Annotated in this window: 47 protein-coding genes and 5 pseudogenes (1 of these 52 running past the window's edge); 29 read left to right on the forward strand and 23 right to left on the reverse strand. The window is 59.3% G+C overall.

From position 1 onward, the window contains the following. Window positions 1-249 (forward strand): GMC oxidoreductase (locus tag G3N93_RS02055; protein ID WP_241026370.1); only part of this gene is annotated, 249 nt, incomplete at its 5' end. A gap of 162 nt (window positions 250-411) precedes the next feature. On the opposite strand, the gene G3N93_RS02060 is transcribed toward G3N93_RS02055, so the two are convergent. The 9 genes from G3N93_RS02060 to G3N93_RS02100 form a co-directional block, all read right to left on the reverse strand. Beyond that, the gene (locus G3N93_RS02060) at window positions 412-963 is read right to left on the reverse strand and encodes a DUF924 family protein (RefSeq protein WP_206121431.1); all 552 of its coding nucleotides are present in this window, start codon (window positions 961-963) and stop codon (window positions 412-414) included. Between the two features lie 27 nt (window positions 964-990). Continuing rightward, entirely contained in the window at window positions 991-2,196 is a 1,206-nt protein-coding gene (locus G3N93_RS02065) for a low temperature requirement protein A (RefSeq protein WP_206121418.1), read from the reverse strand. Between the two features lie 296 nt (window positions 2,197-2,492). Next, window positions 2,493-3,869: an aldehyde dehydrogenase family protein gene (locus tag G3N93_RS02070; RefSeq protein WP_206121417.1), complete on the reverse strand. Its 1,377-nt coding sequence runs from the start codon at window positions 3,867-3,869 to the stop codon at window positions 2,493-2,495. Window positions 3,870-3,966: 97 nt separating this feature from the next. Further along, a complete protein-coding gene (locus G3N93_RS02075; protein WP_241026371.1) occupies window positions 3,967-4,233 on the reverse strand; it encodes a hypothetical protein in 267 nt (88 codons plus the stop codon). A gap of 164 nt (window positions 4,234-4,397) precedes the next feature. After that, complete coding sequence (locus G3N93_RS02080; RefSeq protein ID WP_206132211.1) at window positions 4,398-5,171, reverse strand: SDR family oxidoreductase; 774 nt, start codon at window positions 5,169-5,171, stop codon at window positions 4,398-4,400. A gap of 247 nt (window positions 5,172-5,418) precedes the next feature. Further along, window positions 5,419-6,318 (reverse strand): SDR family oxidoreductase, encoded by a 900-nt coding sequence (locus G3N93_RS02085; RefSeq protein WP_174985449.1) that lies wholly within the window; start codon window positions 6,316-6,318, stop codon window positions 5,419-5,421. A gap of 52 nt (window positions 6,319-6,370) precedes the next feature. Next, entirely contained in the window at window positions 6,371-7,108 is a 738-nt protein-coding gene (locus tag G3N93_RS02090; RefSeq protein ID WP_174985447.1) for an SDR family oxidoreductase, read from the reverse strand. 214 nt (window positions 7,109-7,322) lie between these two features. After that, window positions 7,323-8,174: an oxidoreductase gene (locus tag G3N93_RS02095; protein ID WP_241011399.1), complete on the reverse strand. Its 852-nt coding sequence runs from the start codon at window positions 8,172-8,174 to the stop codon at window positions 7,323-7,325. Window positions 8,175-8,436: 262 nt separating this feature from the next. After that, entirely contained in the window at window positions 8,437-9,867 is a 1,431-nt protein-coding gene (locus tag G3N93_RS02100) for a low temperature requirement protein A (RefSeq protein WP_206121414.1), read from the reverse strand. A 392-nt stretch (window positions 9,868-10,259) separates the two neighbouring features. On the opposite strand from G3N93_RS02100, the gene G3N93_RS02105 reads away from it, so the two are divergent. Continuing rightward, window positions 10,260-11,618 carry an AraC family transcriptional regulator gene (locus G3N93_RS02105; RefSeq protein ID WP_206121413.1) on the forward strand — a complete coding sequence of 453 codons (1,359 nt, stop codon included), beginning with the start codon at window positions 10,260-10,262 and terminating at the stop codon, window positions 11,616-11,618. A gap of 701 nt (window positions 11,619-12,319) precedes the next feature. On the opposite strand, the pseudogene G3N93_RS42385 reads toward G3N93_RS02105, so the two are convergent. Further along, window positions 12,320-13,158, reverse strand: a pseudogene (locus tag G3N93_RS42385) (transposase). Between the two features lie 1,151 nt (window positions 13,159-14,309). On the opposite strand from G3N93_RS42385, the gene G3N93_RS02120 reads away from it, so the two are divergent. Continuing rightward, window positions 14,310-15,644, forward strand: coding sequence for a sigma-54 dependent transcriptional regulator (locus G3N93_RS02120; RefSeq protein ID WP_206121429.1), 1,335 nt, complete (start codon window positions 14,310-14,312; stop codon window positions 15,642-15,644). Window positions 15,645-16,051: 407 nt separating this feature from the next. Continuing rightward, entirely contained in the window at window positions 16,052-16,432 is a 381-nt protein-coding gene (locus tag G3N93_RS02125) for a transposase (protein WP_206121410.1), read from the forward strand. On the opposite strand, the pseudogene G3N93_RS02130 reads toward G3N93_RS02125, so the two are convergent. Beyond that, window positions 16,424-16,853 (reverse strand): annotated as a pseudogene (locus tag G3N93_RS02130) (biotin carboxylase N-terminal domain-containing protein); the annotation flags it as partial. The gene G3N93_RS02125 and the pseudogene G3N93_RS02130 sit on opposite strands and share 9 nt — an antisense overlap. 852 nt (window positions 16,854-17,705) lie before the next feature. Here G3N93_RS02130 and G3N93_RS02135 point away from each other — a divergent pair. The 4 genes from G3N93_RS02135 to G3N93_RS02150 are packed head-to-tail and all read left to right on the forward strand — an operon-like array spanning window position 17,706 to window position 21,918. Further along, the gene (locus tag G3N93_RS02135; protein ID WP_174985437.1) at window positions 17,706-18,566 is read left to right on the forward strand and encodes a fumarylacetoacetate hydrolase family protein; all 861 of its coding nucleotides are present in this window, start codon (window positions 17,706-17,708) and stop codon (window positions 18,564-18,566) included. Window positions 18,567-18,591: 25 nt separating this feature from the next. After that, complete coding sequence (locus tag G3N93_RS02140; protein WP_206121409.1) at window positions 18,592-20,277, forward strand: bifunctional 3-(3-hydroxy-phenyl)propionate/3-hydroxycinnamic acid hydroxylase; 1,686 nt, start codon at window positions 18,592-18,594, stop codon at window positions 20,275-20,277. Continuing rightward, window positions 20,274-21,110, forward strand: a complete 837-nt coding sequence (locus G3N93_RS02145) for a VOC family protein (RefSeq protein ID WP_174985433.1) — start codon at window positions 20,274-20,276, stop codon at window positions 21,108-21,110. The genes G3N93_RS02140 and G3N93_RS02145 overlap by 4 nt, the downstream gene beginning before the upstream one ends. Window positions 21,111-21,156: 46 nt before the next feature. Further along, window positions 21,157-21,918: an IclR family transcriptional regulator gene (locus G3N93_RS02150; protein ID WP_174985431.1), complete on the forward strand. Its 762-nt coding sequence runs from the start codon at window positions 21,157-21,159 to the stop codon at window positions 21,916-21,918. A gap of 134 nt (window positions 21,919-22,052) precedes the next feature. Here the strand turns inward: G3N93_RS02150 and G3N93_RS02155 are convergent, their stop codons facing one another. Continuing rightward, window positions 22,053-23,552, reverse strand: coding sequence for a helix-turn-helix transcriptional regulator (locus tag G3N93_RS02155; protein WP_206121408.1), 1,500 nt, complete (start codon window positions 23,550-23,552; stop codon window positions 22,053-22,055). 937 nt (window positions 23,553-24,489) lie between these two features. On the opposite strand from G3N93_RS02155, the gene G3N93_RS02160 reads away from it, so the two are divergent. The 10 genes and pseudogenes from G3N93_RS02160 (at window position 24,490) to G3N93_RS02205 (ending at window position 35,842) form a co-directional block, all read left to right on the forward strand. Beyond that, window positions 24,490-25,215, forward strand: coding sequence for a TetR/AcrR family transcriptional regulator (locus tag G3N93_RS02160; protein ID WP_174985427.1), 726 nt, complete (start codon window positions 24,490-24,492; stop codon window positions 25,213-25,215). Window positions 25,216-25,345: 130 nt separating this feature from the next. After that, complete coding sequence (locus tag G3N93_RS02165; RefSeq protein WP_174985425.1) at window positions 25,346-26,629, forward strand: alpha/beta hydrolase; 1,284 nt, start codon at window positions 25,346-25,348, stop codon at window positions 26,627-26,629. A 63-nt stretch (window positions 26,630-26,692) separates the two neighbouring features. Further along, window positions 26,693-27,574, forward strand: a complete 882-nt coding sequence (locus G3N93_RS02170) for a VOC family protein (RefSeq protein WP_174985423.1) — start codon at window positions 26,693-26,695, stop codon at window positions 27,572-27,574. 21 nt (window positions 27,575-27,595) lie between these two features. Continuing rightward, window positions 27,596-29,263: pseudogene (locus tag G3N93_RS02175) on the forward strand (AMP-binding protein). Beyond that, window positions 29,260-29,745 carry a thioesterase gene (locus G3N93_RS02180; protein ID WP_241011398.1) on the forward strand — a complete coding sequence of 162 codons (486 nt, stop codon included), beginning with the start codon at window positions 29,260-29,262 and terminating at the stop codon, window positions 29,743-29,745. Before G3N93_RS02175 ends, G3N93_RS02180 begins: the two are co-directional and overlap by 4 nt. A 21-nt stretch (window positions 29,746-29,766) precedes the next feature. Then, window positions 29,767-30,906 carry an FAD-dependent monooxygenase gene (locus tag G3N93_RS02185; RefSeq protein ID WP_206121407.1) on the forward strand — a complete coding sequence of 380 codons (1,140 nt, stop codon included), beginning with the start codon at window positions 29,767-29,769 and terminating at the stop codon, window positions 30,904-30,906. Between the two features lie 11 nt (window positions 30,907-30,917). Then, window positions 30,918-32,291, forward strand: a complete 1,374-nt coding sequence (locus G3N93_RS02190; protein WP_174985418.1) for an MFS transporter — start codon at window positions 30,918-30,920, stop codon at window positions 32,289-32,291. A gap of 30 nt (window positions 32,292-32,321) precedes the next feature. Next, window positions 32,322-33,071: pseudogene (locus G3N93_RS02195) on the forward strand (Asp/Glu racemase). Between the two features lie 209 nt (window positions 33,072-33,280). Next, entirely contained in the window at window positions 33,281-34,375 is a 1,095-nt protein-coding gene (locus G3N93_RS02200) for a porin (RefSeq protein ID WP_174985416.1), read from the forward strand. A 729-nt stretch (window positions 34,376-35,104) separates the two neighbouring features. Next, on the forward strand, window positions 35,105-35,842 hold the full coding sequence (locus G3N93_RS02205) for an SDR family NAD(P)-dependent oxidoreductase (protein ID WP_174985415.1): 738 nt from the start codon (window positions 35,105-35,107) through the stop codon (window positions 35,840-35,842). Between the two features lie 9 nt (window positions 35,843-35,851). Here the strand turns inward: G3N93_RS02205 and G3N93_RS02210 are convergent, their stop codons facing one another. Beyond that, a complete protein-coding gene (locus G3N93_RS02210; RefSeq protein WP_206121406.1) occupies window positions 35,852-36,853 on the reverse strand; it encodes an AraC family transcriptional regulator in 1,002 nt (333 codons plus the stop codon). A 320-nt stretch (window positions 36,854-37,173) separates the two neighbouring features. Continuing rightward, on the reverse strand, window positions 37,174-37,932 hold the full coding sequence (locus G3N93_RS02215) for an IclR family transcriptional regulator (protein WP_174985411.1): 759 nt from the start codon (window positions 37,930-37,932) through the stop codon (window positions 37,174-37,176). A 134-nt stretch (window positions 37,933-38,066) separates the two neighbouring features. Here G3N93_RS02215 and G3N93_RS02220 point away from each other — a divergent pair, with 134 nt between their 5' ends. From G3N93_RS02220 to G3N93_RS02250, 7 genes are all read left to right on the forward strand, one after another. Then, window positions 38,067-38,849, forward strand: coding sequence for a crotonase/enoyl-CoA hydratase family protein (locus G3N93_RS02220; protein ID WP_174985409.1), 783 nt, complete (start codon window positions 38,067-38,069; stop codon window positions 38,847-38,849). Window positions 38,850-38,921: 72 nt separating this feature from the next. After that, entirely contained in the window at window positions 38,922-40,142 is a 1,221-nt protein-coding gene (locus tag G3N93_RS02225) for a CaiB/BaiF CoA-transferase family protein (protein WP_206121405.1), read from the forward strand. Further along, complete coding sequence (locus G3N93_RS02230; RefSeq protein WP_174985404.1) at window positions 40,139-40,939, forward strand: enoyl-CoA hydratase/isomerase family protein; 801 nt, start codon at window positions 40,139-40,141, stop codon at window positions 40,937-40,939. The genes G3N93_RS02225 and G3N93_RS02230 overlap by 4 nt, the downstream gene beginning before the upstream one ends. An 85-nt stretch (window positions 40,940-41,024) precedes the next feature. Further along, window positions 41,025-42,077, forward strand: coding sequence for a porin (locus G3N93_RS02235; protein ID WP_174985402.1), 1,053 nt, complete (start codon window positions 41,025-41,027; stop codon window positions 42,075-42,077). Window positions 42,078-42,087: 10 nt separating this feature from the next. Next, window positions 42,088-43,410 carry an MFS transporter gene (locus tag G3N93_RS02240; protein WP_206121404.1) on the forward strand — a complete coding sequence of 441 codons (1,323 nt, stop codon included), beginning with the start codon at window positions 42,088-42,090 and terminating at the stop codon, window positions 43,408-43,410. Window positions 43,411-43,449: 39 nt separating this feature from the next. Next, the gene (locus G3N93_RS02245) at window positions 43,450-44,604 is read left to right on the forward strand and encodes an acyl-CoA dehydrogenase family protein (protein ID WP_206121403.1); all 1,155 of its coding nucleotides are present in this window, start codon (window positions 43,450-43,452) and stop codon (window positions 44,602-44,604) included. 33 nt (window positions 44,605-44,637) lie between these two features. Further along, window positions 44,638-45,576 (forward strand): alpha/beta hydrolase, encoded by a 939-nt coding sequence (locus tag G3N93_RS02250; protein ID WP_174985396.1) that lies wholly within the window; start codon window positions 44,638-44,640, stop codon window positions 45,574-45,576. Between the two features lie 69 nt (window positions 45,577-45,645). Here G3N93_RS02250 and G3N93_RS02255 read toward each other — a convergent pair whose 3' ends face one another. After that, window positions 45,646-46,053, reverse strand: coding sequence for a hypothetical protein (locus tag G3N93_RS02255; protein ID WP_206122687.1), 408 nt, complete (start codon window positions 46,051-46,053; stop codon window positions 45,646-45,648). Between the two features lie 281 nt (window positions 46,054-46,334). Beyond that, window positions 46,335-47,315: an amidohydrolase family protein gene (locus tag G3N93_RS02260; protein ID WP_174985392.1), complete on the reverse strand. Its 981-nt coding sequence runs from the start codon at window positions 47,313-47,315 to the stop codon at window positions 46,335-46,337. A 138-nt stretch (window positions 47,316-47,453) separates the two neighbouring features. Between G3N93_RS02260 and G3N93_RS02265 the strand changes: the two genes are divergently transcribed. Beyond that, window positions 47,454-48,401 (forward strand): LysR family transcriptional regulator, encoded by a 948-nt coding sequence (locus G3N93_RS02265; RefSeq protein WP_206122688.1) that lies wholly within the window; start codon window positions 47,454-47,456, stop codon window positions 48,399-48,401. A gap of 609 nt (window positions 48,402-49,010) precedes the next feature. On the opposite strand, the pseudogene G3N93_RS42390 reads toward G3N93_RS02265, so the two are convergent. Further along, a pseudogene (locus G3N93_RS42390) lies at window positions 49,011-49,901 on the reverse strand (LysR substrate-binding domain-containing protein). On the opposite strand from G3N93_RS42390, the gene G3N93_RS41400 reads away from it, so the two are divergent. Together G3N93_RS41400 and G3N93_RS41405 are read left to right on the forward strand one after the other, a co-directional pair. Next, complete coding sequence (locus G3N93_RS41400; RefSeq protein ID WP_241011629.1) at window positions 49,833-50,351, forward strand: SDR family NAD(P)-dependent oxidoreductase; 519 nt, start codon at window positions 49,833-49,835, stop codon at window positions 50,349-50,351. The pseudogene G3N93_RS42390 and the gene G3N93_RS41400 sit on opposite strands and share 69 nt — an antisense overlap. A 202-nt stretch (window positions 50,352-50,553) precedes the next feature. Then, window positions 50,554-50,742, forward strand: a complete 189-nt coding sequence (locus G3N93_RS41405; protein ID WP_254603288.1) for an SDR family oxidoreductase — start codon at window positions 50,554-50,556, stop codon at window positions 50,740-50,742. A 706-nt stretch (window positions 50,743-51,448) separates the two neighbouring features. On the opposite strand, the gene rhaS is transcribed toward G3N93_RS41405, so the two are convergent. The 6 genes from rhaS to rhaM form a co-directional block, all read right to left on the reverse strand. Beyond that, window positions 51,449-52,456 carry a rhamnose ABC transporter substrate-binding protein gene (gene rhaS / locus G3N93_RS02290; RefSeq protein WP_089476153.1) on the reverse strand — a complete coding sequence of 336 codons (1,008 nt, stop codon included), beginning with the start codon at window positions 52,454-52,456 and terminating at the stop codon, window positions 51,449-51,451. Between the two features lie 81 nt (window positions 52,457-52,537). Continuing rightward, entirely contained in the window at window positions 52,538-53,539 is a 1,002-nt protein-coding gene (locus G3N93_RS02295) for an ABC transporter permease (RefSeq protein WP_206122689.1), read from the reverse strand. After that, window positions 53,532-54,557: an ABC transporter permease gene (locus G3N93_RS02300; RefSeq protein ID WP_241011630.1), complete on the reverse strand. Its 1,026-nt coding sequence runs from the start codon at window positions 54,555-54,557 to the stop codon at window positions 53,532-53,534. Before G3N93_RS02300 ends, G3N93_RS02295 begins: the two co-directional genes overlap by 8 nt. A gap of 17 nt (window positions 54,558-54,574) precedes the next feature. After that, the gene (locus tag G3N93_RS02305; protein ID WP_241011631.1) at window positions 54,575-56,152 is read right to left on the reverse strand and encodes a sugar ABC transporter ATP-binding protein; all 1,578 of its coding nucleotides are present in this window, start codon (window positions 56,150-56,152) and stop codon (window positions 54,575-54,577) included. Window positions 56,153-56,172: 20 nt separating this feature from the next. Further along, window positions 56,173-57,072, reverse strand: a complete 900-nt coding sequence (locus G3N93_RS02310; RefSeq protein WP_206122692.1) for an amidohydrolase — start codon at window positions 57,070-57,072, stop codon at window positions 56,173-56,175. 20 nt (window positions 57,073-57,092) lie between these two features. Further along, window positions 57,093-57,407 carry an L-rhamnose mutarotase gene (gene rhaM, locus G3N93_RS02315; RefSeq protein WP_089476158.1) on the reverse strand — a complete coding sequence of 105 codons (315 nt, stop codon included), beginning with the start codon at window positions 57,405-57,407 and terminating at the stop codon, window positions 57,093-57,095. Window positions 57,408-57,540: 133 nt separating this feature from the next. On the opposite strand from rhaM, the gene G3N93_RS02320 reads away from it, so the two are divergent. After that, window positions 57,541-57,671 carry the beginning of a LysR family transcriptional regulator gene (locus tag G3N93_RS02320; protein WP_089476159.1) on the forward strand. Its footprint extends 814 nt past the window's final position, so only the first 131 of its 945 coding nucleotides appear in the window; the start codon lies at window positions 57,541-57,543; the stop codon falls past the right edge of the window.

Below are 57,671 nucleotides of genomic sequence, written 5' to 3' on the forward strand. Positions count from 1 at the left end.
ACCCTTACGCACCCGGTTGGCACGTGCGGTATGGGCGCGGCCGGCGATGCAGGGGCCTGCGTCGACACACATGTGGGGGTGCGCGGAGTGAGTGGCTTGCGGGTGGTCGACGGCTCGGCGATCCCGCGCATCATCCGCGGGCCGACCAATGCGTTGATCATGATGATGGCCGAACGCGCGGCGGACTTCATAACGAGGAAAGTCGTACCCAAGTCAAAAACGCAAACTCGAGTCAAGGCAATGATGTAGAAAGTCGGACAGGGATCCCGTGCGTGGCTGCCCTGTCCCCTGCACTCAAATCGAGACGGAACAGAGTTGGCCACCCGACAATCCTGGCAATGGTGCAACTTCAGAATGCTTTATCAAGCGCTCATATCAAATGGCATACGTGGCCGGTTTTCAAGACCCATCTCAACCTGAAAACCCACCGTCCGCCAGATATTTTGCCTCTTCGGGCGTAGTCTGGCGCCCTAAAAGCGGATTCCTGTGCGGGAAACGACCGAACCGTTCGATAATATCAAAATGCCCCAATGCGTGCGAATACCATGGCTGCCCCAGTCTTTCATTAAGCTTTACAGATATGCGCTGATCAGAAATTTCTTCTGAATGCGCGAATGGTAGACAAAAGAACAGGCGGAGCGGTTTCTCCACCGCCGCCATTTGGTCACGGACGTACGCAAGCGTCGCGAAATGTCGCGCAAGACCATCGGTCGCATACATATGCGCAGTTCCACGAAAAGCATTACGGGGAAACTGGTCAGTCAGTATTATCAGCGCCAATAATCCATACGCATTACTTTGCCAGTCATCGAGTTCGCGTCGGGCAGCGGCATAATGAGCATCGACAAAACGTTGTCTAAAGCGATTATCAAAAGACGCATCTTTTGCAAACCATAATGACGGACCGGCCTCTCTCCAGAAGGAAATTACATCCAATATTGAAAGCACTTCCGAGGAGTACATCATATTTGATTTTTCAAAACTTTGGGTTCAATCATGCTCCAGCAAGTTCGAACCATCTTGAGAAGCATATTGTTGGCGACCAACCCGCGTTTCCCACCACGACGCAACCAATAGAACAACGGTTGTAGCCCACCCCATTTCCAGCGTTCCCAGGTCACCGAAACAGATTGCCAAACCGCCAAGAGCTATCGCAGATGCAATGTGCGAACGGGGTATGACACCGTAAACAATTCGCTTGTAAATGGCACTGCCAAGTATGTAAATCGCGGGACCTGCCACCAGAGCAATTGTATAAGCAAACTTAGATCGCGTATCGGGATACGTCAACACAAGGTCATTTCCGACTGCCGTGACGATTATCCCGGCGACAAGAATCGCATGCACATAATGAAAATAGGCCCCCATTCTCCCGGGGTCGTTGGAATGGGCAATCGCAGCGCTCGCGTCTTTGCTCGAAGTACCGAAATAGAGCCACCACATAGCAAGTGCGCCAACGAAAGTGCTGAGGAAAGCGGAGAGCGTTTCAATTTTCCACATCGACTCTCCGCTCAGGGAAGCACCCGTCGCTAGTACCGCCTCCCCTAGCGCGACGATGACGAACAACTGGCAACGTTCCGCCAGATGCCCGCCCTCAATGGTCCAGTCGCGTGTATGAGAACGTCCGAGGATCGGCAGAGCGAAACCAAACATCGGTGACACATACTCACACAACACAGCAGCAAGCCATAGAATTGTCCGTGTCTCGCGTTCCGCCAACCCACCAGCCAACCAAAGCACGGCGGATATGGAAACCCAACCGAGCATTCGCTGATAGTTTGCTGACAACGCATGGTCTCGCTCCAGACGAATCACGATAAACGCGGTTCTGCCTACTTGCATCGACGTGTATGCACCAGCAAACAGAAGACCGCGCGTGCCGAATGCATCCGGAATTGCGGCTGCCATTATCAGACCGCCCAGCATCGTGGCAAAGATCAGGCGGCGAATTGCCGGGCGCTCGGGATCAAACCAATTTGTCACCCAACAAGTATACTGCCAGCCAAGCCAGACCGAAAACCATAGAATAAGCGTCTGGAGCGCGCCCGTGAGCGTGAGGTGATGCAGTAGTGAATGACTCAACTGCGTTACGGCAAACACGTACACTAGATCGAAGAATAATTCCTCGTACGTAACGCGCGCGTGTTGCCCGTTACGTTTGCGCATGAGCGGATGCCCGCTAGATTGAATACTCATAGCGCATCACCCATTCACTTTCGTAGGAATAGCAAAGCTATAGCCACAGCAATCGCGGCTGGAATACTAAACACAATCGCAAGTACTGGCAATTCTTCGCGGACACCATAACCGGCTCGATGCACTCCTACCCAAAGATTGGCCAGCGACAACACAGCCCAGGATGGTATAAAAACTAGCGCCGCAACGCTAAGTTCTGCGACATGTGCCCCCCAAAGTCGACCAAACAACAAAAATACTATCAACAGCAAAATTCCAGCGAAAATTGTCCAAACTGTATGCATCGCGCCCCCTTATCAGGCAAATACACTGAGCATCTTTCCGATGTCCTTTCCTTTGTATGGCGGAAATACGTCGAGCACCGAATCGGGATTTCCAATCAGCATAGCCTTTGTATTGCTAAGAGCGTCGAATCCAGCTTTACCATAGTATTTTCCCATTCCACTGTTACCAACGCCGCCAAATGGCAAACTATCGATCCAGCAATGTAGGTTAGTCTGATTTACGCAACCGCCACCAAACGAGAGCGCATTGAGTACGTAGTCGATATTTTTTTGTGTTTTACTGAAAATGTAGCAGGCTAGCGGTTTAGGCTTGCGTTTAATAATACCCACGATTTCCCGAAGGTTGCTGTAAGGCAGCACGGGCAACACCGGACCAAAAACCTCCTGTTGCATGGCTGGATCGTCCCACGTTGATGGATACAGCAATGTAGGTTCGACGTAACGGGCGGCGACGTCAAAACGCCCGCCGTGCACAACTTTATCTGCGAGAATGTAAGATGCGACGCGTTCCGCGTCATGTTCGCTAATCATCCGCGCGAAATCAGGACTTCGCTGCGGATCGTCCCCGTACATTCTCCGGATCGACGCCTTGAGGCGCGTGAGAAAGGCGTCTGCCACCGATTCGTGCACATAGACATAGCCCGGCGCGATACACCATTGCCCCGAAATTGCATTGTGTCCCCATGCAACTCGGTCGGCGGCGATGTCGAGGTTCGCGGTTTCGTCAATAATGCATGGATTCTGCCCACCAAGCTCGAGCAGGACAGGAGTTAGATGTTCGGCGGCTGCGCGCATCACGACCTTCCCCACCGCGGAGCTTCCGGTGAAGAAGATGAAGTCAAACGGAAGTTCTAGCAACGCGCTAATTTCCTGCCTCCCGCCCGTCACAACTGCAACGTCTTCGGATCCGAAGTATGACGGCACCAGTTTGCTGAGCAGCGCGGCCGTAGCCGGTGTCGTGTTGGCCGGCTTCAAGACGACCGTGTTGCCAGCGGCAAGTGCCGCGATAGCCGGATCTAGAAGCAGCAGAATCGGCGCATTGAACGGCCCAATGACCAGCGTCACACCGTACGGTTCCTTGTAGACCATCCCTTCGTTTCCATCGCCCTCCAATGCGGATGGAATCGCGACCTTCTGAGGCGCCATCAGTTCGCGCAAATGATTGCGGTAGTACTGAATCACACCAGTTGGCACGGAGATCTCGAAGAGCTGCTCGAACGGTGGCTTGCCAAAATCCTGGTAAAGAGCCTCACACAACTCGTCTTGATTCTCCCGCAGCATTCGCTCCATCTGATCGAGCTGCTGAATGCGCCATTCGTAGGTCTTGGTAACGTCCGAATCAAAACGCGCACGCTGCGCGTCGAGCACCGCCTGGTATGGATTCGACATGATCGTAATCTCTTGAAGTTGAAGCTAACGTCACGTGCGCCGGACTACGGTGTGTAACGTAACCACATAAATTGCGGGATTGCCTGCGTTCGTCTGCTCAGGCTTGCCCGATGTCGAGGCGAGAAACCAGACCCTCTGCGTCGATCGAAAACTTGAAGTACGTATTGAAATCACCCCATTTATCCGAGTGAAATCGCCCGAAGACCTCGAGACCGTCATTCTCGACCCGATCAATTTTCGTAAACCGCTCCGAACCAATCGCTTCTCGATTGAACGCAGACAAATCACGGGGACTGCCATCGTCATACATTTCAGCGCCTTCGGCGACCAGCGCCTGCCATCCGGCTCTGTCGCCTTGTTGCAAGCCTTCCGGGTCTGTGACCTGTGTGAAAGGCTTCGATTGCTTTCGTGACAGCGGGATGAGGCGGTGTGCGGGGGTCCATACTGCCAGTCGAAGCCGGAGGATCGACAAACGGCCGGCGTGGGCCAAAGGCCGCCCATACCGAACGCGTCGTGGACGATGCCGAGTTACTTGGTCGTATGCCCGCCGTTGATTAGGATCGTTTGGCCGGTGATCCACCAGCCGTCGGAGACGAGATGGCGAATGAACGGCACCACATCCTCGATATCCGTGAGCCCGGTTTTCGAGAACTTCGAGAGCGCAGCCGCCGTCTTGTGATACGCTACCGCGTCAGCACCCTCCTCCGGATAGAAGAAAGGCGTATCCATCGGGCCCGGGCCGACAGCATTGACCGAAATCCCTCGTTCGCCGTATTCCTTTGAAGCTGCACGCGTGTAATGCTCAACCGGAGCCTTCGTCCCCGCATATGCAGCGTAAAACGGGGTATACGCCCCGAGCAGTGCTGTGACTAGCGTGACAATCTTGCCATTGTCATTTACGTGCTTACCCGCTTCACGCAAGAAAAAGAACGAGGACTTCGCGTTGACTGCACTCATCTGGTCATACTCCGCTTCACTGATTTCAGTGAACGGCTTCTTGAGAACCTTACCTACAGTATTGATCGCGATATCAGGGCGGCCGACGGTAGCGACAGCATCGGCGAACAGATTCTCCATTGCACTGGCGCTCGTCAGATCCGCCTGAAATGCAACCGCCTTTGCACCGGCGGCCTTGATGTCGGCAACAGTCTTGTCGGCCTCCGCCTTGGAGCTCGCGCTGTTGTAGTGAATCGCAACTGCCTTCGCACCATGTTTTGCCAGATCACGCGCTATTAGCCCGCCAAGGTTCTTCGCGCCTCCGGCAATCAATACTGTCTTACCTTTGATTTCGTGGTTCGCCATTTCGTTCTCCAGAGTCGACAAACGCGCAACGCGTTCGTCAGATTTAGAAATTCACGCCCAGTGGTTCCAAACTCCTAGCTAGAAATATCCTGCATGAGCTTCGGAAAGTTTCCGTAATGCTTTCGCTCTTTGACGCCAATCTAGCGCTCGCATTTAACTACCACGTTTACTTGCAATAGGAGCTCAGCGCGACCAACTCGATCCACCCTATATCACCGAGCCCCCTTGCTTCGGCAAATATGCCGGCTCACTCCTTGGCGCGAGGCTTTAAAAGATCAGAGAGCCCGACGCGATGCAGCATCTCGGCACGGACACGATCGAGGACGGCGAACCCGACGGCTGCTCCGTCTTGAGTCGGATCGATATGCACCCGGAAAGGCCTCTTCCCGAAGGGCATGCCGACGATATCGACAATGGCTTGCGCCACTTCCCCAACATCGGCGTCTGCCGGTACGATTTCTGCGAATGCTTTCAGTACCTGGTCGCCGAAACCGGGATATGGACCGGCGTCATATTCTGCGGCGCGAGCGTCATCCGCCGGTGCCCCTGCGTGGGCAAAATGGTTCGTGCCGCCGGTGAACGCACCAGGTACTACGATTGACGTCTCGATGCCCCAACGGGACAGTTCGCGTGCATACTGCACCGCAATAGAGTCCATCGCGGCCTTTGCGGCAAAGTACGGCGCCAGATATGGAGGCGTGCCCCCTGCCGAGCTGCTGCTCGATACCCATATCAGCAGGCCTTCTCCCACTTTCCGCATATGCGGGAGTACCGCGCGATTTACACGTTGCGTGCTCAGCACATTGACGTCATACAAGTGAGCGTATTGCTCGGGTGTGAATGCTTCCGCTGGTCCGAACACCATATGGCCTGCGTTGTGCACCAAAACATCGAGTTGGCCGACCTCACCGACGACCTGCGCAACCCCAGCATCGACAGAATCTTGTGACTGGACATCGACCTCAACCGTCCGCAGATCGACATCATGCTCTTTTGAGTACGTCGCCATTTGCTCAACAACAGGGGCATTGCGACCCTTTGTATCGCGCATCGACGCGTAGACTGTATGTCCCGCCCGCGCTAGCGCCTCAGCTGCCAGACGGCCGAATCCGCTGGATGCCCCAGTAATCAGTATAGTCTTGCTCATGATGATGTTCCTTGATAATCGAGAGGGATCGGTCAGCGAAATGAGGCTTCACTCAAACCATTCCGCCATTACTGCGCAGGACTTGCCCGTTGATCCAGCCACCATTCGGGCCTGTTAAAAAGCTTATTGCATTAGCAATGTCGTCCGGTGTTCCAAGTCGTTCGAGCGGATTCATTTTCGACATGCGCTCAATTAACTCCGGCGACTTCCCATTCAGGAAAAGCGCGGTGGCTGTCGGACCAGGCGCCACTGCATTGACAGTAATCGAGCGCCCTCTCAGCTCTTTCGAGAGGATACCGGTCATGGCTTCGACTGCTGCCTTTGTGGCTGTGTACACGCCATAAGTCTCCGGCTTGAGTCCGACCACGCTGCTCGAAAGATTGATGATTCGACCACCATCGCGAATCCGACGCGACGCTTCGCGGAGTGTGTTGAACGTGCCCTTCAGATTGACGGCGATCTGGCTATCAAAAAGCGCATCATCGCTCTCCGATAGTAGCGCCAGCTTCATGATGCCCGCATTGTTTACAAGTACATCAACGCCGCCATACGTGGCATCAGTAACGTCAAAAAGCCGTGCCACATCTGTCGCGTCGCCCACATCAGCTTGTACCGCGATCGCCCTTCCACCGGCCCGCTCAATATCACCTGCAAGCTCCTCAGCCTCCGCTGCCTTGCCTGCGTAGTTGATAACAACAGAAAATCCGTCCTCGGCGAGACGCCTAGCAATTGCTGCTCCAATGCCCCGCGATGCGCCGGTAACAACTGCCACTTGAGATTTAGTACTCATGATGCTCTCCATAAACGTCAGCTTCTATTACATCGCGCCGCGGCTGACCAAAAAATTTCAGTGGTATTTCAGAGCGTTTAATTCACGTATCAAATAACGCACTCAGCACCCTCACGCCGACAATGACCCTTACCAAAACTACGGGATCCAAATATTAAGGAGTCCAATTTATCAAATTGTAACCATCACGCGATCAACCTTAACCTCCTCTCGATCAATCTCGTTGCGTCGATCGCGACACTTCCTCCCATTCGCGAATTTCGTTCTCGATCGATTCTGCCCGAGCGAGCATGGTTCCCACCGCATCTGCACCAAGTGCGAAATGCACCGGCGGGTTCTTGGATTTCATAAGCTTAATGATCGCTTTCGCCCCCTTATGAGGAACGTTTGGCTGCTTCCCTTGAAGCTGACCAATAAAACCACGAAACTGGCCCGCCGGCGTATCCGCATAGTCGTCGATTCGATTCGATGCGTACGCCAAAGAGCGACCTGCAAATTGCGTCTCAAAGATGCCAATCGTCAAAATCGTCACATGAATTCCTAAAGGCGCGAGTTCGCCAGCAAGCGCTTCGCCGAGCACGCAGGTGGCCGATTTGGCTGCCGCGTAAACTCCCAACCCGGGGTACCCTGCGAACCCAGCAATCGACGAGAACTGGACGATATGCCCCGACTTCTGGCGACGCATAGTAGGCAACACCGCCTGAATCAACCGAAGCCCCCCGAAGAAATTTACGTCAAAGATTCGGTGGGCGTCCGCCTCAGTCGTTTCCTCTACGGCGCCAACCGTGCCAACACCGGCGTTGTTCGCCAGTACATCGATACGACCAAACCTATCGAGTACTTGTCGGACACCGGTTGCAACCGCTTCAGAGTCGGTGATGTCCATCAAGAGACCAAAAGCACGACCAGGAGCCAGCCGCTCAAACTCGCCGACCTGCTCCGAGCTGCGCACCGTGCCAGCGACGTTCGCACCTTCCGCCAGCAGCTGTTGAGCCAGTTCACGCCCAAGACCAGATGACACACCCGTAACCAGCACAACCTTTCCATCCATAGTCGAATCGCTCATTGTGACTCCATCCCATATGAGGTTTTGAGGTGACACGAGTGTAACGAGAGTCAAGCCGCCAACGAAGAACCCTAGTCGAGATGAACTATCCACGAATTGCGAACAATCGCCTCCTTGTTTGCACCTTGGGCTCTTGGCACTGAGCCACAGTTGCCGCCCCAGCGATAATTGTCCCGATCGTCGCTGACACCTCTACTAAATTCGGCGTACCAGTCGCCTCGCAATTAAATAAGTATTCAATCTCACACCGGCAATTATCGTTTTACGAAAAGATTCGCTCCACCATTACTCGACGTCGGTTCGCAATTCTTGATTCGAACCAGACGGTGACCGAAAGCATGCTCATTAAAATAAACGAAAACCACCATTTTTCCGCCCACCCAACCATAATTCCAGCAACAAGGGCGGAAACAATCATTATGTAACAAATTGACCTCGATTTATAGATCAACCATTTATACAACCAGCCTCCTACCATATAAAGCATCAATCCGATCGAGAACCAGATTGGCGGCGCAAAACCAATACCAGTATTATCATTGGCAACCGAAACACCTCCCCCAATCCCAGCAACAACAATTCCAGACACCATAATTTCATGAATCCGATTAATGGCGGAAGCATCAAGCCTCGGTCTCGCTGAATAACAGATAAAGCCCGTAGCATCGCTTTTTGGAATATCGAAATACAGCGCCCACATAGCCATCACTGCGACGACCGATCCCACGAATGTCACAACGCCTTCTATGCTTCGGTGTTTCGTGTTATCCAGCACCGCCACAGCTGAAACTATCGCCGTTGCGAAGGCCACTATCGTCAGCAACTGGTAACGCTCGATGAAATTTCGATTTAATTCCCTCCATCCACCCCTCTTTACGAATTCGCAATCCGACATCTTCCAACCGGAGTTTATTGGAGCAACCTCGTAAATAGCTGCAATAGCCCACCAAATCGCTCGAGTGTCGCGACCAATGGTGCCACCGATAATCCAGAAAATAGGGGTCACAAATGCCCACTTCAATGCCCACCCGCCCTCTGAATTTTCTGAATTTGTCTCGCTCACAAGTCGAAAAGACAGTGCAATTCTCGAAATTTGAAACAGCACATAGAAGAAGACAAATCTAGAACAGTCCATCTCCAAAGCGTTCGAAATTTCTATTGCGGCAACCAAGCAAATCGGTATTAATACAATTCCCGAACCGCGCCACAGTTTCGCCTCAACCTTAATCGGCCCAACGACCCATTCGGCGTAACGCCACTCACGCCATGTGGTTACGCATAAAATTACTGAAATTATGGCACCATTCCACGTAAGATTTCTCTGCAGTGCATGACCGATTTGTATAAGCGAAAATACCAACATCAAATCAAAAATAATGTTGCTTCCGATCATTTGAATATAACGTTCGCCACCCACTCCTAACAATCTATGTATGTTTTGCTTGATACCCATGCAGACCTTCCAATCACCTACGCGAATCCGAAAAATCGCACCGGAATCCACACGGCCGCCCCACTTCTCGTTCAGAACAATGATGAATTTGGTTGAGTCCGATTTCCCTCCACAAAATATCCGAAACAAATCATGCCGCCTCATTAAAAATGAAAAATGGTTGGCATTGATGCAATTGCTCGACGCTGCCGCCCCTCGTTTCATCATTTCGTCACTTAATTGCCCGAGGAATTTATACATCGACGTTAGACATTCATATGATTAGACATATAGATGAATGCAGGACAAGCTGTTGTTTAGAGATAGTAGTTAACTGACCCGAAAAAACCTTTCAAATTTAGACGCACTAAAAAATGAAAATGTTAATTCGCGACGCTACAGCTGAGATGATGAGGCGGGGCATCGAACTACAGTTTTAATTGTCTGATGTTTCGATGCACCATTCCCCTAATGCAACGCGTCGAACGCCTGTGCGTTTAGTTCGTACCGCGACTGCACCTAGACAATCTTTATAAGATGGAGTCGACAGACTGTGGGATAGTTCACCCAGGTGTAGCGAAACCACACCATCGCGTCTTCAAGAATGCGCTAGCATTGAAGTAAATTGATGATTTCGTGGACCTTCCGGCATCATGAGCGACTACCTTCTCAACAAACATCGCTTCCATAGCTTCGATCCTGACGAAGTTTCCGACTTCATTGGAAGAATCTATGCCGACAATCAGTTTACGGCGCAGCATGCGACACACCGGGAAGTAACCATGACTGGGGTCGAGCGCAATGGTATCGGCATCTATGACGTAGACTATTTGATGCCATTTCACTTCCGGTCGACGGAGACGCGGCCTAACTATCTGTTCCTCTCCTGCCGCCGTGGTCAGGCAAAGTACGAGGGAGGTTCTAGCGACGGGGCCTGTATTCCTGGTGATGTCATGCCTATCTCCTCGTCGGATCGATCGTTCTGCTCGACGGGGCCGGATGGCTTCGGGCACCTCTCTGTGATCATCGATGCCGAGCGGGTCCGTCGCTTCATTGCTCAATGGATTGGCCAGCCTGCAACTGATCCGATCAAGTTCTCGTTGCAACCGATCGCGCCCGAGGTAAGCGCGCAGTGGAACATCGCTGCAAGTTGCCTACGAAGTATGATGAGGATGTCTCCGGTTCCCGATCTGGCAATTGAGGGACTGCTTGAACACATGCTCAAAATTGTCGTTACTGGCCACTTCAGCAACTACAGCGCATTGTTCAATCGCGAATCGTGCACCTCCGACGCTCAAACTGGGGAGGCGATTAGAATGATTGAAGCCTTTCCAATGCACTGGAAGACACTTGGCGCCGTTGCCCATGCACTTGGCGTTCCTAGCGAAGCGCTCGAGCACGGGATACGCAGAGTAAGAGGAAAGTCATATGCGGAGTTGCATGACGACGCCCGCTTTGCACAAGTGAACAAGGCACTTCTGCGTGGGGGCGACACACAGCGTTTCGCTGAAATTTTATTGGCGCATGGATTTTCCATCTCAGTCCGTTTCGTTCGCCAATACGTTCGACGCTTTGGCGAACCGCCAAGCTCGACTTATCGCCGAAACCCCAACGCGGTGGATTACCCCTCGAGTCCAACAAGCCGCACATTTGAAGAATTTAGCCGAGAAACTATTAATCAGTTCATCGATCAATCATTAGAGAGCAAGCTTGACACAAGTGAAGTCAGTCGATTTTTAGGAATGAGCGAACGCGCGACTGTCGAGGCGTTCAAAATTCAGTTCGCCCGGACACCAAAACAATACGTGATAGAAAGGCGGCTCGAGCGCGCTCGATGGCTTCTAGAAAACACATCCGACAGTATTTTATCAATTGCCATGAACTGCGGATTTGGAACTCAAAGCTACTTGGCTACTGCCATCAAGCATCAGTTTGGCGCAACGCCAAGCGAAATTCGACGCGCCGCTTATTCCGGACGCACGGCGAAAAATGATGACAGGGTAACCGACTAGGAAATTTCGAATAAATATCTCCGACGATAAATGCCCTGTCGGATGAATAGTCATAAAAATAACGATAAATTCCTTTTTTTCAAGCCCCCTCTTAAATTCATGAAGTCTGGTCGGCAAATAAACATCTAGGCAGATATAACTAGAGTTGGGGTGCCGACGCCTTCTACTTTCTTGCCGCGGCAAGGAGTTTGGCACAATCTGATTGACACATCACCGTTACATGGGCAGCAATGTACGCTTCTGCTGCGAATGCGGACAAGGACGCGTCTGTCCACATTCCATTCTCGACGTCCTCGATCCTGCTCAGTTTGATCGACGAGTTTTGGGATAATGACACGGTTAGCGAAACTGATCGAATGACCTCCTCCCATCGAGCCCACCCGCATAGCTCCCAGACAACGACTCGCACTTCACGCGCAACGTGGAAAACCTTGAGCCCGAGATTGCAACCCGCATCCGCGGCTATCGGACCGCTACGCGAATCCGGCCGACTCCACCGCAATCCTCTCCCTCGAATGAGAAGAATCTCCTGCCTTTGCTGACAGTTCCGAACGCTCCTGCCTTAAACTGAATTACACCTGCTGGGCGGTTCCAGAGAAAATATTCAGTAGCATGTTCGCTCTGCGGTTTAAGTGAGCACCTATATACGGCGTTGTGCTTAAATTGGGCGTGACGACAAGGCAAGGCCAATGTTCTTGATTTCATCGGATGTGACGGGATTGCGGACGTTGCAAAGTCCGCCATGCGGTTGAACCCGCCCGTGCGAATGGCGACCTCGGTCGCCTTTGATTCGATGCGCCGCACCCACCGGCAATTTTCCCGTGAGCGTCTTGTAGCGATACATTCCGTTTTCCGCGAGCGAGCGCCGATGGTAGCCGCTCTCCTTCTTCCATTCGCGACGAACGCATCGCGCGATCGCACTGACTGCGTCGTTACACTACATCCCGCCCGAAGTATTTGCCGGCTGACGAGCAGCGCCTTCGCTCAGCTGAATCAAGGGCGTTGCGCTGCACCAGGGGATCACGGCATGCCAAGGTTTGGTGTCGTAGGCCCCGTCCCGCCGACGACATTTAGTCGTTCGTCGCCCGGAATCTGACCGAGCAGTTCGGCCAAGTCGCCACCATCGTTGACATTCTGATGCGTCAACAGCATAGCACGCACCTGACCGGTATCCGGGTCGAGCCTGAGATGCACTAGTGCGATGTGCCACGCTCCCAATAACCATGCTTGCGCGCCGTCCAATCGTCGTCGCCAACGATCTGCAGCTGGACTTCTATCGCTTGTGTGCGGCGGCCCGCCTACGTAGTTAAGCACGAGCAAGGTGGCGAAAGCTATCTCGAGCAGGCCTTGCGAGAAGCCTTGCAACAAACGCGGCGACATACGGTACACGGTCCTGAGGCCCGGCGGCGCTTGGATCAGCGTCGCGGTACAGACAAGAACGGCCAAGCGCCGGCTCGGCATCTAATATGTTTGTAAGTGCGGCTTAATCGACCCTCATCGTGACGTTACCTCAGTTGATCGGGCGAGCGTCGTAGGCCAATCAGTTCCTGATACGGTAGCGCGCCCTCGATTCGCTCCTCTTGCGCTAGTTCCTGCGCGTCGTGTCGAAGCAAGAAATCGAAAATCTGCGCGGGAACCCGCATTGTTGACAGGGTCGCCGCACCCGCCATTGCGCGTCAACAACTATTGCTCCCCTTGCTCGCCCGATTCATGCAACGACGCCTCCATTTACATACTAGAACACAGATAGCTTGATTGAGACAGGATCGATACGTTCTTCTCAGAGCGCGTTCAAACGCCCATTAATAAAATGGGACATATTTATTACAAAACGTCAGGGTTTTATATTTCACAAATTTCTAAAATGTCCGCCGCGCGTAGTGCTTTACCTTTTCTACAAACAATTACCACAATTGAAAATGACAAATATGTATCCAACCTACATCATCCCTATCGAATTCTGCTTTAATTGGTTAACACGCGATGCGTGGCGATTACATCCTACGATTGCAAACGACCTACGACCGTGAGGCGTGCATGAAGCCGATACAGAATATTGGGGACCAGACAACGATTGCGAAACAGCAATCGAGCCGATTATCGCGAATTCTTCTTAGGCAACCTCCTCCGGTTCGATGCGGGGATATACGAATCAGATTTCCCACTATTTCTGGACCTGCTCGACAGGGAGGAATCTGCTCCTACGATTTGAAGTCTCTCGGGCGAATCGAAACGATACGTTGAATCATTAACCTCGGATTCGAACCGATCATAGATGATCATGAGCGCTCTTCTCATAATTTCTAAAATTCCTGTCGAAATCTTGGATCTACGATCATTGTTCTCCGTCGACTTCACTTGCTCGGGATATAGCGACCAACAAGTAAATAGTGTGACGAACAAGTTTGAGTATGTAACGCGGCGCCGATGGCACCAAACATTCATCGCCTCACTTTCCAAGGCGCTAAAATTAGCGTGCACGAATTGCAATACGTCACACCATTTTTACGATTACTTAAAATTACAACACAACTCACTCCCTACTTGCGAAGCTCATTGAAAAACGAACCACACCGAATCACCGCAACCGGCCACCCAAATCAACGAAAATATTTAATTTTTAATAACATCATAAAAATATCTAGAAATCAAAAAACACCATACCCAAAACCTCAACAAAGAGATATTAAAATGCCGGGCACGACAAAACCAAGAGAAGTAATCTATTGGACAAAAAAACCAGACACCTCATTAATCAAAGAACTCTCCAGAAATGACTGGAAAGTCGTACTTATCGAAGATTCAAGCAAAATAAATAGAATAGAGAAATCCACCAAAGGAGGGATATTAGATCTACAAAACTCAACAGCCGATGAACTGGTCGAAATTGATGAATTTTGCTTGGAATTTGATAATGTTGGATGGGTCGCGATTATCGATAAGCAACAGTCGATAGAAACAACTGTCTTGAACATAATAAAAACCCATTGTTTCGATTACATCACCATACCAACCAAAAATCAGGAAATCATCGAAACCGTCGGACGCGCATATGGAATGGAGCGCTTATTTTCACAAGACATCTCAAATTATCATCATTCAAAATTCGGCATGATTGGAGCAAGTAATCCCATGTTGAAATTATTTAACTACATCTACAGGATGGCCAAAAGTGACGCGCCAGTACATATCTATGGCGAAACAGGTACGGGCAAGGAATTAACTGCGTCGGCCATACATCAATGCTCTTCCCGTGTCTCGCAACCGTTTGTCGCATTAAATTGCGGGGCAATTCCACCTCATCTCTTGCAGTCTGAGTTGTTTGGATATGAACGGGGAGCGTTCACTGGCGCGTCCGCCTCGAAGATTGGGCTTATCGAAACTGCCAACCACGGGACATTGTTTCTCGATGAAATCGGCGACTTGCCGCTAGAAAGCCAAGTGAGCTTGCTACGCTTTCTCCAGAATGGCAATATTTTTCGTTTGGGTGCGACGCGCCCCATTTCGGTAGATGTTCGGATTGTGACGGCGACTCACGTTGATCTCGAGAAAGCATCACAAGAAGGAAACTTTCGTACCGATTTATATCATCGGCTATGCGTTTTACGAATTGAACAACCGACGCTACGCGCGCGAGGAAAGGATATCGAACTTCTAGCACATCATGTAATCAATCAGTTTCGAGGTGATGGAAGTGGACGTGTTTATGGGCTATCTCCGGATGCCATTGCCGCCCTTCATAGTTACGAATGGCCGGGTAATGTACGGGAGCTGATCAATCGGATCCGTCGCGCACTTGTCATGACGAATCGCCGATTCATTACCGCCGGTGATCTTGAACTTGACAAGACCGCAATCGAACCTCAATCCACTCCTGTCACGCACAAATCCGTAACGCGCGAGATGATCGAAAATAAACTGATAGAAAATGGTGGCCTTGTATCAAGGGCCGCCCGCGAACTTGGCGTGTCACGGGCCACACTGTATCGGTGGATGGAATTATACGCTATCGAACGAACGAGTTGATAATATCGAATATTTGGGTGATGTTTTCAATTCAACCTCTCGCAGAAACATTTCCGCAGCGACACTTGCGCAACCACCGCTCGCGCAATTGAATGGTCACACGCTTACATCCGTGACCATGTCGATGAGGAACACCCCGGGAGAAGGTAGCGTGACGTTCGGTGACCGGGGATTAATGTCGCGCCCGGTAAGAAAGTGGAGTTGGTGGGAACTCTCTCTGACTCTCTGGCTGTCGGCACCGACCGACGTATACCAGCAATGGCAGCGCACTGAAGCCGCAGGAGCCGACCGGCGCTCATTCTCTCCGCGGTCGATCATCTCGGATGAAGTCATGTTCGTAAGCGCAAGACCAGTACGGTCTAGGAGCGTTCGATGACGAATGCCATGATTTCCGGCGAAGGACGCGAATGACCGTCGTGCCCACGATAGGAGTTGTAGACGGAGTGACTCAGACAGTCGAGATCCCGTCAAAACAGCAAACTCGCCGACACCCAACCGAATGGAAGCGGACCATCGTCGCACTGACTTTCGAGCCCGGCGCGTCGGTCGCCCGTCTTGCTCGCGAGAACGGCATCAATGCCAATCAGGTGTCGGCGTTGCGTCGCCTCCATGCGCAAGGCCCGCTAACGGATGAGGCGCGTCCAGAGACAGCAATGTTACCGGTTGTCGTCAGCGATTCCTCTTTGCCACCCGCTCAGCCATCGATAGCGATTGAGGAGCCAGCCGCGACTGACATGCCATTCGGCTCAATCCAGATTCGACACGGTAAAACGTCGATTCGTATCTAGGTCGCTCTCGCTCTCACTCTCGAGCACCCGCGTCCCGCGCCCGCCGCCCCAGCTCGCCTTCAGTATCAGCGGATAGCCGACTTCTCCAGCCTGATTCTCGCATGCGGTGAGATCGTCCGGCAGCGGCGCGGTCGCGGGCATCACCGATACGCCGGCGGCGATCGCCGCGTTTCGCGGCCACGTTGTTGCCAAGCGTGCGCATCACGTCCGGCGACGGGTCGACCCTGCGGATGCCCTCATCGATTTACCGTCTGCGCGAATTCCGGGGTCTCGGACGGGAAGCCATAGCCGGGGTGAATCGCGTCGACGTTGACCTGCCGTGCGACGCCCAGGATGCCGTCGATGTCGAGATGCGCGGCGAGCGGCTTCTTGCCTTCTCCGATCAGGTAGCATTCGTCACCGCGAAGCGATGCACCGCCAGGCGGTCTCCCTTCGATTAGATCGCCACCATGTGGACGTTCAGCTCGGCAGCGACACGGGTCACGCGAATCGAGATTTCCGAATGGTTCGCAATCGGGATAGACTGAATGGAGATTGTAGTCACGCCATCCATAGATGGTTCATCGTTGCATTTGGCTTTCCCACGCGCCCTCTTCCACCCGCTTAGTCAGTGAAGCAGTTCGGGAATTGTTACGTATGTCGTTCAAGATTGCATCGTCCCCGCATTCGCCGCTCAACAGATTCATCAGATTGACCGACATTCACTCTCGACATCACGACGACAGATAACATTCCCCGTCCAACCAGGATGGCAATCGGGAGAGAGTTCGGCTTGTCGTCGTTCAGTGTACGGGGGCACACCATTACTCACCCCGCAACGGTGTCAATTGTGGCGATCGAAAGGCGACGCGTAATCCATCCAGTCGTGGCCCGGAACGCCTCCCGCTCACGCACAATTCGCGTCGCCGCGTCGCTGAGCCCGGCTCAATCGCCGGTCGGTCAGAATCGCATCCCTGCCCCGAAACAACCGGATAACAAAGCACCCGCGGATGGCACATAGCATCGGCACACGCCCCGGGTCTTAAATCGGTTCGACTGACTCGTGCGTCGGCCAGCCCATGTCGACAAGAACGGCATGCATGCTGCAGCGCCATCTGGCGCCTGTTTCTGACACCCGGTCCTCGCCATCGACCGGGACAACGTAGACCATTCTTCAGCATCATTCATGCCTAAATTTTCACCATGAGATAATTTTTACTACTCGTATACCATAATTTCTCATATTTAGAGAAAAATGCAACACTATACTCCGTGGAACGTCTACGGAGAGACCATGAATCTAGTTAGCTTTAGCAAACACGGGCGTTGCTCGTGGGGCCTTGTGCGGGATAGCGATATCGTTGATGTTGCTCCGATTGCCGACGATGTCGGTCACACCCTGAAATCCGCGCTGGAACGACGCTCGCTGGATCGTGTCCGCGCGTGGGCGGAAACTCAGGTAGCGACGCATGCGATCAATTCCGTAGATTTCCTGCCCGTTGTGCCAGATCCTTCAAAGATCCTCTGCGTTGGAATCAATTATTTGAGTCACGTTCAAGAGACCGGTAGAGACGTGCCCATCTGGCCTATGATCTTCACGCGGTTCGCCGACTCGCAAACCGGCCACAACCAAGCAATTGTCCGACCGTCTACATCTCACAGCTTGGACTTCGAGGGTGAGCTCGCGGTGGTCATCGGTGCGCGTGCGCGTCACATCAAAGCCAAAGACGCGCTTGACTATGTCGCCGGCTACGCCTGCTACAACGATGGCAGCCTGCGCGACTGGCAGAAGCACAGTATTCAATTTGTGCCTGGGAAAAACTTCCCGTCCACCGGTGGTTTCGGGCCATGGCTCGCTACGTCGGAGGAGATTCCTGACCCGTCGACTTTGACTCTCGTCACAAGGCTCAACGGCCAAATCGTTCAGAAAGCGACCACAGACGATCTAATCTTCTCCGTCCCCCGTCTAATCGAATACTGCTCGACCTTCACGACGCTCAATCCAGGCGACGTGATCATCACCGGAACTACCGGTGGAGTGGGCGCGTTCCGTCAGCCCCCCCTATGGATGAAGCCGGGTGACGTAGTCGAGGTCGAAATTTCCGGTATTGGCACACTGCGGAACCATATTGTTGATGAGGCGCCCGCAGATTGAGCCAATTCGACGGCGGAGAAAACGAATGGATCTCAAAGAAATCAACACTAGCGTATTGATCGTCGGCGGTGGACCCACCGGTCTTTCGCTCGCTAACGTCCTCGGGCAAGACGGGATCGAATGCATCTTACTTGACCGAAAGACTAGTACCGTAGCGGAACCCAGGGCCGTCTCCATCGATGACGAATCCTTGCGAACCATGCAGGCAATCGGCTTGATAGAGCCCGTAATGCGGGACGTCGTTCCTGGGTATGGCGTGCACTATTTGACCCGTGTAGGTGGTCGGTGCTTTGGACGTGTTGAGCCAACTGCGAGCGAATATGGCTACCCACGCCGTAACGCGTTCAGGCAGCCGTTGTTCGAAGCCTCCGTCCATGAAGGTTTGAATCGATTCAAGAACGTGCAAGCACTATTCGGCCATATTTTGGAATCGTTCTACCAAGAGCAACACGGAGTACATGCCACTGTCCGTTGCCCCGACGGTACCGCACTCTCAATACGGGCTCGATATCTTGTAGGATGCGACGGCGGCCGTAGTCCCATACGCGGACTACTGGGTGTCAAGATGGTGGGCTCGACGTTCAAGTCTCGCTGGCTAGTGATCGATACTGAAAATGACGACGACAGCTTCTCTCAGATGCGGGTCTATTGTGATCCCCGCCGGGCAGTCGTTGACGTTCCCGGTCCACACAAAACTCGCCGCTTCGAAATTCTCATTCACTCGCACGAGTCCGCAGACGACGTCGTAACAGAAGCACAGGTTCGCAAATGGCTGTTCCCGTTTCGAGGGAGTCGAAAAACTGACATTGTGCGCAAAACCGTCTACACCTTCCATGCACGAGTAGCGGAGCACTGGCAAGTCGGCCGAGTTTATCTGGCCGGCGACGCTGCGCACTTGACCCCACCCTATGCTGGCCAAGGAATGAACAGTGGTGTACGTGATGCGCACAATCTGGGGTGGAAGCTATCCGCCGTCGTGCGCGGGCAACTGCCGGAATCAGTGCTTCTTTCATACGAGATCGAGCGTCGAAAGCACGCATGGGCACTAATTCGCCTGGCGCTGAATCTAGGCATGGTCATGGCACCGAAGTCGCGCTGCAGCGCATGGGCATGGCAGTCGTTTTTCCGGATCGCAGCATACGTACCACCTGTCCGCGACTACTTTCTGCAAATGAAGTTCAAGCCGAAACCAAGGTATGCCTGCGGACTGCTCGGACCTATTGACGAACTCGGGCGTCACAGCGTTCGGGGGCGAATGCTTCCGCAACCATTCGTGACGTCCCGCGGTCGATCGATGCCGCTCGATGATCTTCTTGGACCACGTTTTGCCCTCCTCCGCTTTGGACGACCATCGGTCGGGACCAGCCTGCGGCCCGCTCATCAACTTTGGCGTCATCTAGGCGCCGCAACTGTATGGATTCTTCCTGAGCCCAACGGCGTGTCGGAACGCATGCTGGAACAGCGTGGCTGGACCGTAGCTGTGAGCAACGACTCTGCATTCGTAAACGCGCTCGCTCACAACTGCGACCGGGTCATTGTGCTACGGCCAGACCGTTACGCTGCGGGCGCATTCCTTCCGTCACAAGAGCACACATTCGCTGACGAATTCGCCACGGTGTTGGGCGTCGATGCCACTATCAGCGTACCGGGGGTATCTCCCGACGACTCATCCATCACGTTACCACCAGCAATCAACTGGATATCACGATGACCAGCCTGCAGAAAGAAACCCCGGCTCAACTAAACCATCTTTGCGTCGATTCACCCCAGCCGGAGCGGCTGGCCCGCTTCTACTGCGAGATGATGGATTGCGCCGAAACACCACTCAATGAGCTCCGCTTGTTATCGGGGCCACGTCGATCGATATTGATTCGACCGGGTGCGACCGCAGATCTCGCTTACGCCGCCTATCGGATCTCCACCGACTCTCAGCTCCAGACTCTAAGATGCCGCCTTGCGGCAAACGATATCGCATGCGAACCACTACACGATCCTTTGCTGGAACCGGGCTCGTTTGTAGTGGCTGACCCGCAGGGACGCCAAACTGCGTTTGGTGTCGCATGCCACACTCTGCCCCATTCGGGAGCGCCGGCACGTCTTCAACATTGCGTCTTTCAGACAACTGAGCTGGACGATGTAGTGCGCTTCTACGTCGACAAGCTTGGCTTTACTGTATCTGACGAGGTGGTGAGCGACGATTCGCGCGCAGCCGCAGTGTTCCTGCGTTCCGACGACGATCACCACACGCTTGCATTCTTTCGCGGTAGTCGCAATGAATGGGATCATCACTGTTACGAAACGAACGAGTGGAATGACATCCGGGATTGGGGCGATCGTTTCGCTGCAGCTGAGATCCCCATTTTCTTTGGCCCGGGACGCCACGGCCCCGGCAACAATCTGTTCTTTATGGTCACCGACCCTGATGGCAACCGTCTAGAGTTCTCGGCAGAATTGCAACAAGTGTCGATCGATTCTACAGCTGGTGTGTGGCCTGCAAGTGAACGCACGCTGAATAGCTGGGGGCGAGCATGGATGCGTAGCTAAATCATACGCGATAATAGACTGCCAACGAATCTTGACACCTAGGATCATGAGTACTTCGGATCGGTCGCTTGCAGTACTGAAACTGTTTTCAATCGATAAGCCGGTATGGACAGCGGAGGAGATCTCCACCGCACTTTCGGTTTCGTTGGCTACTTCCTATCGTTATCTCGCCTCGCTGGACGAGGCGGGACTCGTTGCAGCTGCCACCGTAGGGCACTACGGGCTCGGACCGGCAATCGTTCAGCTCGATCGCCAAATTCAATTGACGGATCCGTTGTTGAAGGCGGCTCGACCTGTCATGGCTGACCTATCGAAATTTGCCCCAGACGGATCTGCGATTTTGCTTTGCCGGCCCGCCGCAGATTGTGTCCTGTGCATTCATCAAGTCCTAACCACCGGACCGCAAGAACCTGTTAGTTACGAGCGCGGGAGGCCGATGCCTTTATTCTTCGGTGCCACGTCGAAGGTTATTCTCGCCAATCAACCGGCAAGAGGCATGAAGGCGATTTATGCCCAGCACGTGCGCGCAATTGAACAGGCGGGTCTGGGAACGTCCTTCGCAGAATTTCGCGATACGCTCGCGGCGTGGCGTAAGTCCGCGTGCATGGTTACACACTCTGACGTTGACCCTGGCAGAACCGGTATCGCAGCCCCCATCCTGAACGAAGCCCGGACCGCAATCGGCAGTCTGAGTTATGTCGTTCCGCACACGACAGAGGAACGTGTGGTTGGTCGACTAGCGACCCTTGTAAGTGCAGGTGCCAGAGAGATCGAGGGAGTGCTTGTGAACAATGGAGTCCCTGTCTGAATTGGAAGTGCCGCTTAAATCACAGATGTCGCCTTGTATTGAGATTTAGCGGTCCGTTGAACGTAAGAGCTTACAAAGCACTTGCCTGCGCATCTTCCACCATCTTTGAAATCACGCTCGATCCACTCAAGACGTCAATTGCCGCGTATGCCGGCCCCACTAACCAATCCGCGTTCGCGCGCCCACACGATCGCCTCGCCGCGGCTGTGCACGTCGAGCTTCGCGTAGATCGTCGCGACGTGATTGCGCACCGTGTTCGGCGCGAGCCCGAGGCGGCCGGCGATCTCCTTGTCGGCAAGACCGTGGCACAGCAGGTCGAACACGTCGCGCTCGCGTGCGGTCAGGTCCGACAGCTGGGCGCCCGCATCCGGCGCATTCGCACGCCGCACGTTCGCGAGCTTCTCGATCAGCGTGCGGCTGAACCACGATGCATCCTGCATCGCCGTTTCGATCGCATAGACGAGCTCCATCTCCGTGCGCTTGCGGTCGCTGATGTCGAGCAGTGCGACGAGCAGGCAGTCGCGCCCGTGAATCGCGACGGGATCGGCCGACACGACGCAATCGCGCACGTCGCCTTCACGCGTGCGGATCTGCACGTCGGCGTTGCGCACGCTGCCGTCGCGCGCGAGCTGGCTCTCGATGTGCTGCCATGCGGCGCGCTCGGCCCATAGCCCGATCTCGTCCGCGGATTTGCCGAGCAGGTCGTCCTGCGCGTGGCCCGTCATCGCGGCGAACGCGCCGTTCACGTCGAGCAATTCGAAGCGGTCGGCCGTGACGATCGCGGTGGCGACCGGCGCCATCCGGAACGCCGTCGCGAAGCGTTCCTCGCTCTGCCGCAGCGCGCGCTCGGCCTGTTTGCGCGCCTCTAGATCCATGAGCGTGAACAGCACGCACGCCTCGTCGTTCATGTCGATCGGCTGCCCGGCAACCACCACGGCCTTCGTGCTGCCGTCCGCGCGCTTCAGCACGGCCTCCATCTGCGGGATCGTCGCGCCTTCGCCGAGCCGCTCGATCGCGAGTTCGCGCCGCTCGGCCTGGTCGAGCACGTCGATCTCGTACACCGAGCGGCCGAGCACGTCGTCGCGCGCGTGGCCGGTCAGGTCCAGAAAGCCCTGGTTGACCTTCACGTAGCGCAGGTCGCCGAGCCGGCAGATCACGGCCGGCGCAGGGTTCGCGTTGAAGGTGCGCTCGAAGCGTTCCTCGGCGCTCGCCCATTCGGTCGCGTCGTGCAGCACGAGCGCGAGGCAATCGGGCTCGCCGGCCGCATTCGTCAGCACCAGGCTGCGGATGCGGTGGACCCAACTCACGGTTTCGTCGGCGACCGATTCAACTTCGACCGTCACGTCGCTGAACTCCTCGCCCGCGATCACGCGATCCATCGGATAGTGGCCATCGCGCACGGGGTGGTTGTTCCGGTAGCGCAGCCGGAAGTGCTCGCGGTAATCGGTGACGGTCGCGCCGAGCGCCTTCAGCTCGGTCACGCCGTGCATCGCGAGCGCGGCGTCGTTCGCCCAGACGATCCGCTGGTCAGGCTCGACCAGGATCACACCCGCGGTGAGCCCCGCGATGATCTGGTGCAGTTGGTGCCTATTGGTATATTCTTTCAGCGTTTGCTCATCTGTCAATTCGCTCACTGAAGTATTTTCCCTATCGCCGATTTAGTATCCGCCGTTCGTCTGTGCTGGGACGCCCGGTCACAGCCCGAAATTGATCACACGCCGCAGGCCCTGTCGCGAAGCATTGACCGACTATCCACATAGTACGAGCACATACCGCACCGATACCGTGCGGCTCCTCACCAAACGGAGTTGCGCCACGCGCGTACCGATCATAGCGATCGGGCCATGCACTGCTTTCACTAACGGGTTCCGTCGTGCATGCAAACGCTCTAATCGATACCGCGTATTTGCGCGATGCTCGTCCTCAAGCACATCGATTTCCCGCCACCGTATGGTTCGCTTTCAAGCAACGCAAGAAAACCAAGGTGCAGGACACCTCCACGAAAGCGCCGTTTAGTGACCGGCACAATGCCGGATTAACTCGTCAGGGAAACCTCGCCAGAACTTCGATTGGGTAGGTTGATTAGGGAGCAAGCCAAGCTCAACGCTATCGCGCGACGGCTCAACGAACGTCCACGCAAGACACTAAACTTCGATACGCCGGCTGAACGATTCGATCGAGCGTTTGCATCGACCGGTTGAAGCTACCGCCTCATCTGGACTCTCCCCACGAAAATGGGAATCGAGGCGAGGTTGATGGCTGACTTGGCAACGGCTGGTGGCACGAAGTTTGACATCAGCGTGAAAACGAGCGAGCGTATCGTCGCGGTGACAGGCACGCTGGAGACGAAGGCCGCTGTGCACGCGGCTGTCCTCGTGACGCGCACTCCCTGCGTGCTTCATGCGTCAATCGCGCAGCCCCACGACTTCCGGTCGAGTGTGGGACGCAGTCTTAACGACCGACGCCGCCACTTGCATCGCTTGCTTGTTGTGCACACCGGCCGCTAGTTCCGGCGCGTCGATGGCCGATGCTAACATTCGTCAACCTGAAGCGACTCCTCCCAAACTACGCATGAGCAAAACGACAGCCCCGGCTAAATCGCGCCCGACCCGTAGCGACGCTCAGCGGCAGGCCATACTCAATGCCGCATCGCTGCTGTTCATCGAAAAAGGCTTCGGCGGTACCAATATCAACGATATTGCAGACGCGGTCGGCATGACCCGCACGGCGCTGTACTACTACTTTCCTAGCAAGGAATCGATGCTTGAAGCGCTCACCCGCGACGTGACTGAGCGCGCGAGCGATCTCACGAAAGTTGTCGCTCAACGCCCAGAGCTTCCGCCACAGGAGGGACTTCGACAGCTCATCCTCGGCCACGCTGGCCTTATCCTCTCGCACCCATTGCAGTTTCGCGTCGTCGAACGCAGTGAGAGCAGCCTGCCGGATCCGCAGCGCGCCGCCGCTCAGACTGCCCGCCGAGCTGTGCGAAACAATTTCGTGAACGTCATCCGGCGTGGTATCGACCTTGGCACATTCCAAGCCGTCGACGCCGACATAGCGGCTTTCGCCATCATCGGGATGTGCAACTGGTCCGCGTGGTGGTTCGATACCCGCAGGCAAAAGTCTGCCGAAGCGGTTGCTGAACTCATCGCCTCGCTCGGGCTGCGCATGCTCTGCGTTGAGACCGACGACAGCGCCCGGCCTTCGAACGAACGCGCTGACATTCGCCGTGCACTGACGGAAATGCATGACGCGCTCTCCACACTCGAGAACACGCTGCTCGGCGGTAAGGACTAGACCAGCCGCGAGTTTCTCATCTGCGTTTCAGTTAGTGTTTACATCTACGTCAAATATTTGACGCGGTCGTCAACACTCCCTAGCATTGGCGCATGGTCAATGTCAGGAGCGCGCACGCGCGATTCGTCCGATGAACGATTTGCCTTCATCCAGCAAGCCGATCGCCCAGGCCATCGCAGGCTTTCTAAACGCTGACTGGAATCCGCGTGACGTTCCGCCGAGCACGGTCACGACGAACGTCGTGCTGCGCACCGCCGACCAAGCAGCCACCGGCGGCTCACTGTACCGTCCGCCGATCGCGACGGACACGGTGGTGTGCGTGATGCATCCGCGCGAGTTCATGGCCTGCCATTACCTGATTCCGGATATCGTGGGCGCCGGCTACGCTGCGTGGTCGCAGTCACCGCGCGCTGTTGGCAACGACCTGCGGCTGGAACACGAGTTCGCGCTGCACGACGTGGCCGCCGGGCTGCAATACCTGCGCGCGGCAGGGTTCCGGCGCATCGTGCTGCTCGGCAATTCGGGCGGCGCCGGACTTTATGCCCTTTATGTGCAGCAGTCCGAGCTGCCGGGCGCGCAGCGCATTGCATGCACGCCTGGCGGACGAATAACACAGCTCGCCGAACTCGACATGCCCACCGTCGACGGTTTCGCGCTAGTCGGTCCGCACCCCGGGCAGGGTGCGCTGTTACTCAACTGCATTGATCCGAGCGTCTCGAACGAGAACGATCCGCTCTCCGTCGATCCGTCGCTCGATCCCCTGTCACCGGCGAATGGGTACTTGGGCAAAGGCAACACCCGCTATAGCGCTGAATTTGTCGACCGATATCGCGCGGCACAGCGTGCACGCGTAGCGCGCCTCGACGCGTACGCGCGATCGTTGATCGCACGTCGTCAGGACGCTCGTCGGCGCGTAAAGGAAAACGGCGCGAGCGGCATTTCGGTCAAACCAGACGACCGGCGCGTCGCCGCGCACACGCCGATCTTCAACATCTGGCGCACCGACGCCGACCTACGCTGCTTCGATCTCGGCCTCGATGCGTCGGATCGCAAGTTCGGCTCTCTGTGGGGCGCCGATCCGTACGTGTCCAACTACGGCGCGGTCGGTTTTGCACGGCAGTGCACACCGGAGAGCTGGCTTTCGACTTGGTCGGCGCTGTCGTCCAACGCGTCACTGGCCAGCACTGCGCGCTCGATCGTCCAGCCTGTGCTCATCATCGAATACACCGGCGACCAAGCGTGCTTTCCGAGCGACGTGAAGACCATCGTCGATGCGATCGCGTCACCATCCAAACGCCACCACCGCGTACGCGGCGATCACCACGGCCGCGCGTTGAGCGCACACGAAGCGCCCGGGCGGCTCGAGGCGGGACGTCTGCTCGCTCTATGGCTGAGCGAGCACTTTTCGCCCTGACCGGACAGCCAGCTGTTCCCGGCCCGTCTTCGTCATCACGACTTTCAATGGACGACACAAGTCATGCATGCTCACCCTCTTCCCCCGCTAAAGCTACACGGTGTCGACCACACCGCACGGCCCACCTGGCGACTGCGTGAAACCGTCGAGTTCTACCGCGACAAGCTCGGGCTGCCGCTCGTGCACGTGATTTCCGCACGCGGCTGGGGACCTGCGACGCACCCGGACTTCCTGCATTTCTTTTTCGACAGCGGCAACGGCAGCACCATCGCGTTCTTCTACTACCTCGGCAGCGAAGAGCCAGCCGAGATCCCGGCACGCACGACCGCTCGCCCGCTTCCAGACGATCATGTCGCCGACGCCACACATACCGCGTGGCTTGTCGACGGCCCGGACGAGCTACGCGCGTGGAAGCGACATCTCGATGCTCAAGGGCTCGACGTATCGATGGAAACCCGGCACGAAGTGATCGAATCCGTCTACGTACGCGATCCCAACGGCTACTTCGTGGAGTTCACGCATAAGCTGCGCTCGCTGACAACTGTTGATGCCACCGATGCACAGCTCACACTCGAGGCGGCGATGACGCTGGAGGACGCCGCACGCGCGGCTGGTCGCCCGATGGATACCATCGACGCGATATGGAACCGCAAGGCGGAGCTGGTCGCTGAACGCGGCAATGCCTCCGCCGCGCCGGTGCGCATCTCCGTGCCCCGCGTGGCGGAATTCGCGCCGTTGGTGCGCACAGCATTGCAGCATCCCAATTGCCGCGTGCACGAAGGTGAAGAATACGATTCTATCGAAGCCGACGGGCCGATCGAGTTCGAGCGCCGCGCGCTCGGCTTCAAGCCCGCGCTTTGGTACAGCATGCTCACTGGCGGCTTGCACGGGCGCATTGAGCAGTACGACCACGACATCGTACGCATCGCACCGTTACAGTCCTGAGCCGCGGCGAGAGGAGACATAATGGAGATACGAATCGAACAACCGATTAGCGGTGTCGTTTATCCCTGCCGAATCCGTGCTGAGGCAGCACTCGCCAGCGGCGCGTGGATCGCCAGTACCGTCGGCGACGCACTGCGCGCCACCGCACTGCGTTATCCGGATCGACTCGCGTTTGTCGGTCATGACCGAAAGATCAGCTTCGCCGAACTCGACGAGGCCACCGAACGCCTCGGTGCCGCATTGCTCGCGCGGGGCCTCGCCCCAAGCGACCGTGCGATCTTTCAACTCGGTACTACGGTAGAAACCGCAATCGCTCTGCTCGCCTGCTTCAAGGCCGGCATCGTGCCGGTGTGTTCGCTACCGCAGCATCGCGAGATCGAAATCGGTCAGCTGTCGCACCTATCCCGTGCACGCGGCTACTTCATTCAGGCGGATTTCAGCCCCCGCTTCGACCTGCCGGTCTTCGCCGAATCGATGTCGGCGCGTCATCCGTGGATTGAGCATCGGGTGATCGTGCGCGGCGAACATGCTGGCGCAGTCGCTATGCAGACGCTGATCGATGGCATACCGCTCGGGCAAGCGCGCGAACGCCTAGCGCGTGTGCGGATCGGCTTGTCGGACGTACTCAGCTTCCAGCTCTCCGGCGGCACGACGGGCATCCCCAAGATCATTCCGCGGTTCCATGCCGAGTATCTCGGCCACTCGGCGGGTTGGATGCGACGTTATCGCGTTGACGCTAACAGCCGGTTGATCTGGTCACTGCCACTGGTGCACAACGCTGGCCAGCTTTACGCCCTGATTCCAGCGGTGCTCATCGGACTGCCGGTCGTTCTGATGCCACAGGTCGACATTCCGATGATGCTCGACCTAATCAGCAGGCACCGTATTACGCATGCGCTGTCGATCGGCCCGATCGCACCGCAACTGATGGCTTAGGCAGATATCGCACGGCATGATCTGTCGTCGCTCGAGTTGTTCGCAACGATGAGCCGCGCCGATACGTTGGAAACACACTTGGGCGTGCCGTGCTCGAACCTGTACGGTACCACGGAAGGTCTACTGCTCGGCTCGCCGGCCGATGCTCCAGACCGGGTACGACATCAGACGCAAGGGCGCTCCGGGTGCGACGATGACGAGATCCGTTTGCTGGAACCAGGCTCAGAACAGCCCGTCCCACGCGGCCGGATCGGCGAACTATGCTTCCGCGGGCCGTCGACGCTTACGGGGTACTTCGCGAACGCGGAGGCCAACGAGCAAGCCTTTACGTCCGACGGTTTCTACCGCACCGGGGACATGGCAACCGCGCATGAAGTGGACGGCGCGCTTTACTACACGTTCGAAGGGCGCTTGCGGGACAACATCAACCGCGGCGGCGAAAAGATCGGCTGCGAGGAAGTCGAAAGCCACGTCAGTCAGCATCCGTCGGTCGCCGACGCCAAGCTGGTGCCCATGCCCGACCCGTTCTATGGCGAAAAAGGCTGCGTCTTCATCATCCCTCGCCCGGGCATGCAAGCGCCCGACGTGCAGGCGCTCGGGCGGTTCCTCGTTAAGCGGGGCCTGGCCCGGTACAAGTGCCCCGAGCGAGTCGAGGTAATCGACGCATTTCCCGTCACGCGCGTGGGGAAGGTCGATAAGCCTGCGATGAAACGGATCATCGTCGATCTCATCGCGCAGGAAGCTGGACAATGAACGCGCCCGCACCAATCGAACACCTGATCGGCGAACGGCCGCCCACGGTGCGCCGTCGAATGAAATGGAACGGATGCGAGCCCGCCTGCGTGGTCGACGCCGCCACCTTCGCCGATTTCGTAATCTGCGCAGGCGAACTGCTCTCCGGAGCGTTGCTCGGCGGTACGCCACAGTGTGCACAACGCGCACTCGGCTTCGGCACGCCAAGCCGTGCGCTGTCGTTCGATTGCATCGGCGCGCTGCGACCCGACGACGAATTCGACATGACCACGCGAGTGGCGGACGTGCGCAATCGTTCGTACATGCTGGACATCGCGTCCCGCACGCCGCAAGGCCCGACCGCGGTCAACGCACGCCTTCACCGCACGCCGCACAACCGTATGCGCCGCGCACGACGAGCGCAGCTCGATCGTTATCCCGCCCGCTTTCCGCCAGGCGTTGCTAGACCACCAGCGAGATTGTACCGGCGCCACTTCGAATGAATTCGTCAAGGACAACGCATCATGAAAATCGACATTGTCGGCGCCGGCCCGGCCGGCATGTACTTCGCATTACTAACCAAAAAATACAATCCATCTAATCGCGTCACGATTTATGAACAGAATCCGGAGGGTGCGACCTACGGCTGGGGCGTAGTGTTCTCCGATATCGGGTTGTCGTTCCTGAAGGAAGCCGATATGACGTTCTTCGACGAATTCATCGCGCATCACGAACGTTGCGACTACATGGAAATCGTTCACCGTGGCACTCATGTTCAGGTCCACGGTAATCATTTTTCGCGCACGTCGCGCATCGACATGCTGCGAGTCCTGCAGCGTGCTTGCGAGCGCGAAGGTATCAGGATCGAATACGGCCGGCGCATCGAGGATGTGCACGCGCTCGCGGCCGACTGCGACATGCTGGTGGCTGCCGACGGCGGCAACAGCTCGATACGCACTCAACTGGCCGATCACTTTCGCCCGCAGTTCGTTCAGCGCCGCAACAAATTCGCGTGGTACGGAACGCACCAGCTCTTCCATCCCGTTTCGCTGATCTTTCGCGAAACGCTGCTCGGCGTGTTCATTGCGCATTGCTATCAGTACAGCTCCGACCTGTCGACCTTCTTGATCGAAACGGACCCCGATACGTGGCGCCGTGCCGGGCTCGACCACGCCAGCGAGGACGAAAGCCGTCGGTTCTGCACCGACGTGTTCCGCTCCGAGTTGGGCAGCAATGTACTGCTGACCAACCGCTCGCTCTGGTTCGAAGCCAACATCGTCAACACCGCAAACTGGCATCACGACAACATTGTCTTGCTCGGCGACGCATTGCGCACTGTGCACTTCTCGCTCGGCTCCGGTACCCGCATGGCGATGCAGGACGCGATCGCGCTCTACCGTGCAATAGCGGCGACGCCATGCGACCTACCGGCCGCGTTCGCTGCCTTCGAGGCAGCGCGCCGGCCCGCGTCGTTCAGCTTTCTAGGCGCGGCGGCAAAGAGCCTCGACTGGTACGAGAGCGTCGCCAGCAAGTTGCATCTCGACCCGGTCAGCTTCGCCTATGACTACATGTGCCGAACCGAAAAGGTGACCCGCGACGACCTTCGGCGACGCGACCCGTTGTTTGTCGACGCCTACGACACGCTTCAGGCACGCGCGCAATAAAGGAAAATACTATGACCAAGACAACCACAATCAATGTTGCCGACGTTATCGGGAGCAGTCGTCTCGGGGCTCTGCAGTATTTCGTACTAAGCCTCTGCACACTATGCCTAATTATTGATGGTTTCGACGTGCAGGCAATCGGCTATGTCGCGCCCGCCATCATCAAACAATGGGGCATCGCCCGTGCCGACCTCGGACACGTGTTCGGAGCGGGCCTTGTCGGCATGACGATCGGTGCGCTGTTACTCGGCCCCGTGGCGGACCGCATCGGCCGACGGCCGGTGCTAATCGGCGCCATGACATTCCTTGCGACGAGCGTGTATGCGACGGCCCAAGCTGGCTCAGTGCCGCAGCTGCTACTGCTTCGGTTCGCTGCCGGATTGAGCATGGGCGCAATTATCCCGAACGCGGTCGCCCTTGCTGGGGAGTTCAGCCCGACGCGCATTCGCGTTACGACGATGATGATCATTTCCTCTGGCTTCATCGTCGGCGGCGCGATCGGTGGCGCCGTAGCCGCGCCGCTGATTCCGGCATTCGGCTGGCGATCCGTGTTTATCGTCGGCGCAGCTGCACCATTGCTGGTGGCCATCGCGATGATTGTGGGTATGCCTGAATCGCCTCAGTTCATGGCAATGCAACACCGCAGCCGTCACCGCGTTCGAGCACTTCTGCGACGCATTGATCCCGCGCTCGCAATTGGTCCGCACGTCGAAATTTTCGTTCCTGAGAAGAAAGCCGCCGGCATGCCTTTCTTGCACTTATTCCATCATGCGCTCGGAACTGGCACCGCGCTGCTTTGGGTCCTTAACTTTATGAACTTGCTGGCCGTTTACTTTCTCGCAAACTGGCTACCGATGATCATGAACGGTGCGGGACACACCACCTCTCAGGCCGTGTTCGCCGGCATGGTCTTCTGGGTCGGGGGCATCGCGGGTAACCTTCTTCTCGGCTGGCTGGTGGACCGGTACGGCTTCGGGCCCACGCTAGCGCTGACCTTCGTCGGCTCGGCGCTGGCGGTCGCCGCGATCGGTCAGGTGGCCGGCTCCCTGACGAGCGCTTTCATCGCCATTGCGATCGCTGGCTTCGGTGTACTCGGCGGCCAAACCGCGCTGAATGCGCTAGCCGCGGTGTTTTACCCGACCGCGTTGCGGTCCACTGGCATGAGCTGGGCGCTCGGCGTAGGCCGCCTCGGCTCGATCCTCGGCCCCGTAGTTGGCGGCGAACTTGTGCGATTGAACTGGCCGTCCTCCAGCCTACTCATGGCGGCGGCCGCGCCGTGCGTCGCGGCTCTACTCGCAACTCTCGCCTTCTGGCGAGCCGGCGACCTGCCGGGTCGGGCAAAAACGCTTGAACCAACGCCACGCGACGTCGCCTCCCGCAGCTGACCCTCCACACCGCACGAAAAGGACCATACCTTGACCAGACATTTCCGCAACAGACAGATCGTGCCCAGTTCCAGCACGACGATGGATACCGAGATTCCGGCGATGCTTCGCGCTCGCGAGTCTGTCCGTTCGGCTGAGCGCTTCACCTTCCATTCGCGCCGCATGCGTATGTACAAGGTCGCAAAGGAGGAACTGGCCGCGATGGAGAGGGGAGCCCTGCGCTGTGCCGCCGAACTCACCGACGCGCGCGTGGACGTGATGAGCACGGCGTGCCTCGTCACAATCGTGTCCATGGGCCTCGGCTATCACCGCATGACCGAACGTCGATTGACAGAGGTCGCGCGAGCCAATCATTACCTGGTCCCGGTAATGACGTCTGCCGGCGCTCTTGGACGAACTGAATACGCTGGGTGCACGCCGCATCGCGCTGATGGCGCCGTATGTGAAGCGGCTGACCAACCTCGTCGTCCAGTACATCGAGCTCGAGGGCATCGAGGTCGTCGATGCGATCTGATTCGAGACTCCCGGCAACCTCGAAGTCGGTAGGCGGAATCCGTTGCAATTGCTGAACGACGTAAAGCGTTTGAATACAGCGGGGGCTGACGTGATCGTCGCGTCCGCCTGCGTAAAAATGCAGTCGCTGCCGGCTGTCCGACGCATCGATGATGCGACCGGGATTCGGACGGTCTCCACCGCGATGTGTACGTCCGCCGGATGCCCGACAATCTGGTTCCGGCACCCAAGATCCCTGACGCGGGCGCTCTGCTACAGGCACGCTGATTCGTCGCACGCAAGCTTGCATTCTGGCCGGTATGAAGCCACATTTTTCGGGTGAGCGGCGACCGATCCGACCAGCTCGTCCGGGCCAAATCCAGTCCTACAAATTGATTGGCGCACACAAGTGTTTTCGAATAGAGCACCGATCGCGCATGCGAAGTAAACATATTCTAAACAAGGCGTTGCAACGCCAGAATGGAGATAAAACCGTCATGAAAATCAAATGGAGCGCCGCCGTGTTCGCGACGGCGTCAGGGCTCGCATACGGGCAAAGCAGCGTCACGCTCTACGGAATTGTCGATACGGGCATATCCTATTACAACCACGCGACTCCACATGATGGATCGTGGGTTGGCTTGCCCATTCTGACCGGTGAATTACCCTCCCGCTTCGGGTTTAGGAGTACTGAAGATATTGGTGGTGGCTACCGCGTGTTCTTCGTGCTCGAATCGGGGTTCCAGCCAGGCACCGGCGCACTGAATTACGGCGGCCGCCTATTCGGCCGGCAGGCCAACGTTGGGATCGACAGCGATTACGGTGCATTGACGCTTGGCCGGCAGATGAACATGACAACCTACGCGTTGGCGAAGGCCGACGTAATCGGGCCGTCTATTCATTCGTTGTACGTGCTCGACGGGTACCTGCCGAATGCACGCAGCGACAATGCTATCGGCTACTTCGGCCGCTTCCGCGGCATCACCGTCGGAGCCACATACAGCTTCGGTCGAGACGCAGCCGGCCCCGCGGGACCGAGTGCGACAAATTGCGCCGGACAGGTAGCAGGGGACATCTTGGCGTGCCGGCAATACACCGCACTCGTCGCCTACGATACTGCTACTTTCGGCGTGGCGGCGTCCTTCGACGTGATGCGAGGCGGCACCGGAGCATCCGCCCCATTGAATCGAAGCACATCCACTGCAACGCGGAATATCATCGACGGTTACCTGGTCGCGGGCACGGCCAAGCTCGGTATCGGCTGGATACGAAATAACATATCGGCCGCCTCCCACCTGCAATCGGACATCTTTTTCGCCGGTGCAACATATTCGGTCACGCCGGCTTTTTCCGTCGACGCCCAGGGCGTCCGCTACCTGCAGCGCAGCCGCGATGCTGGAAGCCACGACGCAAACTCAACACTGCTCGTTACGCGCGCGAACTACGCGTTGTCGAAGCGCACGATCGCCTATACGTCGGTCGCGTACATGTTCAACAGCAAGCTGGCGGCCAACCCAGTTGCCGCAGGCGGAACGGTGGGGACAGGTATGAACCAACTCGGCGCCATGATTGGCGTCCAGCAGAAGTTCTGACGTAGCGGCGTCGCTTTGTTGCTGTCATACGTGGCCGGGAAGACGGAAGCCGATTGTCTATGAGAGCCCCTCGCTTCTTCCCCACCTCTCCGGGGCACCCGGGGTTTGCGCGCGGCGCGAACCACGTTTTGGCAAGAATGTATTGGCGCTGGCCAGCGGATGGTAGCGACATAGTCCGCACGCGCCTACCTTGACGTCTGATGTGAGCAACCGCAGTTCATGTGAGGAGCCTCGAGCGCGGAACCCGCGAACAGACAGTATCCAGGAAAAGATCTCAATGACCGAGAATGCTCCATCAAACGCGAATGCAAGCGCAGGATTTCCTTACGAGTATGGTCATTTCATCGACGGCATGTGGACGCCAAGCGACGCCGGCAACAAATCGGGGCACCTATACAACCGGACGAACCATGCATACCCATATGCTGCCAATTCACTCCGCTGGGTCGCCAAATCGGAGTTACCCCCCGGTGTGGGTGGCCATGTGACGGTTCAGACTCCTGGCCGGACAAAGACGACGGCCCGGCGGTTTGGAGCAATCGTCATCGGGTGGTCGCGATTGGTCTGAGCATCAAATAAGTGAGTCGCCGGGCTTGGTTCGTGACGGCCAACTAGCAACGCGAATTGGCACTCTGGAACGGTGCGGAGTTCGATGCTTTTTCGATCGAGGCGTTATTTCTGCTTTAACTCATTGCGGTCCTTCACTAACCTCAAATCGAAGGGGATGTCATGAACAACACCCATGAAGGGCGGGTGGCTATCGTAACTGGCGCCGGCCGCGGAATCGGGCAAGAAGTCGCCACGCGTCTAGCAGCGCGCGGCGCGCAAGTGGTGTTGATCGATCTCGACGCCCCATCGGAAACGCGTGCGCTGATCGGCGGCGATCCGCTTATGCTAACCGGGGACGTCAGCGACGCAAAGGCATGGATCGGTTTCGCGCGGGCGGTTGACGAACGTTACGGACGCGCAGACATCGTCGTGAACAACGCCGGCATTTATCCGTTCGCTGCGTTCGACGATCTCGATTTCGATCTGTGGTCGCGCACGCTACGAGTGAACCTCGATTCGCATTTCCATTCAGCAAAGGCATTCGTCCCGCTGATGCGTGCGAACCGGTGGGGACGCTTCGTGAATTTCTCGTCGAATTCGATCGGCACGCCGCTCGCGGGACTCAGCCACTACATGGCGGCAAAAATGGGCGTTATCGGTTTCGTTCGTGGGCTCGCCAACGAAGTGGCCGGCGACAACATCACCGTGAACGCTATCCTGCCGGCACTCACTCGCACACCCGGCACGAGTGGCATTCCAGACGAGCTTGCACGGAGCGTATGGCAGCAGCAGGCTATCAAGCGCTTCGCGACGCCTGAAGATATCGTCGGGCCGATCCTGTTTCTCACCAGCGACGACGGCGCCTTCGTGACCGGCCAGGCACTGGCAGTCGACGGGGGAATGTACAAAATCTCGTGACCCCGACTGCTAGCCCGAGCTATCGCGCGCCCGCCTACGGGTCTGCGATGGCGTTTCGCCGTACCGCCGCCGGTATTGCAGGTTAAATGCACTCAGATGAGTGAACCCGTATTGCAGCGCAATCGTTGAGATAGTTGCCGCGGAACCGACGTTCGAGATCAGTTCGGTACGTATCTTTTCCAGTCGCAGATGGTTCAAGTGCTGCATCGGTGTCGTTTGGCGGAATGCGCTGAACGCTCGCGATAGCGACCGGATGCTGCAATCCGCCGCCGCGGCAATTTCCGTGAGCGTCAGCGCCTGTCCAAGCCGCGCCTCCATGAACTCGACAGCTCGACGCAACTGCTTGGGAGCAATCACGCCGCTCGATCGATGTAACTCAGCCGTGTAGTTGTGAGGTTGCGTGTCAAGCAACGTTACGATAAGCATTTCCTCGACGCTCGGCGCAAGATAATCTCTCAGTACGGCATCACTTTCGTTTAGCGTCGTCACGACGAAATCCAGCAGCATGAACCATCGCGTCAATGCATGGGAATCGCGCATCGCAATCTCGAACCGTAGCGGCGCGCGGCCCGGATGGCGCATCATGCGCCAGCACGCTGCGGACACGCGCCGATGATCAAGCTGGACCTTCAGGACCTCCGCCGTCGGTTCGTAATGGAACCGCGGCGAGTCCGACGCTAAGCTAAGGACGGTCGCCCCCGGCTCACCGCCGTAGTATTGCGCTTGCCCTGCAGTCATTCCCGCCCGCCCCCTTATGGTCGTCGTAATGAGCAGGCAAGCGCCGAGGTCGTCGGGCTCGATCTCGATGGTGCGCCCAAATGCCAGCGTGGATACAGCAAAGAGCCCGCACTCCACGCCGTGCAGCACGATCGGTGCAATCGCATCGGCCGCCTGAGCGCAGACGCGGTAATTGCAATACCGGTTGGCGATGGCGGAATGAGCTGCTTCGAGCTCATTGACGGACAACTCCAGGAAGCGCGCAGCGAGACGCGCCGAAGGTAGAGTCAGCATGCTGAATTTACGTGGACGCGACTGGAACTTGGGAACCGACACTCGCCATCGATGCAAGCCGCGCCACATCGGGATAGCTTCACACAATGCCGATCTCGCAAAACATTTATCCTTTAGCCGCGTCACTTATCGGCAACCCTTGCAGCCCGACTTTGAGTTGAGTATAGTTTTTTTGACACGTTCGTCAAATAATTGAAAATCCGCCTTCTCGCATGGTGCAATGCCAGGCGTCGGGCTTACAACAGATATCCTTATAGCTGCAACGATTCCGATTCCCATCAAGAATTTCGCCGGAACACCTTGAAATTCCAGCTCGGAAGTTATGCTTCTTCGGTGCGCTCACCCAATACGTCACGCATCGCTTCCAGAATCGCGTCCCGTTGCGGATGGATCCGCTCGACGGGGCCGGCCACGCCCATGGCCAGCGGCAGGCCGTTCCAGCCGTCCGCGATCACCATCGAGATCATCGCGGCACCCTGCGTGACCGTATGCGCCGAATAGGAATAGCCGCACCGGCGCGTCTGTTCGACCTTGTCGAGCACGACATCCTCGTCGATCGTCCGGCCCGACTTGCCGAGCCGGCGGATGCTGCGCGACACGAGCCGGCGGATCGCGCTGTCCGGCTGGAGACTCAGCAGGGCCCAGCCAAGGCCTGACATGCAGATCTCGCGACGCGTGCCGATCGGCGCGTAGAACTGGATCGGAATCGCATGCGCGCCCTCGACCGCATCGATGTACTGCACGTACAGGTCGCTCTGCACCGCGATCACGACGGCCTCGCGCGTGCGGACCGCCAGCCGCTTCGCGACGGCATGCCAGTGCCGCCGGCTGCCTGCCGTCGAATCGACGAGCGCTTCGCCGAGATTGACGAGCCGCGCAGTGGGTGCATACGTATGCGTTGCGTCGTCGTACGCGAGATAGCCGAGCGCCTTCATGCTGGTCAGCAACGCCGCCGCGCTCGAGCCTGGATAGCCGCAGCGCGTGGATATCTCACGCACGCTCAGCGGTCGCTGCAATGTGCTGAACAGCTCCAGCACTTCAAACACGCGTGCCGCGCTCTTGACCACGTTTCCGCTCATCCAGCCGTCTCCTCACGCCACCGGGCGAGCCTTCCACATATGTGGAACGGAATTTCCCGCCGCCAACCGTCGTGACGATACTAGGCTTCGGCCCGCGGCGTGAAGTCCCGCGGTACAGAACACTCGGAGACACCATGACAGCCTTTCTGATCCGTGAACGGCAGGGACCGATCCTGACCGTCACGATGAATCGTCCGGAAACCCGCAACGCCATTTCGGACAACGATGCGATCGATGCGCTGACCGAATGCTGCGACGACGCGAATCGCGACGAGTCGATCCGCGTGCTGGTGCTGACTGGTGCCGGCACGACGTTCTCGTCGGGCGGTAACGTGAAGGCGATGCGTGCGTTCCTGGAATCGGACCCGCACGACCTCGCCGCGATCCGGACGAGCTATCGCCGCGGCATCCAGCGCATCGCGCACGCGTTCCAGCACCTCGAAGTGCCGGCCATCGCGGCGATCAACGGCCCGGCCATCGGCGCCGGCACCGATCTCGCGTGCATGTGCGACATCCGCATCGCCGCCGATCGCGCCCGCTTCGCCGAAAGCTTCATCGCCCTCGGCCTCGTGCCCGGCGACGGCGGCGCGTGGTTCCTGCCGCGGGTCGTCGGCGCCGCCGTCGCCGCGGAAATGTCGTTCACGGGCGATGCGCTGGACGCACCGGCGGCGCTGCGTTGCGGGCTCGTCTCGCGCGTCGTTCCCGATGGCGACCTCCTTGCGCACGCGCTTGAACTGGCCGGCCGCATCGCCCGGCATTCGGGCACCGCGTTGCGCCTGACCAAGCGGCTGCTGCGCGAAGGCCGCCACGCGAGCCTCGACACGCTGCTCGACTTGTCGGCGTCATACCAGGCGTTCGCGCACGCCACCCCCGAACACCGCGCGGCAGTGAACGCACTGTTCGCCGCGCGCGGTTGAATCCGCGACGCATCGCCTGCCGGCATGCCGGCATGCCGGCAGGCCGAATCCCACATCGAAGGAAACATCGTCATGACAAGCAGTCACGAAGGCGCACTCGCAGGCGTGCGCGTGGTCGACCTGAGCCGCGTCTACGCGGGGCCGTTCTGCGCGCAAACGCTCGCCGACCACGGCGCGGACGTCATCAAGATCGAACCGCCGCAGGGCGACGAAACGCGCGACTGGGGGCCCGCAATGCCGAACGGCATCTCCAGCTACTACTGGGGGCTCAACCGCAACAAGCGCAATCTCGCGCTCGACCTGTCGCATCCGGACGGGCGCGACGTGCTGTTCCGCCTGCTCGACACGGCCGACGTGCTGATCGACAACTTCAAGCAGGGCACGCTCGAACGCTGGGGCATCGGCTACGACGACTGCCTGCGCGCGCGCTTCCCGCGCCTCGTCCACTGCTCGATCTCCGGATACGGCACCGACGGCCCGCTGGCGCGGTTTCCGGGCTACGACGCCGTCGCACAGGGCCTCGCCGGCTTCATGTCGATCAACGGCGAACCGGGCGGCATGCCGTTGAAGGTGCCGTTCCCGGTCGTCGATTACGCGGCGGGCCTGAGTGCCGTGTCGAGCGTCCTGCTCGCGCTGGTCGAACGGACCCGCTCCGGCCTCGGGCAGCACGTCGACATCGACCTGTTCAGCACCGCGCTGTCGATGCTGCATCCGGTCAGCACGACCTGGATGGCAACCGGCGACGTGCCCGTGGCGACCGGCAACGTGTATGGCGCAATCGCGCCGTACGGCATCTATCCGTGCAAGGACAAGCCGATCTCGACCGGCGCCGGCAACAACCGCACGTTCGCGCGGCTCGTCGAAGTGCTCGGCGTGCCCGAGCTGGCGCGCGACCCGCGGTTCGCGACCAACGCGAAGCGCGTCGCCAATCGCGATGCGCTCGATACGCTGCTCGGCCAGCTGACCGCGGAACGGCATGCCGACGACATCGTCGAACGGCTGCTGAATGCCGGTGTCGCGGCAGGCCCGGTGAACACCGTCGCCGATGCGTTCGGCCACCCGCAAGCCGCCCGCAACGCGATGTTCGTCAAGACCGGCACGTACACCGGCGCGGGCGTCCCCGCCAAGCTCTCCCGCACGCCCGGATCGATACGCCGGCCGCCCCAGCCGTTCGCCGCCGACACCGACGCCGTGCTCGACGCACTCGGCATCGACGCGGCTCACCGGGACGCGCTCCGGCAAGCGGGCGTGCTCCACGACATGCGCGCGGACACCACCGGGAGCGCGTCATGACCTCGTCCGGCTCGTTCTCTTCGCTGACGGGCGACGCCGCCCCGTCGATCCTGCGCAACGACGACAACGGCATCGCATGGCTGACGATCCATCGTCCGCACGTCGCCAATGCGCTGTCCGCCGAAGCGATCCGGCGGCTGTGCGACGAACTCGTCACGCTCGACGACAACCCGTCGATCCGCGTGATCGTGATCCGCGGCGCGGGCGACCGTGCCTTCAGCGCGGGCGTCGATCTCGGCGACCCCGAGATGCGCGGGATGCAGCCGATGCGCGGGCTCGCACGCAACGTGCACGAACTGATCCTCGAGCTGCGCAAGCCGACCATCGCGGCAATCAACGGCTACGCGATCGGCGGCGGCTTCGAGATCGCGCTCGCGTGCGACCTGCGAATCGCCGCCGATCACGCGACCTTCGCGCTGCCCGAAGCACGCGTCGGCATGGGCGCGAACTTCGCGAGCGTGCTGCTGCCGCGCATGCTGCCGCGTGCGATCGCGATGGAGCTGCTGTTCACGGGCCGCCGCTTCGACGCGGACGAGGCGCAGCGCGCCGGGTTGCTGAACCGCGTCGTCCCCGGCGCCGCACTCGACGACACCGTGCGCGAACTGGCGCAGACGATCGCCGGGAACGCGCCGCTCACGATCCGCCGCATCAAGGAAACCGCGACCCGCAGCCAGGGGTTGCCGGTGGCCGCCGCGCTGCGGCTGGACGTCGGCCCCGACGTCTATGCGAGCGAGGACCGGATCGAGGGCGCCCGCGCGTTCCTCGAGAAGCGCAAACCGGTATTCAAGGGGCGCTGAACCCGACGCAGCACGGCAGCATCACGCGCGCAACCGCTCCCAGAACGCGGGCGCGCGACAAAAGACATGGAACGGAGACACCTTCATGCAACGGAAAGCATTCGTGGTCGGCGCGTGCGTGCTATGCGCCACATCGGCGCACGCGTCGTCGGTCACGCTGTACGGGATCGTCGACAGCTACGTCGAATTCGATCGCATCGGCAGCCTGTCGAGCGTGCGGCAAAGCGGCGGCGGATCGTCGACGAGCCGGTTCGGGCTGACGGGCGTCGAGGATCTCGGCGGCGGTACATCGACGAAGTTCGTGCTGGAGAGCGGCTTCTCGCCAGCCGACGGCTCGTTCCAGGGCGGCACGCTGTTCTACCGGCAGGCCTACGTCGCGCTGCAGAACACGCGCTACGGCGACCTCCGGCTCGGCCGGCAATACACGCCGTCGTTCTACGTCGTCTATGACGGCGATCCGTTCGGGCTCAACGAACGGCTGTCGCCGCTCGCGCTGCTCGCGACGTCGACGGACACGATCACCCCCAACACGACGCCGCCGATTCCGCGCTTCAACCAGGCGGTGTCGTACCTGAGCCCCGACTGGAACGGCCTGCGCGTGATGGCGACATACGGCTTCCCGACGCCGAATGCGCTGTCCACACAGGCCGGACGCAACTACGGCGCCGGGCTCCAGTACCGGATCGGCGGGCTCTACGTCGGCGCGGGCTTCCAGGGCGACACGTCGGCCGGCAACCTGTCGCCCGTCGTCTCGCCGTCGACCACCCGCCACTACGTGTTCGCGGCCAACTACGCGTTCGCGCACGTCAAGCTGTACGCCGCGTTTCTCTATGGCGTCAGCACCGCGCCGAACCTGCCTGCGTTCTCGACCGCGGGTGCCGGCGCGTCGATCGACGTGGGCGCGCTCGATCGCGTGCTCGTGTCGGTCGTGCGCCGCGACGTGAAAGGTTCCGCGAACGACGCCACCGCGCTCGGCATCGGGTACGACCATCCGCTGTCGAAGCGGACGTCGCTCTACGCACGCTATCTCTACATGAAGAACGGCGGCGACGCGCGCAACACCGTCGTCGTCGGCCTGCAGCCGCAACCGGGCGGCACCGAGCAGGTGTTCGCGCTCGGCATCGTTCACCGTTTCTGATGGAGTCCTCATGACCCCGACCCTTTCGACCGACCCGGACGCCGTCGACGATGGTGCGACACCGGCGCTCTACCGCCGGATCTCGCGCCGGCTGCTGCCGTTCCTCATCCTCTGCTACACGCTGTCGTTCATCGACCGGATCAACATCGGCTTCGCGCACGCGCAGATGGCGGCCGAACTGAACTTCTCCGACGCCGTGTACGGGCTCGGCGCGGGCATCTTCTTCATCGGCTACATGGCGTTCGAGATTCCGAGCAACGCGCTGCTTGTGCGGATCGGCGCACGCCGGACGATCGCGCGGATCATGGTGCTGTGGGGGCTCGGCTCGGCCGCGACGATGTTCGTCACCACACCCGCGCAGTTCTACGCGTGCCGCTTCCTGCTCGGCGTGTTCGAGGCGGGCTTCTTCCCCGGCATCCTGTTCCATCTCGGCGCGTGGTATCCGCCGAAGCAACGCGCGAAGGCGTTCGCGCTCTTCATGACCGCGCTGTACCTCGCGGGGATGATCGCCGGCCCCGTGTCGGGCGCGATCCTGTCGTACTTCGATGGCGCCGCCGGCCTGAGCGGCTGGCAATGGCTGTTCCTCGTGGAAGGGCTGCCGAGCAGCGTGCTCGGCTTCGTCGCGCTGCGCTTTCTCGACGACCGGCCGGACGACGCACGCTGGCTGTCGGAAGCCGACAAGGCCGCGCTGCGCGCCGCGCACACGCAGGCCGAAGCCGGCAAGCCGGAGGCAATCACAGCTCGACCGCTGCTTGCGCACCGCGATTTCTGGCTGCTGTGCGCGGCCAATTTCTCGATCGCGGCCGCCGGCTATGCGCTGGTGTTCTGGATGCCCGTGATCCTGCATCGCGGCGGCCTGCATGGCGCGATGCAGATCGGGCTGCTGTCCGCGCTGCCCTACCTGTGCGGGATCGTCGGCATGCTCGGGATGGGCTGGCGCACCGAACACCGGCGCGAATGGCGCGGGCACGGTGCGTTCGCGATGATCGCGTGCGCAGCGGCGCTCATCGGTCTCGCAAGCGTCACCGGCACGCCGCACCTGTTGATCGTGCTCTGCATCGCGGTCGCTACGCACGCAGCGACGCTACCGGCGTTCTGGGTGCTGCCGGGGCTCGCGCTGCCGAAGCGTTCGATGGCGGTCGCGATCGCGGCGATCACGATGTCCGGCGCGATCGGCGGGTTCGCGAGCCCGTTCCTGATGGGCGTGCTCAACACGGCCACCGGGTCGATGCGCGGCGGACTCTATTTCAACGCCGCGCTGCTCGCAGCCGGTGCCGTCGCGTTGCTTTTCACGCTGCGCGCCCGCGCATCGTCTCGTCCGAACGCGGGCTGACCGCGTCGGCATTTCCTTCCCTCCCCCTCATCGACTCTCATGAATTTCGAACTCGAACTCGACCACCGGATGATCCGGGACCTCGTCGCACGCTTCGTGAAGGACGAACTGATTCCGCTCGAAGCAGCCGTGATGGCGCGCGAAGCAGACGGCCAGCCCTTCGGGCTGCTCGACGACGAACGTACGCGCCTCGACGAGCGCTCGCGGCAGCTCGGCCTGTGGGGACTCGACGCGCCGCTCGATGCGGGCGGCGCCGACCTGCCGGCCGTCGCGATGGTCGGCGTGAACGAAGCGATCGGCACGACCGTGACCCCGTACATCCTGCCGCCCGACTCGCCGAACCTGCGGATGCTGTGCGACGTGGCCGACGATGCGCAGCGCGCACGCTATCTCGACCCGTACGCACGCGGCGTCACGCGGGCCGCGATGGCGATCTCCGAGCCGGGCGCCGGCTCGGATCCGGGCGCGCTGTCCACGACGGCCGTGCGCGACGGCGACATCTGGGTGCTGAACGGCCGCAAGATCTGGATCAGCCACGCGACCGAAGCCGACTGGACGATCGTGATGGCGCTCACCGATCGAAGCAAAGGCAAGCGCGGCGGCATGTCGGCGTTCATCGTCGACCGCGACGCGCCGGGCTTCATCATCGAACGCCGGATCCCGATGATCGGCGGGCTGTCCACGTATGAAATCGTGCTGGAGAACTGCCGCATTCCCGCCGCGCAACTGCTGGGCCGGGAAGGCGCCGGTTTCGCGCCGATGCAGGCACGGCTCGCGAACCGGCGGCTGGAGATGGCCGCCTGGTGCATCGGCCGCGCCGAGCGCGCGGTCGCGCTGCTGTGCGACCATGCGAAACAGCGCAAGACCTTCGGCGTGCTGCTCGCGGAACGCCAGGCGATCCAGTGGTGGGTCGCCGATGCGCTCACGCAAATCCATGCGTGCCGCCTCATGACCTACGAAGCGGCCGCGCGCGTGGATGCCGGGCAGGACGCGCGCACGCAGATCTCGATGGTCAAGGTATTCGCGACCGAAATGGCTTGGCGCGTCATCGATCATGCGATGCAGACGCTCGGCGCGATGGGCATGACGAAGGAAATGCCGCTGCAGCAGATGGCCAGCGAAGCGCGTTTGATGCGCATCTTCGAGGGCCCGACCGAGGTACACCGTTGGGTCGTTGCGCGCAGCGTGCTGTGAGCGCGCATCCCGCCTTTTCGATGGAGTGACGCGTTGGATACCCTGCATCTCGTCGATCGTGAAATCCGCCCGCTGCTCGTGGCCTGGCCGACCGTCACGCTCAGCGCCGACACCCTCGCGCAGTCGCGCGAACGCGTGCTGCCGCTACCACCGCCCGACCTCGCCGGCAGCACGCTCGAACGCCGCGCGGTGCCCGGCCCCGCCGGCGCGCCGGACGTCCCGGTCCTCGTCTACCGACCCGACGCCGGCGTGCGCCCGCTCCCGGCGATCGTCCACATGCACGGCGGCGGCTACGTGCGCGGCGCGGCAAAGGATCTCGAGGCGGTGCACCGGTCGGTCGTGACAGAGCTCGGCTGTGCGCTGATCTCGATCGACTACCGCCTCGCGCCGGAAACCGTATTTCCCGGTGCGATCGAGGACTGCTACGCGGCGCTCGCGTGGGTCTTCCGCCAGGCCGATGCACTCGGCATCGACGCGGCGCGGATCGGCGTGGCAGGCGAAAGCGCGGGCGGCGGGCTCGCCGCCGCGCTGGCGCTGCTGGCACGCGACCGCGGCGAATACCGGCTCGCGTTCCAGCACCTGGTCTATCCGATGCTCGACGATCGCACCTGCACGCGCGCGCCGCATCCGCATGCCGGTGAGTTCGTGTGGCACGCGGCCAACAACCGGTTCGGCTGGAGTGCGTTGCTCGGTCACGCGCCGGGCCTCGACGGCGTGTCGCCGTACGCGGCCGCCGCACGCGCCACGCAGCTGGAAGGCCTGCCGCCCGCGTTCCTGTCGGTCGGCTCGCTCGACCTGTTCCTCGACGAGAATCTCGACTACGCGCAGCGCCTGCTTCGCGCAGGCGTGCCGACCGAACTGCACGTGCTCCCCGGCGGCGTGCACGGCTTCGACATCGTGCCCGGCGCGCGCGTATCCGAAACGGCACGCCGCCTCAGCCACGACGCGCTGCGCCGCTTCCTACTCGAATGAACGACACAGCGAGGTCAGCCTTTCGACCCACCGTAGGATTTCGAACGAGTGCCGTGGTTACTTTCGCGTTCACTGAAAGGAGGGACTATTGTGGCGGTAGCGGTCGGGTAGCACGCTGCGCGCCAGCTCGCACGCCAAAAGACATACACGCAGCACACCCGAAACCGATGCGGTCGACGGGTGTGGATGAACCAAGAAACGCATCGACTCGGCCGGCGCAGCGAGCATCACTAGCCCGAGCGCGATCGGCAGCACGCCGTCGATGCCGGATATCCCATGCCAGCCGTAACGCGTAATCACGTGCGCGACGATGAACCCCGCCGCCGTGGAGCCGAACGTGAAGCAACAAGACATCGTCGTAACGACCGGTGCATCGCCTATGCATGGACCGTACGCAGACGTCATCGCGATTGTGTTTGACATCGCGGCGCCGAACCGTACCCCGGTGAAAAAACGCGGCACCGCTACAGCATGCATCTCCGCTGCTACCACGGGAAACGTACTCTACCAGCCGAACGACAGGACCGAACCGACCAGCAGGCGCTTGCGTCCGAGCCGGCCGTCTTAGCCTGGCCCAGCGGTCCATTCGATGTCAATCTGTCCGACTTAGGTACGACTCGACGCCCCAGTATGTGAACATACCCGGTCAGCCTGATCAAATCCCTTACTTATACAACAAATTCATTCTGGTGACGCCCGGACGGGGCGCCACCATGTTTCCCCACGGTGTTCTGATGAATCGGCGACACCAGCTTGGCTCAACCCAGTCGGAACAGCCGGCTCGCGTTGTCCCGCCCGATCTTCTGTCGATCGTTATCGCCAATCTCAGCAGCGTCGAACCATGCGCTCGCTTCTTCCATCGACTCGAAAGGATAGTCGGCCGAGAACAGCACGCGATCGCTGCCGATCTCATCGATCGCGTTCCGCATGGCGATCGTCCGAAAGTTGCCGCTCGTCGTGACGTAGAAATGCGCTCGGAACGTATCGATGAACGTGCGCTTCGCCTTCACACCCATCGGATTCTTCCCACCGGCTGACGCCCAGTGCGAAGTGCGCCAGATGTTATGCAGTGCAAGTTCGCCAAGATGCCCGAGAATGACGGTTAGGTTCGGAAACTCGTCGAACAGGCCGCTGCCGATTAGGCGGAGGGCATGAACGCCCGTTTCGCGCGAAAACTCCCATGCCGGTCCCATCAACCATGGATGACCTTCGATTGCCAGTTGCTGGCTCGGCAACGGATTGCGCGGGTGCAAGTAGAACGGTACGTCGAGACGTGCGACCTCCGCCCAAAACGGTCGAAATTGCGCCAGATCGTAGTAAGTCGCGTTGTCGACGTGGCCGACCTGCGAGAAGCCATTGACGAGAGCACCTTTGAAACCCAGTTCAGTCACCGCGCGCTCAAGCTCGCGTCCAGCAGCGTCCGGATCCTGCAGCGGAAGCGCTGCGAAAGCCCCAAAGCGATCGGGGCGACGCGCGATCTGTTCGGCCAGCAGGTCGTTCGCGCGGCGAGCGACGTCGATCGCACGATCAGTATCAGTGATTGCCTGGACGGCCGGCGCATTCAGCGACAGGATTGCATAGTCGATACCACACGCATCCATGCGCTCGATGCGTTCCCCTTCGACATCAAGCAGTTGGCGGCGTCTCGACGGCCAAATATCAGACGTAAAATAATGTTCAGAGTCGCCGATCGTTTCCAGCGTAGCAAAGTGCTCTTCGAGTGCAATCTTGTCTCGCATGGTGTCTCCCGAGATGTCCTGTACGCCGCGCCACCCTAGCGAAGCGTTTCCCGGCTAGGATATGAAGACTGCGGTCCCATGTGAAATTGCGGCGACGAATGACGCTATTCACCGGATTTATTACAACCTATCGACGCAATGGAACACGATTCTGACCGACACAACATCGATCTCAATCAGCTACGGGTGTTCGATGTGCTCTATCAGACGCGAAGCACAACTCGCGCGGCAGAGGTGCTGCATCTCACGCAGCCAGCGGTAAGCAACACTCTGAAGCGGCTGCGCGCGCTGTTCGACGACGCGTTGTTCGTTAAGACGGCCGACGGCATGCAACCCACTCCACGCGCGGATGCGATCGCGGTCCTCGTCGACGAGGGGCTTGCGTCGCTGCAATCCGCGTTGCAGGCGGGCCGCTCTTTCGAGCCGGCCACATCAACGCGCACGTTCCGTCTATATACAAGCGATCTCGGGCAAGCGATTTTCATACCGCCTCTCGTCGCACACCTGCATCAGTCAGCCCCCGGCCTGCGCATTGTTACAACCGATCTACCACTCGATGCCGCACAGCAAATGATGAAGCTCGGTGAAATCGACCTTGCGCTAGGAATGTTCAGCGGGCTACATGCCGATTTCCACCAGCAACGGCTGTTCCACGAAACTTACGTAGCTCTCGTGCGCGTCGACCATCCGACGATCGGTCCGACGCTCACCGCTGAGCAATTCTTCTCAGCCGACCATGTCATCTATGCACCCACTGCAGGCAGCCATGCGAATTTCGAAGCAGCGCTTGATGCACTATCTCCGGAATCTGGCACCACGCGCCATATCGCAATACAGCTTGCACACTCTTTCGGCCTGGAAAGCATTGTGTCCGCAAGTGATTTAGTCGCTTGTGTTCCGAGCCGTCTTGCGTACGTGCTCGGCCAGCTGCCAGACTTACGCGCTGTCCCACTTCCGTTCGATATCGAGCCGGTCGATATCTCTCAATTTTGGCACGAACGCTATCAGCGAGATGAAGGGCATCAATGGCTGCGCACGCTCGTTTACGAATTATTTCGCGACCATCGTCGTAGCGCGGTGCCATGAATTCACCGCAAATCGAAACTTGACCGGGTCGACATGCATTTCACTTCTGTAAGGAATTCTCGCTGCGCTGTTCTGGAGTATGGGTCCCAAGTCCGTCAAAACGGCGCCGCGCCGAACCCACGAAAGGAAACACCACCATCGCGGCCAGCTTACAGTCCCTTAGCTGATCGGAGTCAACATCTCGATGCGGTCGAGCAGTTGCGGCGCCTCGGTACGATCCAGCACGGCCGAAGCGCCGACGCGCCGCGTAGCTCCGCCCATGCACCGATGCCGGCCGGATTGGCCGACACGACCTGGCCTGTCGCAGGCCAGTCGAATAGGTGACGGACGCCAGCGACTGGTGTCTGATAGGGTTCGTCAACAATCCGCCGCATCGATGTCTAACCGTTGATTTAAGATGGGAATTTGGGCCTTGTATCTAGTGTAGGCACGGTTTGCTGGTGATCGAGAGGTGATCCTGCGGATAGCAAGGGACAGCAGCCGCAACTTCATCAGGCGGCAGTCGGCCATGACGCGTCACTGGCTCCCTCCGTGGCGCAACCAGTCAGACGTCACTTCTGTATCGGATGGCACCTTCACTTCTGCTACCGCAATGATCGATTAACGCCTTCACATCGCGCACGAATCCACTAATGCCGCCACTGTTGGGTTGCTGTCTGTACTCCGCCACGCAAGTGCCACTTCGTATGTCCCCGGCGTCCCGTATTTGGCAGGTCGCCTGAATTTCACGTCCGACGCTTCCTCAAACGCAAGCGGTTCCGGTACGAGCCAATTGCCCAGGTTCGCAGCCGCAAGTCCGATGATAGTGTCCATTTGCGTTGCACGCTGTACCATGCGCGGAACAAATCCGGCCTCAGCACACGCATCGAGGATGCGTCGCATACAAGCCGGGCCCTTCCGTCGGTGGAAACAAAATCCATGGCTCGCGCGCGAGCGCAGCAAGCGGCACAGAGCGCACAGGCGACGAGCCAGCGCATGCTTCGCAGACGTGACGGCGACCATGCGACTCTTCAACAGCTTGCGCTTCGCAATGCGCCGATCGACGTTGACATCACGGGGCAGCACGACAATGGCAACGTCGAGACGGTCGTTGTCGAGGGCAGCGAGCTACTGACTAGTGGTTGCCTCAGTCAGGTCAAGTGCGACATCGGGATGGGTCTGCCGAAATCGCGCTATCAAGGGAAGCAAGACGTGTCGCGTGGCGCTCGCTGCAAACCCGACTCTGAGAGAACCTACAAGCCTTTGGTGCGCGCACTGGGCCAGATCAACGGCGCGCTGCGATTGTTCCACTGTCCTGCGCGTCTCTTCGCGCAAAACTTTTCCGGCTGCGGATGAAGACGTCACGCGACTGCGGCGTTCCAGCAAGTACATACCCAACAGCAAGTCGATATGTCGGATCGACGCCGTCGGTGGCGGCCGAGCCATGTTGAGTTGCTCTGCAGCACGACGGAAATTCGTCGTCTCCGCGAGGACGAGAAACTGTTCGAGCTGCCGAAAAATGAGGGTTGCCGTACTACAAGATTATCAGAACAGCTGTTCAATCGTATGAGACGTATCGTATTTCCAGTTTTAATCTGCATCCAATGCAAACGAGTGGAGCCAGAAATTGACGGAGAAAGGCGTGCAGTTGTAACCGGGGGGGCGAGCGGCATCGGCTTGGGCATCGCGCGCGCATGCATCAACGCGGGCTATCGCGTGACAATTGTCGGTCGAAACGATCAGCGGTTACGAGAAGCCGTTGCGAAGCTGGGGTCTGCAGCCACCTGCCAACTCGCCGACGCAGGCCAGCGCACGGATGTCGAGTCCACACTCACGAACGTCGGGCGCGGGGATCTGCTGGTCAATGCCGCGGGGTTCGTACGTTCAGTGAGCCTTGGTACTGCACTCGACCAGGCCGAGCTAGATTGGAACGCGGTCATCGAAATCAACCTCAAAGGCAGCTTTTTTTGATGGTGCACTGCGTCGCTCCACTGTTGCCCCGTCCTAGGGGGCGAGTTATCAATATCAGTTTGAGTGGCGCACAAACTGGCGGCAGCAGATCGGCGGGCTGGCCTATGCCGCAGCGAAGGCAGGCTTTCACGGCCTTACCTTTGCGCTCGCGTGAGAACTAGCGCCACACGGCTGCACTGCTAACGCGATCGCGCCGAGCTTCATCGCCGGGACAGGATTCACCGGCGGGCGGTCCGAGGAGCGCGTTGCCTCCATCGTTGCAGAAACGCCTTTAGGTCGCCCCGGCACTCCGGACGGCGTGGCCACTGCGGTACTCTGGCTTGCCTCGGAGACCGCGAGCTTCGTGACCGGCACCGTTATTGCAGTTAATGCGGGATGGCGAATCGGCTGAGTGGTTCTGGCTAGCTACGGCTAGCGGTTCAAAGTACTTTAGCGCACACGCCCATTTCCCACTTTTTCCGGAACGAGTCAATGATGTTTAGGCACGACGGCGCGTCACACCCCGTCGTCACGCCGCTGTCATTCCGGTGCCCATAATCTCCGAATGTCCGATCGCTCGCGCTCGCAACTTTTTGCCCATGGCGCCTCCCTAGCCGCCTTACTCGTCTGGGCCAAGGGCGTCCGCTCGCGCGAGGCAGTCGAAAGCTATTCCCCGGACCAGACCGGCAAAGGACAATCGGCCCGCGGCGTGATTGGTCGCATTCGGCGTCGACTCGTCGATTTCACCATCCGCCGTCACCGCGGAGATCTGGCGAAACTGTTTTAGTGCCCGACAGGCGTACGGGCGTTCGCTAGACGTTTCCATGAGATTTCGTCGAACTTCAAAATGAAGTCGTCAAAGCACGACATAGACGTACACCACGGCTCAATATCGAAAGCCTCCTCCACCTTGGAGTACGAGTAACATAAGTACCTCTCAGAAAACTATCAGTTGACGTCGGAAACCGAGAACAGCGCAGGCGTAGTCGATTCGGATTAAGCGCTGCGATGCACTGCCCAATTCCGAACGTGATGCTCGAACGCGATGCTGATCGTCTCGTCCTATCGACCGTCTGGACCGTTCCGCCCGAAATCGGGCGGGGTCGCGGAACGCAATATCAGAAATTGAATTGATCGATATTGGACGCATCGAACGTCGTGGGCGGCCCGAGGATCACCTCTCCGCTCTTGCCGATCGTGCGCTTGCCGAGCTTGCCGGCCTCGAAACTCTCGCCTTCCTTGCCCGAGATCGCACCCGATGCGAGATTGGCGGCCGCATAGGCGGCGAGGTAGCCGAGTTGGCCCGGATCCCAGAGCTGGAACGCCTTGACCGTGCCGTTCTTCACGAAGGCGCGCATCTGGTTCGGCGTGCCGAGCCCCGTCACCGCCACCTTGCCCTTGCTCGACGACGTCGAGATATAGCGCGCGGCGGCGGCGATACCGACGGAGGTCGGCGACACGATCGCCTTCAGGTTCGGATAGGCCTGCAGCAGACCCTGGGTTTCGACAAACGATTTCTGGTCGTCGTCATTGCCGTATGCGATCTTGACGAGCTTCATCTTCGCGTATTCCGGCTTCTTCAGTTCCTCCTGCATCCACTTGATCCAGGTGTTCTGGTTGGTGGCATTCGGCGTTGCCGACAGAATCGCGAACTCGCCCTCCCCGCCCATCAGCTTCGCGACGAGCTGGATCTGGCCGCGGCCGATGCTCTCGGCATTGGCCTGGTTCACGAAAACATTGCGGCCGTCCGCCGCCGTGTCGGAATCGAACGTGACGACCTTGATGCCCTGCGACATCGCGCGCTTCAGATACGGCACGACCGCGTTGGGATCGTTTGCCGCGATCACGATCGCATTCTGTCGCTGCGTAATCAGCGTATTGACATACTGCACCTGCGACGACGCGCCGGCATCCGACGGGCCGACCACCTTTCCGTCGCCCTTGAACTCCTTGATGGCCGCCATCCCGCCTTCGTCGGCAATGACCTCGTACGGGTTGTTGATCTGCTTCGGCACGAACGCGATCTTCAGGCCGTCCTTCACACCGGTTGCACCGGCAGCACTCCCGATTCCGAACAACAGGCTGCAAACCGCGACGGTCGTCGCCATGCGCAGTGTCTTGATCATGCTACGTCTCCTATGAATCGCCGGGCCGCTCGGCCGGCGTTGTTGATATGCGTTGGGTTCACACTCGGTACACGGTGCCGTTCAATGCGCGATCGCGCGTCGCGCTCTGCGCGCCCGCCAGCCCGCGACAAGATTCGGGATCAGCACGGAAGACAGCAGCAACACGCCGGTGACGATCGTCAGGGTCTCGCTCGACACGTCGACGAGCGTGAGCGCGTTCTTCAGGACGCCGACAATCAGCAGCGACAGCAGCACGCCGTACAACGAACCGCGTCCGCCGAAGATGCTCACGCCGCCGAACAACACCGCGGCGATGACAGCCAACTCGAAACCCTCGCCGTTGTCGCCGCGCGCACTCGTGAAGCGAAGCGTGTAGACGATGCCCGCGATCGCGCTCATCACGCCCGACAACACGAACAACTTCAGCTTCGTCTTCTTGACATCGATGCCCGAAAAAGCGGCCGCCTGGTTGTTGGACCCCATTGCATAGAGGCTGCGACCAAACGCCGTCGCCTGTAGCAAAACGGTAAACAGCGCGGCAGCGACGATGACGATGACGAACGGCTCGGGAATGAACGTCGCACCTACCGTATTCATCCCGAACGACGTGTAAGCCGCCGGAAAATCCGCAATCGCCTGGTCGCCGAGCAGCACGTACGCGAGGCCGCGAAACAGCGCGAGCGTCCCGATGGTCACCGCGAGTGACGGGAGTTCGAAGCGGACGATCACCCAGCCATTGAAGAACCCGGCAAGCGCGCCGCCAGCGAGCACCAGAACGATGACGACCGGCATCGGCAAGCCGAGATGCCAGAGCACGCCCATCAGCGCGCTCGATGCACCGAGGATCGACGCCACCGACAGGTCGATCTCGCCCGTCACGACGATCAGCGTCATCGTCATCGCCATCAACGAGATCTCGGCGATGTCGAGCAGGATGTTGGTCAGGTTGGCCGCGTCGAGAAAGACCGGCGACAGCACGCGCGCCATCACCAGCGACGCTGCAAGGGTGACGGCCAGCAGGACTTCCCAGGTCAGGACAGCCGCGGATCGGTGGGCCGAAACCGGGGTGGATCGATTAACCATGGTCGCGTTTCCTCATCATGCGTTTTGCGATGGAGCGGGCGAGCAGCGTATCGGTGGCGACGGCCGCCACGATCAGCGCGCCCTGGATCGCCTGCTCCCAGAATGGCGAAACGTGAAGCACCGCGAGTGCGATGCTGATGACACCGAGCACGACCGCGCCAAGCGTCGCGCCCAGGATCGTGCCGACGCCGCCATTGATGGCCACGCTGCCGACGACGGCTGCCGCAACCACCTGCAGCTCGATGCCCTTGCCCGTACTGGCATCGACCGTGCCGAAGCGGGCGAGCCAAAGTGCGCCGGCGAAGCCCGCGATCGCGCCGGAGATCATGAAGCCGGTCATGACGCGCCGATCGACCCGGATGCCGGCCAGCCGCGCCGCCTCCGGATTGGAACCGATCGCGTAATGTTCGCGCCCCGCACGAAACTGCTTCAGATAGACCGACAGCCCGGCGAGAACGACAGCGGCAACCAGCGCCAGGACCGGAATGCCCAGGACCGAACCGGTCGCAAGCCGCGAGAACGCGTCGGGCAGGCTCGTTGCGTTGATCTGTCCGCCGTGGACCCACGCGTAATCGGCGCCACGAAAGATGTAGAGCGTCGACAGCGTCGCGACCAACGAAGGGACCCGGCCGATGGCGACCAGACTGGCATTGATCGCGCCTGCCGCCAACCCGATGGCGAGCCCCGCCGCCAGCGCGACGGGCACCGGCATGGCCGGATACGCGACATAGAGGGCGCCGACGCCGTACGCGCTGATGCCGACCACCGAGCCGATCGACAGGTCGATGTGCCGCATCAGCATCACGACCGTCATACCTGCGGTCAGCAAGCCGACAATCGACACGTTGAGCAGCACATCCCGCAGATTCTGCATGCTGAGAAACTGCGGACGGGCAATCGCCGTGCATGCGATCAGCGCCACCAGGACGACGAACAATGTCGCCTCGCGTCGCTTCACGACGGCAGACAATCCGCCAGCCAGTGTTCCACGCGTCGGGATGCGCTCGGTTCGATTCATCGTGTTTGTTCCGCTCGTCATGCCGCCCGTCCCAGTTCGATATCGTCTTGCCCGAGCGCGGCCCGCATGATTCGCTCCTCAGTCGCGAGCGCCCGCGGAATCTCCGCGCGGATGCGGCCTTCGTGCATCACGAGCACGCGATCGGCCATGCCGAGCACTTCCGGCAGTTCGCTCGAAATCATCAGTACCGCCATGCCGTCCCTGACCAGCTCGGACAGCGCCCCATACACTTCCGCCTTCGCGCCGACATCGATGCCGCGCGTCGGCTCGTCGATGATCAGCACCTTCGGACCGGTCGCCAGCCACTTGCCGAGCACCACCTTCTGCTGATTGCCGCCAGACAATGTGCCGACCGGCAACGTCAGGTCGCTCGCTTTCAGGCGCAAGCGGGCGCCCCACTCGTGCGCAAGCACCGCTTCACGCGCTGCGGAAATCAAACCGAACCGTGTCAGGCGACCGAGCACCGTCATCGACGCGTTGCGCGCGATGCTGAGTTCCAGTGCAAGCCCCTGCTGGCGCCGGTCTTCCGGCACCATCGCGAGCCCGGCCTTGATCGCCCGCCCGGGCTGCCCGGCCGAGAGCACCTTGCCCGCCACGCGGATCTCGCCCGAATCGAACGGGTCGATGCCGAAGATCGCCCGCGCCACCTCGCTGCGGCCAGCACCCACCAGGCCAGCCAGCGCGACGATTTCACCGGCGCGGACATCGAACGTCACGTCCTTGAATACACCGATGCGCGTGAGCCCTCGAACCGCAAGCTTCACGTCGCCCGGCTCGACCTGCGCTTTCGGATAGAACGTCTCCAGGTCACGTCCCACCATCTTCGCGACGATGTCGGCCGTGGTCATGTCCGACGTGCGCGCGTCGAAAACCTTCGCGCCGTCCCGCATGATCGTCAGGTGCTGCGTCAACGCGAACACTTCCTCCAGACGGTGCGTGATGAATAGAATCGCCGCGCCCCGCTCGCGAAGCGTCCGCACGATCGCGAACAGCCGTTCGACTTCGGGCAGCGACAGCGCGGCAGTGGGCTCGTCCATGATCAGCACGTTCGCGTCGACCGACAGCGCCTTCGCGATCTCGATGACCTGCTGGTCCGCAATCGACAGGCCGCGCACCAACTGCTGCGGTTTCAGGTTCACGCCCAGCGATACGAGCAGCTCGGCCACTTCCCGATGCATCGTGTCGTAATCGATGCGCCCGAACCGGTCGACGGGCTGCCGTCCCATGTAGATGTTTTCCGCGATCGACAGATCGAAGAAATGCGTCGGCTCCTGATAAATCACCGCGATGCCGGCATCGCGCGCATCGGCCGGCGACGAAAATCGCCGCTCGGTCCCGTCGATGGACAGCGTGCCCGTGTCGGGCGCATGGACGCCCGCGAGAATCTTCACGAGCGTCGATTTACCTGCGCCGTTTTCGCCGAGCAGCGCGTGCACTTCGCCCGGCATCATCGTGAGGTTGCCGTCGATCAGCGCGCGCACCGCGCCGAACGACTTGCTGGCGCCGCTGAGCGCCAACCGCGGCACGGTCGTGCCGCTTGAGGATGTCTGCACTGTTGTCTCCGTCGATATTGTCGTTGTGCGGCCGCCAGCCATTTCCGCGGCCGCTGGCACCGCTAGATGCGATAGATGCGCTCGGCGTTGGCGACGAACAGCTGCCGCCGCTCGTCATCGCTCGCGCCTGCGACGATGCGCGCATACGCTTGCCACAACACGTCGTACGAGCCGAACAGCCTGTCAACCGGAAAGTTCGACGCGAACATCGCGCGCTCGACGCCGAAGGTATCCAGCGTCTCGAGCACATACGGACGCAGGCTTTCCACGGTCCAGTGATGATCGAACATCGCCAGCCCGCTGATCTTGACCGCCACGTTCGGGCACGCGGCCAGCGTTTTCAGGCCCTCGCGCCACGCGCGATAACCGGCGGGGCTGTCGCGGTCGACGAACATTCCGGCGTGGTTCAGCACGATCTGGATGTCGGGATGCGCCCGCGCCAGCTGCGCCGCCTCGTCCATCTGCGATGGGTAGAGCTGCAAGTCGAACGACAGGCCGTATCGCGCAAGCAGTCCGAAGTTTTTCCGCCAGACCGGGTCGCGCAGGTAATGCCGCTGAACATAGCCGTACAGCGGGTTGTCATGCACGTTGAGGATCTGGCGAATGCCGCGTACGTTTGCGAACGCAGCATGTCCGGCCAGCGTTGCCTCGACATCCGGTACGCTCAGATCCGCCGCGGCGACGATGCCGTTCGGCCATCCGGCAGCCCGTCCGTCGCCTGCATCGGCGAGCGTCTGCAGCCAGCGCGTCTCCTCGACCGGGTCGGCCGGATCGTGATTGGCTTCGACGTGCACGATCTTCACGATCTCGATCTCGCCGGCATCGCTCAACAGATCACCGGGCAGGTAGTCGTGCTTCAACAGCAGCGCATCGCCGACGAACGACGTTTTCGGATGCTCGAGCCACGGGTAGTGGTGCGTACCCAGCGACCAGAAGTGCACATGGGGATCGATGACTTGCATGCGGTGTCTCCGTGTGCGGGTCAGGGAAGATAGAACATCGGGACCAGCGGCTTCTGTGCCGGCGCGCCGTCCGAACCGGTGGCCATGATGTCGGCCATGAAGCCCCACCATTTGCGCATGACGTCGTCGGTCACGAGCTGGTCCATCCGATGATCGCGTTCGCGCTTCAGCACGGCAAACAGATGGTTGGTCGCGTCGTCGAGAAAAATCCAGTAATCGCGAATGCCGGCCTCGTGAAGCGTCTCGACCAGCTCGGGCCAGATCTCCCGGTGGCGGCGCCTGTACTCCTCGCTCTGCCCGGGATTCAGCACCATCCGGAAGGCGATCGTCTCCATGTTTGAATCTCCGTCGTGTCATGCCGTTTTTTGTGCGCCAGGGGCGTATGGCAGCGACTATAATTCCGCCACTGATAACAAACCAATCCGTATTCGTGATTGGGCGATCCACAAACCGAATCGCATTCCTCACATGAGTCCGCACGACGTCACCGTCTCGCTCGTCAACCGCCTGAAGTTCAAGCACCTCGGGCTCCTCGTGGCGCTCGACGATACGCGCAACCTCCATCAGGCCGCGGACGAAATCAACGTCGCGCAACCGAG

Origin of the sequence: Burkholderia sp. Se-20378, from assembly GCF_017104665.1 — a bacterium.
GTDB classification, from domain to species: Bacteria; Pseudomonadota; Gammaproteobacteria; order Burkholderiales; family Burkholderiaceae; genus Burkholderia; species Burkholderia lata.

Coding starts and splice junctions, on each gene's coding strand:
- G3N93_RS02060 (WP_206121431.1), bottom strand. CDS start 963: ATGTACTCCTCGGAAGTGCTTTCAATATTGGATGTAATTTCCTTCTGG.
- G3N93_RS02065 (WP_206121418.1), bottom strand. CDS start 2,196: ATGAGTATTCAATCTAGCGGGCATCCGCTCATGCGCAAACGTAACGGG.
- G3N93_RS02070 (WP_206121417.1), bottom strand. CDS start 3,869: ATGTCGAATCCATACCAGGCGGTGCTCGACGCGCAGCGTGCGCGTTTT.
- G3N93_RS02080 (WP_206132211.1), bottom strand. CDS start 5,171: ATGGCGAACCACGAAATCAAAGGTAAGACAGTATTGATTGCCGGAGGC.
- G3N93_RS02085 (WP_174985449.1), bottom strand. CDS start 6,318: ATGAGCAAGACTATACTGATTACTGGGGCATCCAGCGGATTCGGCCGT.
- G3N93_RS02090 (WP_174985447.1), bottom strand. CDS start 7,108: ATGAGTACTAAATCTCAAGTGGCAGTTGTTACCGGCGCATCGCGGGGC.
- G3N93_RS02095 (WP_241011399.1), bottom strand. CDS start 8,174: ATGAGCGATTCGACTATGGATGGAAAGGTTGTGCTGGTTACGGGTGTG.
- G3N93_RS02100 (WP_206121414.1), bottom strand. CDS start 9,867: ATGTATAAATTCCTCGGGCAATTAAGTGACGAAATGATGAAACGAGGG.
- G3N93_RS02105 (WP_206121413.1), top strand. CDS start 10,260: ATGAGCGACTACCTTCTCAACAAACATCGCTTCCATAGCTTCGATCCT.
- G3N93_RS02120 (WP_206121429.1), top strand. CDS start 14,310: ATGCCGGGCACGACAAAACCAAGAGAAGTAATCTATTGGACAAAAAAA.
- G3N93_RS02125 (WP_206121410.1), top strand. CDS start 16,052: ATGACCGTCGTGCCCACGATAGGAGTTGTAGACGGAGTGACTCAGACA.
- G3N93_RS02135 (WP_174985437.1), top strand. CDS start 17,706: ATGAATCTAGTTAGCTTTAGCAAACACGGGCGTTGCTCGTGGGGCCTT.
- G3N93_RS02140 (WP_206121409.1), top strand. CDS start 18,592: ATGGATCTCAAAGAAATCAACACTAGCGTATTGATCGTCGGCGGTGGA.
- G3N93_RS02145 (WP_174985433.1), top strand. CDS start 20,274: ATGACCAGCCTGCAGAAAGAAACCCCGGCTCAACTAAACCATCTTTGC.
- G3N93_RS02150 (WP_174985431.1), top strand. CDS start 21,157: ATGAGTACTTCGGATCGGTCGCTTGCAGTACTGAAACTGTTTTCAATC.
- G3N93_RS02160 (WP_174985427.1), top strand. CDS start 24,490: ATGAGCAAAACGACAGCCCCGGCTAAATCGCGCCCGACCCGTAGCGAC.
- G3N93_RS02165 (WP_174985425.1), top strand. CDS start 25,346: ATGAACGATTTGCCTTCATCCAGCAAGCCGATCGCCCAGGCCATCGCA.
- G3N93_RS02170 (WP_174985423.1), top strand. CDS start 26,693: ATGCATGCTCACCCTCTTCCCCCGCTAAAGCTACACGGTGTCGACCAC.
- G3N93_RS02180 (WP_241011398.1), top strand. CDS start 29,260: ATGAACGCGCCCGCACCAATCGAACACCTGATCGGCGAACGGCCGCCC.
- G3N93_RS02185 (WP_206121407.1), top strand. CDS start 29,767: ATGAAAATCGACATTGTCGGCGCCGGCCCGGCCGGCATGTACTTCGCA.
- G3N93_RS02190 (WP_174985418.1), top strand. CDS start 30,918: ATGACCAAGACAACCACAATCAATGTTGCCGACGTTATCGGGAGCAGT.
- G3N93_RS02200 (WP_174985416.1), top strand. CDS start 33,281: ATGAAAATCAAATGGAGCGCCGCCGTGTTCGCGACGGCGTCAGGGCTC.
- G3N93_RS02205 (WP_174985415.1), top strand. CDS start 35,105: ATGAACAACACCCATGAAGGGCGGGTGGCTATCGTAACTGGCGCCGGC.
- G3N93_RS02210 (WP_206121406.1), bottom strand. CDS start 36,853: ATGCTGACTCTACCTTCGGCGCGTCTCGCTGCGCGCTTCCTGGAGTTG.
- G3N93_RS02215 (WP_174985411.1), bottom strand. CDS start 37,932: ATGAGCGGAAACGTGGTCAAGAGCGCGGCACGCGTGTTTGAAGTGCTG.
- G3N93_RS02220 (WP_174985409.1), top strand. CDS start 38,067: ATGACAGCCTTTCTGATCCGTGAACGGCAGGGACCGATCCTGACCGTC.
- G3N93_RS02225 (WP_206121405.1), top strand. CDS start 38,922: ATGACAAGCAGTCACGAAGGCGCACTCGCAGGCGTGCGCGTGGTCGAC.
- G3N93_RS02230 (WP_174985404.1), top strand. CDS start 40,139: ATGACCTCGTCCGGCTCGTTCTCTTCGCTGACGGGCGACGCCGCCCCG.
- G3N93_RS02235 (WP_174985402.1), top strand. CDS start 41,025: ATGCAACGGAAAGCATTCGTGGTCGGCGCGTGCGTGCTATGCGCCACA.
- G3N93_RS02240 (WP_206121404.1), top strand. CDS start 42,088: ATGACCCCGACCCTTTCGACCGACCCGGACGCCGTCGACGATGGTGCG.
- G3N93_RS02245 (WP_206121403.1), top strand. CDS start 43,450: ATGAATTTCGAACTCGAACTCGACCACCGGATGATCCGGGACCTCGTC.
- G3N93_RS02255 (WP_206122687.1), bottom strand. CDS start 46,053: ATGCATGCTGTAGCGGTGCCGCGTTTTTTCACCGGGGTACGGTTCGGC.
- G3N93_RS02260 (WP_174985392.1), bottom strand. CDS start 47,315: ATGCGAGACAAGATTGCACTCGAAGAGCACTTTGCTACGCTGGAAACG.
- G3N93_RS02265 (WP_206122688.1), top strand. CDS start 47,454: ATGGAACACGATTCTGACCGACACAACATCGATCTCAATCAGCTACGG.
- rhaS (WP_089476153.1), bottom strand. CDS start 52,456: ATGATCAAGACACTGCGCATGGCGACGACCGTCGCGGTTTGCAGCCTG.
- G3N93_RS02295 (WP_206122689.1), bottom strand. CDS start 53,539: ATGGTTAATCGATCCACCCCGGTTTCGGCCCACCGATCCGCGGCTGTC.
- G3N93_RS02300 (WP_241011630.1), bottom strand. CDS start 54,557: ATGAATCGAACCGAGCGCATCCCGACGCGTGGAACACTGGCTGGCGGA.
- G3N93_RS02305 (WP_241011631.1), bottom strand. CDS start 56,152: ATGGCTGGCGGCCGCACAACGACAATATCGACGGAGACAACAGTGCAG.
- G3N93_RS02310 (WP_206122692.1), bottom strand. CDS start 57,072: ATGCAAGTCATCGATCCCCATGTGCACTTCTGGTCGCTGGGTACGCAC.
- rhaM (WP_089476158.1), bottom strand. CDS start 57,407: ATGGAGACGATCGCCTTCCGGATGGTGCTGAATCCCGGGCAGAGCGAG.